The organism is Lentzea sp. NPDC059081 (genome assembly GCF_042738015.1).
Classification (GTDB): Bacteria; Actinomycetota; Actinomycetes; order Mycobacteriales; family Pseudonocardiaceae; genus Lentzea.
In genome coordinates, this window is sequence record NZ_JBHYGW010000001.1 from 498994 (window position 1) to 543012 (window position 44019).

The 44019-nt window shown below is 69.9% G+C and carries 42 protein-coding genes and 1 tRNA gene (1 of these 43 only partly in view); 22 read left to right on the forward strand and 21 right to left on the reverse strand.

Annotation, left to right across the window (positions count from 1 at the left end; all coding sequences use genetic code 11):
* Together ACFWV3_RS02480 and ACFWV3_RS02485 are read left to right on the forward strand one after the other, a co-directional pair.
* Window positions 1-108, forward strand: partial view of an ABC transporter permease gene (locus ACFWV3_RS02480; protein ID WP_382407363.1) — the end only. Its footprint begins 891 nt before the window's first position; 108 of the gene's 999 nt are visible here — the last part of the coding sequence; the start codon falls outside the window, past its left edge; the stop codon is at window positions 106-108.
* A complete protein-coding gene (locus ACFWV3_RS02485; RefSeq protein WP_382407365.1) occupies window positions 105-869 on the forward strand; it encodes an ATP-binding cassette domain-containing protein in 765 nt (254 codons plus the stop codon). Before ACFWV3_RS02480 ends, ACFWV3_RS02485 begins: the two co-directional genes overlap by 4 nt.
* A gap of 25 nt (window positions 870-894) precedes the next feature.
* Here ACFWV3_RS02485 and ACFWV3_RS02490 read toward each other — a convergent pair whose 3' ends face one another.
* Both ACFWV3_RS02490 and hrpA read right to left on the reverse strand, forming a co-directional pair.
* The gene (locus ACFWV3_RS02490; protein WP_382407367.1) at window positions 895-1428 is read right to left on the reverse strand and encodes a hypothetical protein; all 534 of its coding nucleotides are present in this window, start codon (window positions 1426-1428) and stop codon (window positions 895-897) included.
* A 29-nt stretch (window positions 1429-1457) separates the two neighbouring features.
* A complete protein-coding gene (hrpA, locus tag ACFWV3_RS02495; RefSeq protein ID WP_382407370.1) occupies window positions 1458-5324 on the reverse strand; it encodes an ATP-dependent RNA helicase HrpA in 3867 nt (1288 codons plus the stop codon).
* Window positions 5325-5625: 301 nt separating this feature from the next.
* Here hrpA and ACFWV3_RS02500 point away from each other — a divergent pair, with 301 nt between their 5' ends.
* Both ACFWV3_RS02500 and ACFWV3_RS02505 read left to right on the forward strand, forming a co-directional pair.
* On the forward strand, window positions 5626-6186 hold the full coding sequence (locus ACFWV3_RS02500; protein WP_382407373.1) for a DUF4240 domain-containing protein: 561 nt from the start codon (window positions 5626-5628) through the stop codon (window positions 6184-6186).
* A gap of 47 nt (window positions 6187-6233) precedes the next feature.
* On the forward strand, window positions 6234-6584 hold the full coding sequence (locus ACFWV3_RS02505; protein ID WP_382407375.1) for a hypothetical protein: 351 nt from the start codon (window positions 6234-6236) through the stop codon (window positions 6582-6584).
* On the opposite strand, the gene add is transcribed toward ACFWV3_RS02505, so the two are convergent.
* The 3 genes from add to ACFWV3_RS02520 all read right to left on the reverse strand — a co-directional run bounded on the left by add (window position 6551) and on the right by ACFWV3_RS02520 (window position 9161).
* Complete coding sequence (gene add, locus ACFWV3_RS02510; RefSeq protein WP_382407377.1) at window positions 6551-7525, reverse strand: adenosine deaminase; 975 nt, start codon at window positions 7523-7525, stop codon at window positions 6551-6553. The genes ACFWV3_RS02505 and add overlap by 34 nt on opposite strands.
* Before the next feature lie 210 nt (window positions 7526-7735).
* Window positions 7736-8458, reverse strand: coding sequence for an alpha/beta hydrolase (locus ACFWV3_RS02515; protein WP_382407379.1), 723 nt, complete (start codon window positions 8456-8458; stop codon window positions 7736-7738).
* A 145-nt stretch (window positions 8459-8603) separates the two neighbouring features.
* Window positions 8604-9161: a TetR/AcrR family transcriptional regulator gene (locus ACFWV3_RS02520; RefSeq protein ID WP_382407381.1), complete on the reverse strand. Its 558-nt coding sequence runs from the start codon at window positions 9159-9161 to the stop codon at window positions 8604-8606.
* 100 nt (window positions 9162-9261) lie between these two features.
* Between ACFWV3_RS02520 and ACFWV3_RS02525 the strand changes: the two genes are divergently transcribed.
* From ACFWV3_RS02525 to ACFWV3_RS02550, 6 genes are all read left to right on the forward strand, one after another.
* Complete coding sequence (locus ACFWV3_RS02525) at window positions 9262-10701, forward strand: DHA2 family efflux MFS transporter permease subunit (protein ID WP_382407383.1); 1440 nt, start codon at window positions 9262-9264, stop codon at window positions 10699-10701.
* Between the two features lie 29 nt (window positions 10702-10730).
* Window positions 10731-11921, forward strand: coding sequence for a cytochrome P450 (locus ACFWV3_RS02530; protein ID WP_382407385.1), 1191 nt, complete (start codon window positions 10731-10733; stop codon window positions 11919-11921).
* 43 nt (window positions 11922-11964) lie between these two features.
* Complete coding sequence (locus tag ACFWV3_RS02535; protein WP_382407387.1) at window positions 11965-12336, forward strand: DUF4180 domain-containing protein; 372 nt, start codon at window positions 11965-11967, stop codon at window positions 12334-12336.
* A gap of 52 nt (window positions 12337-12388) precedes the next feature.
* The gene (locus tag ACFWV3_RS02540) at window positions 12389-13435 is read left to right on the forward strand and encodes a threonine aldolase family protein (protein WP_382407391.1); all 1047 of its coding nucleotides are present in this window, start codon (window positions 12389-12391) and stop codon (window positions 13433-13435) included.
* Window positions 13432-14550, forward strand: coding sequence for a site-specific integrase (locus ACFWV3_RS02545; protein WP_382407393.1), 1119 nt, complete (start codon window positions 13432-13434; stop codon window positions 14548-14550). The genes ACFWV3_RS02540 and ACFWV3_RS02545 overlap by 4 nt, the downstream gene beginning before the upstream one ends.
* Window positions 14551-14914: 364 nt before the next feature.
* Window positions 14915-16414 carry a M4 family metallopeptidase gene (locus tag ACFWV3_RS02550; RefSeq protein WP_382407395.1) on the forward strand — a complete coding sequence of 500 codons (1500 nt, stop codon included), beginning with the start codon at window positions 14915-14917 and terminating at the stop codon, window positions 16412-16414.
* Between the two features lie 105 nt (window positions 16415-16519).
* Here the strand turns inward: ACFWV3_RS02550 and ACFWV3_RS02555 are convergent, their stop codons facing one another.
* The gene (locus ACFWV3_RS02555; RefSeq protein WP_382407397.1) at window positions 16520-16969 is read right to left on the reverse strand and encodes a YybH family protein; all 450 of its coding nucleotides are present in this window, start codon (window positions 16967-16969) and stop codon (window positions 16520-16522) included.
* A 110-nt stretch (window positions 16970-17079) separates the two neighbouring features.
* Between ACFWV3_RS02555 and ACFWV3_RS02560 the strand changes: the two genes are divergently transcribed.
* Window positions 17080-17454 carry a YciI family protein gene (locus ACFWV3_RS02560; protein ID WP_382407399.1) on the forward strand — a complete coding sequence of 125 codons (375 nt, stop codon included), beginning with the start codon at window positions 17080-17082 and terminating at the stop codon, window positions 17452-17454.
* Window positions 17451-18623: an RNA polymerase sigma factor gene (locus ACFWV3_RS02565; RefSeq protein WP_382407402.1), complete on the forward strand. Its 1173-nt coding sequence runs from the start codon at window positions 17451-17453 to the stop codon at window positions 18621-18623. The genes ACFWV3_RS02560 and ACFWV3_RS02565 overlap by 4 nt, the downstream gene beginning before the upstream one ends.
* On the opposite strand, the gene ACFWV3_RS02570 is transcribed toward ACFWV3_RS02565, so the two are convergent.
* Genes ACFWV3_RS02570 through ACFWV3_RS02580 form a run of 3 tightly spaced genes read right to left on the reverse strand, consistent with a single transcriptional unit; the run spans window position 18595 to window position 21171 of the window.
* A complete protein-coding gene (locus ACFWV3_RS02570; RefSeq protein ID WP_382407404.1) occupies window positions 18595-19287 on the reverse strand; it encodes a histidine phosphatase family protein in 693 nt (230 codons plus the stop codon). The two genes, ACFWV3_RS02565 and ACFWV3_RS02570, sit on opposite strands and share 29 nt — an antisense overlap.
* 10 nt (window positions 19288-19297) lie before the next feature.
* Window positions 19298-20125 carry an undecaprenyl-diphosphate phosphatase gene (locus ACFWV3_RS02575; RefSeq protein WP_382407406.1) on the reverse strand — a complete coding sequence of 276 codons (828 nt, stop codon included), beginning with the start codon at window positions 20123-20125 and terminating at the stop codon, window positions 19298-19300.
* Entirely contained in the window at window positions 20122-21171 is a 1050-nt protein-coding gene (locus ACFWV3_RS02580) for an LLM class F420-dependent oxidoreductase (RefSeq protein WP_382407408.1), read from the reverse strand. The genes ACFWV3_RS02575 and ACFWV3_RS02580 overlap by 4 nt, the downstream gene beginning before the upstream one ends.
* A gap of 72 nt (window positions 21172-21243) precedes the next feature.
* On the opposite strand from ACFWV3_RS02580, the gene ACFWV3_RS02585 reads away from it, so the two are divergent.
* From ACFWV3_RS02585 to ACFWV3_RS02605, 5 genes are all read left to right on the forward strand, one after another.
* A complete protein-coding gene (locus ACFWV3_RS02585; RefSeq protein WP_382407410.1) occupies window positions 21244-22209 on the forward strand; it encodes an aldo/keto reductase in 966 nt (321 codons plus the stop codon).
* A 194-nt stretch (window positions 22210-22403) separates the two neighbouring features.
* Window positions 22404-23060, forward strand: coding sequence for a YncE family protein (locus ACFWV3_RS02590; RefSeq protein ID WP_382407412.1), 657 nt, complete (start codon window positions 22404-22406; stop codon window positions 23058-23060).
* Window positions 23057-23269 (forward strand): DUF5703 family protein, encoded by a 213-nt coding sequence (locus tag ACFWV3_RS02595; RefSeq protein ID WP_382407414.1) that lies wholly within the window; start codon window positions 23057-23059, stop codon window positions 23267-23269. The genes ACFWV3_RS02590 and ACFWV3_RS02595 overlap by 4 nt, the downstream gene beginning before the upstream one ends.
* Window positions 23270-23572: 303 nt before the next feature.
* Entirely contained in the window at window positions 23573-27211 is a 3639-nt protein-coding gene (locus ACFWV3_RS02600; RefSeq protein WP_382407416.1) for a hypothetical protein, read from the forward strand.
* A gap of 190 nt (window positions 27212-27401) precedes the next feature.
* Entirely contained in the window at window positions 27402-27836 is a 435-nt protein-coding gene (locus ACFWV3_RS02605; protein WP_382407418.1) for a hypothetical protein, read from the forward strand.
* Window positions 27837-27887: 51 nt separating this feature from the next.
* Here ACFWV3_RS02605 and ACFWV3_RS02610 read toward each other — a convergent pair whose 3' ends face one another.
* The 8 genes from ACFWV3_RS02610 to ACFWV3_RS02645 all read right to left on the reverse strand — a co-directional run bounded on the left by ACFWV3_RS02610 (window position 27888) and on the right by ACFWV3_RS02645 (window position 34946).
* The gene (locus ACFWV3_RS02610) at window positions 27888-28721 is read right to left on the reverse strand and encodes an alpha/beta fold hydrolase (protein WP_382407420.1); all 834 of its coding nucleotides are present in this window, start codon (window positions 28719-28721) and stop codon (window positions 27888-27890) included.
* Window positions 28722-28785: 64 nt separating this feature from the next.
* The gene (locus tag ACFWV3_RS02615; RefSeq protein WP_382407422.1) at window positions 28786-29568 is read right to left on the reverse strand and encodes an SDR family oxidoreductase; all 783 of its coding nucleotides are present in this window, start codon (window positions 29566-29568) and stop codon (window positions 28786-28788) included.
* 10 nt (window positions 29569-29578) lie between these two features.
* Complete coding sequence (locus ACFWV3_RS02620) at window positions 29579-30904, reverse strand: M20/M25/M40 family metallo-hydrolase (protein WP_382407424.1); 1326 nt, start codon at window positions 30902-30904, stop codon at window positions 29579-29581.
* Between the two features lie 19 nt (window positions 30905-30923).
* Complete coding sequence (locus ACFWV3_RS02625) at window positions 30924-31814, reverse strand: glutaminase (protein ID WP_382407426.1); 891 nt, start codon at window positions 31812-31814, stop codon at window positions 30924-30926.
* A 26-nt stretch (window positions 31815-31840) separates the two neighbouring features.
* Entirely contained in the window at window positions 31841-32434 is a 594-nt protein-coding gene (locus ACFWV3_RS02630) for a DUF6801 domain-containing protein (protein WP_382407428.1), read from the reverse strand.
* Between the two features lie 143 nt (window positions 32435-32577).
* Window positions 32578-33735: a PucR family transcriptional regulator gene (locus ACFWV3_RS02635; RefSeq protein WP_382407430.1), complete on the reverse strand. Its 1158-nt coding sequence runs from the start codon at window positions 33733-33735 to the stop codon at window positions 32578-32580.
* 58 nt (window positions 33736-33793) lie between these two features.
* Window positions 33794-34456 (reverse strand): GAP family protein, encoded by a 663-nt coding sequence (locus ACFWV3_RS02640; protein ID WP_382407432.1) that lies wholly within the window; start codon window positions 34454-34456, stop codon window positions 33794-33796.
* Between the two features lie 13 nt (window positions 34457-34469).
* Window positions 34470-34946, reverse strand: a complete 477-nt coding sequence (locus ACFWV3_RS02645; protein ID WP_382407434.1) for a polyketide cyclase — start codon at window positions 34944-34946, stop codon at window positions 34470-34472.
* A 145-nt stretch (window positions 34947-35091) separates the two neighbouring features.
* Here ACFWV3_RS02645 and ACFWV3_RS02650 point away from each other — a divergent pair, with 145 nt between their 5' ends.
* From ACFWV3_RS02650 to ACFWV3_RS02665, 4 genes are read left to right on the forward strand one after another with little or no spacing between them, the layout of a single operon-like run.
* Window positions 35092-35976, forward strand: coding sequence for an ABC transporter ATP-binding protein (locus tag ACFWV3_RS02650; RefSeq protein ID WP_382407436.1), 885 nt, complete (start codon window positions 35092-35094; stop codon window positions 35974-35976).
* Window positions 35973-36680 (forward strand): ABC transporter permease, encoded by a 708-nt coding sequence (locus tag ACFWV3_RS02655; RefSeq protein WP_382407438.1) that lies wholly within the window; start codon window positions 35973-35975, stop codon window positions 36678-36680. Before ACFWV3_RS02650 ends, ACFWV3_RS02655 begins: the two co-directional genes overlap by 4 nt.
* Entirely contained in the window at window positions 36677-37816 is a 1140-nt protein-coding gene (locus ACFWV3_RS02660; protein ID WP_382407440.1) for a sensor histidine kinase, read from the forward strand. The genes ACFWV3_RS02655 and ACFWV3_RS02660 overlap by 4 nt, the downstream gene beginning before the upstream one ends.
* Entirely contained in the window at window positions 37813-38418 is a 606-nt protein-coding gene (locus tag ACFWV3_RS02665; RefSeq protein ID WP_382407443.1) for a response regulator, read from the forward strand. Before ACFWV3_RS02660 ends, ACFWV3_RS02665 begins: the two co-directional genes overlap by 4 nt.
* Here ACFWV3_RS02665 and ACFWV3_RS02670 read toward each other — a convergent pair.
* The gene (locus ACFWV3_RS02670; protein WP_382407445.1) at window positions 38415-39347 is read right to left on the reverse strand and encodes a squalene cyclase; all 933 of its coding nucleotides are present in this window, start codon (window positions 39345-39347) and stop codon (window positions 38415-38417) included. The two genes, ACFWV3_RS02665 and ACFWV3_RS02670, sit on opposite strands and share 4 nt — an antisense overlap.
* A gap of 131 nt (window positions 39348-39478) precedes the next feature.
* Here ACFWV3_RS02670 and ACFWV3_RS02675 point away from each other — a divergent pair.
* Window positions 39479-39564, forward strand: a tRNA-Leu gene (locus ACFWV3_RS02675).
* Here ACFWV3_RS02675 and ACFWV3_RS02680 read toward each other — a convergent pair.
* The 3 genes from ACFWV3_RS02680 to ACFWV3_RS02690 form a co-directional block, all read right to left on the reverse strand.
* Entirely contained in the window at window positions 39543-41291 is a 1749-nt protein-coding gene (locus tag ACFWV3_RS02680; RefSeq protein WP_382407447.1) for a recombinase family protein, read from the reverse strand. The genes ACFWV3_RS02675 and ACFWV3_RS02680 overlap by 22 nt on opposite strands.
* 150 nt (window positions 41292-41441) lie before the next feature.
* Entirely contained in the window at window positions 41442-43520 is a 2079-nt protein-coding gene (locus tag ACFWV3_RS02685) for a cell division protein FtsK (RefSeq protein ID WP_382407449.1), read from the reverse strand.
* Window positions 43517-43870, reverse strand: a complete 354-nt coding sequence (locus ACFWV3_RS02690) for a hypothetical protein (protein ID WP_382407451.1) — start codon at window positions 43868-43870, stop codon at window positions 43517-43519. Before ACFWV3_RS02690 ends, ACFWV3_RS02685 begins: the two co-directional genes overlap by 4 nt.
* Window positions 43871-44019: the final 149 nt, after the last annotated feature.

Consider the following 44019-nt stretch of genomic DNA (forward strand, 5'->3'; position numbering starts at 1 on the left):
GGCCTGGCCCTGGCGGGCGTGGACGTGCTGTGGCAGACGATGGCGGTCGGTGTGCTGATCATCGTGGCGGTGTCGCTGGACCAGTGGATCAGGAAGGTGAAGACGTGAGCACCCCGATCCTGCAGGCGAAGGGCCTGGTCAAGCGGTACGGCAGGGTGACGGCGCTGGCGGGCTCGGACCTGGAGCTGCTGCCCGGCGAGATCCTCGCGGTGATCGGCGACAACGGCGCCGGCAAGTCGTCGCTGATCAAGGCCCTGTCCGGGGCGGTGGTGCCGGACGAGGGCGAGATCTTCCTCGACGGCGAGCCGGTGTCGTTCTCGACGCCGCTGGACGCGCGGCGGGCGGGGATCGAGACGGTGCACCAGTCGCTGGCGGTGGCGCCGTCGCTGGACATCGCCGCGAACCTGTTCCTGGGCCGCGAACGCCGCCGGCCGGGCGTGCTGGGGTCGGTGTTCCGGATGCTCGACCGCCAGGGCATGCGGGAGGAGGCGCGCCGGCAGCTCGACGCGCTGGGGATCATGACGATCCAGAACCCCGGCCAGGCGGTGGAGACCCTGTCGGGCGGTCAGCGCCAGGCCGTGGCGGTCGCGCGGGCGGCGGCGTTCGGCAGCCGCGTGGTGATCATGGACGAGCCGACGGCGGCGCTGGGCGTGCGGGAGTCCCGCGCGGTGCTGGACCTGGTCCTGCAGGTGCGGGAACGGGGGCTGCCGGTGATCCTGATCAGCCACAACATGCCGCACGTGTTCGAGGTCGCCGACCGGATCCACATCCAGCGGCTGGGGCGGCGCAAGGCGGTGGTGGACCCGTCGTCGGTGTCGATGTCGGACGCGGTGGCGATCATGACGGGCGCGATGGAACCGCCGGAGTAGCCGGTGCGCGACCTCGTCCGGTGGCTCACCGGGCGAGGTCGCGGATCACGGACTCGAGCGGGGCGATGACGTTGCGGGAGAGCATCAGCTCCTCGGAGACGAGCACCCGGTCCTTGGTGAGCCGCTGCCAGAACTGGCCTTCGACCGGGACCTGGAACACCTCGAGCCGGAAGAGCGGCCGGTAGCCCTGTTCCCGTTCGAGGTCGGCGACGACCTCCTGAACCCAGGACGTGAAGCTGACGCGCAACTGGTCGCGCCGGGCAAGGCTCTCCGGCCCGGCGGCGTCGAGCCAGCGGCGGTAGGCCGCGCGCAGCTCGTCGGGCAGGCCGAGGGGTTCGCGACCGAAACCCATCATGACGCTGTCGCGCCACCACCGGTCCCAGTCCTCGACGATGCCCGGCTGGATCAGGGTCTCGGTGTAGGGCGGGACCGGTGGGACGAGGGGCGGAACGGCACCGGCGGCCGGTGTGTCGATGCCGAGCGCGTCCCGCACGAACAGGGGGAACGTGCCGCCGTCGCCGCTCGAGATCACCCACGTGGAATCCCCCGGGAAGCTCATGCTCCACGGTAGCGGCTCCCGGCGGCGTGCTAGAGCGGAACGGCGTCGAGCGCCTTGAAAATCCTCTTGTCGCTCACGGTGTAGCGGGTGCCGATGGTCTGGGCGAAGTAGGACAGGCGCAGTTCCTCGATCATCCAGCGGATCTCGTCGAGCTCGGGCGCGGGTTCGTCGGCGGGGGTCTGGGCGCGCAGCTCCCGGTACTCGGCGTGGACCTCGTGGACCTTGGCGGTCCACTCGAGGTCGCGGCGCGGGTTCTCGGGCAGCTTCTCGACCCTGCGGGAAATACCCTTGAGGTAGCGCACCAGGTCCGGGAGCCGGTCGTACCCGGTGTGCGTCACGAAACCCTTGTACACCAACGAGTTGAGCTGGGCACGGATGTCGTTCGCGGAGTCCGGGGCACCCTTGAGGCCGCTGAGCTTCAGCTCGGCTTCGTGGGCGGCTTCGAGGACTTTGCGGACCTCCTGCACGACGACCCAGGTGGTGTCGTTGAGCGCGGCCTGGACCTTCTTCAGCTGCGCGGCGTAGGACTTGGCGTCCCACGCCGGTTCGCCCATGAGCCGGTCGACGGCGGCCATGATGCAGTCCGCCAGCAGCGCGGCGACGCTGCCGTGGGGGTTGCGGGTGAGGGCGAGCTTGGCGGCGTTGTCGAGGTGGCGTTGCAGGTGCTTGACGGGTGAGTTGATGCCGAGCAGCAGGAGTCTGCGCACGCCGCGGCGGTGGGCGTAGGCCTGCCGGCCGGGGGTGTCGAGGACCTTGATCGCGACGGTGTCGCCGCGGTCGACGAGCGAGGGGTAGGCGGTGACGGTGATGCCGGACTGCCGTTGCTCGATCGTGCGGGGCAGGGCGTCGAGGTCCCACGTGGTGAGGCCGGTGCGTTCGAGGTGCCCGGCCGCCTGGGACAGCGACTCGCGGACCTCGTCGCGCAGCTTCTCCTTGAGCGCCGCGATGTCCTTGCCCTCGGCGAGGGTGCGGTTGTGCTCGTCGACGACCTGGAAGGTGAGCTTGAGGTGGTCGGGGACGGCGTCGAACTGCCAGTCCTCGCGGTGCACGGTGACGCCGGTGAGGGCTTTGAGCTCGCGTTCGACGCCGCCGAGCAGCGACGTCTCCCCCGGCTTGATCCTGGCCAGCACCGCGGTGGCGACGTCGGGCACGGGCACGAAGTTGCGGCGGATCTGCTTGGGCAGCGACCGGATCAGCGCGACGACGAGGTCGTGGCGCAGGCCGGGGATCTGCCAGGAGAACGCGTCGTCGTCGAGCGTCGTGAGCGCGGGCAACGGGAGCTGCACGGTGACGCCGTCGTTCTTGGTGCCCGGCTCGAAGTGGTAGCTCAGCGGCAGCGTCAGCTCGCCCTGGCGCCACTGGTCGGGGTAGGCCTCGGGGGTGACGTCGGCGCGGTCGTTGACCAGCATCTGCTTGGTGAAGGTGAGCTGGTTCTTGTCCTTCTGCTTCTTCCACCAGGAGTCGAAGTGCCGGGCGGACACGACCTCCGGGGCGACGCGCTGGTCGTAGAACTCGAACAGCGTCTCCTCGTCGACGACGATGTCGCGGCGCCGGGCGCGGTTCTCCAGCTCGCCGACTTCCTCGAGCATCGCCCGGTTGGTGTGGAAGAACCGGTGGTGGGTGGTCCACTCCCCCTGCACCAGGGCGTGGCGGATGAACAGCTCGCGCGACAGCTCGGGGTCGATGCGGCCGTAGTTGACCTTGCGGCCGGCGACGATCGGCACCCCGTACAGCGTCACCTTCTCCAGCGCCACGACAGAACCGCGCTTGGTCTCCCAGTGGGGTTCGGAGTACTGGCGTTTGACGACGTGCTCGCCGAGGCGTTCGGCCCACTCGGGTTCGATCTTGGCGACGATGCGTCCCCACAGGCGGCTGGTCTCGACGAGCTCCGCGGCCATCACCCACTGCGGTGGTTTCTTCGCGAGCGCGGAGCCGGGGAAGATCGCGAACTTGGCGTTGCGGGCGCCGAGGAACTCCGTCATGGGGCGGCGTTTCTCGTTCGGTGCCTGCTTCTTGAGGACGTCCTTGACGCCGATGTGGCTCAGCAGCCCGGACAGCAGGGCGATGTGGATGTTGCGGGGGTCGCCGGGCTGGTCGTTGAGGTGCATGCCGATCTGCTTGGCGACCTGCCGCAGCTGCAGGTAGATGTCCTGCCACTCGCGCACGCGCAGGTAGTTGAGGAACTCGGCCTTGCAGCGCTTGCGGAACTGGTTGCCCGACAGCTCCTTCTGCTGCTCGCGCAGGTACTCCCAGAGGTTGAGGAACGTGACGAAGTCGGATTCCTTGTCCACGAACCGCGCGTGCTGCTGGGTGGCGGCCTCCTGGTGTTCCTGCGGCCGTTCGCGGGGGTCCTGGATGGACAGTGCCGCCGCGATGATCATGACCTCTTTGAGGCAGCCGGTGGTGTCGGCCTCGAGCACCATGCGGCCCAGGCGCGGGTCGACGGGCAGGGCGGCGAGCTTGCGGCCGGTGGGGGTGAGCGTCTTCTCGGCGGCGTTGATGGCGCCGAGCTCCTGCAGCAGGCCGATGCCGTCGTTGATGTTGCGGGCGTCGGGCGGGTCGATGAAGGGGAACTTCGCGACGTCGCCGAGGCCGATGTTGGTCATCTGCAGGATGACGCTGGCGAGGTTGGTGCGCAGGATCTCCGCGTCGGTGAACTCCGGGCGTGCCTCGAAGTCCTCCTCGGAGTACAGGCGGATGCAGATGCCCTCGCTGACGCGGCCGCAGCGGCCCTTGCGCTGGTTGGCCGACGCCTGGCTGATGGGCTCGATGGGCAGCCGCTGGACCTTGAGGCGGTGGCTGTAGCGGGAGATGCGCGCGTTGCCGGGGTCGATGACGTACTTGATGCCCGGCACGGTGAGGCTGGTCTCGGCGACGTTGGTGGCGAGCACGACGCGCCGGCCGGTGTGGCGCTGGAAGACGCGGTGCTGCTCGCCCACGGACAGCCGGGCGTAGAGCGGGAGGATCTCGGTGTTCTTGAGGTCTTCTGCTTTGAGGGCGTCGGCGGTGTCGCGGATCTCGCGTTCGCCGGAGAGGAACACGAGGATGTCGCCGGGCCCTTCGGCCTGCAGCTCGTGGACGGCGCCGACGATGCCCTGGGTCTGGTCGTCGTCCTCGTCGAGGGGCCGGTAGCGGGTCTCGACGGGGTAGGTGCGGCCGGAGACCTCGATGACGGGGGCGTCGCCGAAGTGCTGGCTGAACCGCTGCGGGTCGATCGTGGCACTCGTGATGACGATCTTGAGGTCGGGGCGGCGCGGCAGCAGCTGCTTGAGGTAGCCGAGCAGGAAGTCGACGTTGAGGCTGCGTTCGTGGGCCTCGTCGATGATGATCGTGTCGTAGCGGGACAGGGTCCTGTCGGTCTGGATCTCGGCGAGCAGGATGCCGTCGGTCATGAGCTTGACCAGCGTCTCGTCGCCGGACTGGTCGGTGAAGCGGACCTTGTAGCCGACGGTGTCGCCGAGCTTGGTGCCCAGCTCCTCCGCGACGCGTTCGGCGACGGTGCGGGCGGCGATGCGGCGGGGCTGGGTGTGGCCGATCTGGCCGGTGATCCCGCGGCCGAGCTCGAGGCAGATCTTGGGCAGCTGGGTGGTCTTGCCGGACCCGGTCTCGCCGGCGACGATCACGACCTGGTGGTGCGCGATGAGCTCTTTGATCTCGTCCTTGTGCTGGCTGACGGGGAGCTCTTCCGGATAGCTGATCTTCGGGACGGACTCCCTGCGCAGCGCGACCTTGAGGGCGGCCTCGTCGATCAGGGAGGAGATCTCCTCGGCGATCTTGCGGCGCGCCATCGGGTCTTTGACCTTGCGTACGCCGTCGAGGCGCCTGGCGAGCCGGCGTTGATCACGCGGCATGAGCTCGGGCAGGCGTTTGTGCAGTTCAGCGAGCGGGGTGTCCATTTGGGTTCAAGGATAGTCAGGCCGTGCGAATCGTTCGCGCCAATAACTACCCCACCTGCCTGACCAGGTCAAACAGGTGGGGTGGCCTGGCGGCTGGCCGGCCGGGCGATGGTGGTTCTCGGCCGCGGGAGTTCTCGTCGCGTTCCGCCGCCTGCCTTGGCCGGCCTCCCTTCCACAGCTCGCGCTCTCCGGTCCCCGGTGACGCCCGCCTTTCCCGCGATCGCCGCTCCCGCGCCTGCTCTGAGCTGCGGCGATGCCGGTGCGTCCAAAATTGTCAGACCCCCTCGCTAGCGTTCTCGGCATGGACCTGAACGCGTTCTGGGGCCTGGTGGAGTCCTCCGCTGCGGAGACCTCCGGCCAGGACGAACGGCTGGAGTGGCTGACGGCCGCTCTGGCCGCGCTGCCGCCCGGTGAGGTGGTGGAGTTCGCGGTGCGGCTCGACGAGGTGCGACGCCGGGTCGACACGTGGGAGCACTGGCAGGCGGCGGACCTGATCTGCGGCGGGCTGTGCTCGGACGACGGGTTCTTCTACTTCCAGGCGTGGCTGGTCGGGCAGGGGCGGGCGGTGTTCGAGGCGGTGGCGGCGTCGCCGGACGCGCTGGCCGGGCTGCCGCACGTCCGGGTGCTGGCTTCGCGCGGTGGTGTGCACGCGTGGGCCGATGACGACTGGCCGGACTGGGAGGGCCTCGACTACGTGGCGGACGAGGCGTTCGACGGTGATCTGGAGGCGGTGCTGGCCGAGCGGGGGCTGGAGCTGCTGGCGTCTCCGGATCCGGAGGGTGAGCAGTTCGACTTCGCGGACCCGGCGGAGATCTCCGCGCGGGTGCCGAAGCTGGGCGCGTTGTTCGGAAAGGTGGCGTGATGGACGTCCCGGTGGAGGTTCCGGTGGATGCCGCGGCAGGTGCTCCGGTGAGTGCCGCAGTGAGTGCCGAGGTCGACGTTCCGGTGGACGTGGTGGTGTGGCGGGCTCCTGGTCCGGCGTCGCTGCCGGAGGCGGCGGCCCGGTACGCGGAGCTGCGGTCCTCGCCGTTGGGGGCGTTCGAGCCGTCGGTGGCGGCGTTCGTGCGGGAGTTACGCCGGACGTCACCGGATCCGTCGTCGCCGGTGTCGTGGGACGAGGCGCTGACGGTGGGCACGGACGCGGTGATCGTGCACGTGGTGTGGCCGGGGCAGCGCCGGGTGCTGGATCTGGTGGCGTTGCTGGCGCAGCGGCACGGGCTGGTGTGCTACGAGCCGGCGCGCCAGGTGGCGATGTCCTGACGCAGCGCCGTTTTCGTGGCGGCGGGGGCGAAGGAGGCGTCGACGGCGTTGGTCGCGAGGGCGGCCAGGGTGTCGTCGTCGAAGCCGAGCTCGTCGCGCAGCAGCCGGTACTCGTCGGTGAGCGTGGTGCCGGTGGTGGCGGGGATGTCGGTGCTGAGCGTGACGGTCAGCCCGGCGGCGAGCAGGTGTGGCACCGGGTGGGAGGAGACGGATTCGACCAGTCCCAACGCGACGTTGGACGACGGACAGGCTTCGAGGGGCGTGGCGCGGTCACGCAGCAGTGCGACGACTTCCGGGTCGTCGAGGGCGCGGAACCCGTGCCCGATCCGGTCGGCGAGCCCGACGGTGACGGCTTGGGCGACGCTGTCCGGCCCGCAGCACTCCCCCGCGTGGTGCACGAGCCCGACGCCGGCTTCGCGCGCGGCCCGGAACACGGCGGCGAACGGGGTCAGCGGGTGGTTCTCCGCTCCGGCCATCCCGATCGCGACCACCTGTGGGTGCGCGAGGGCCAGCCGGAGCGAGGCCTCGAAGCGTTCGACCGACCTCTTGCGAGGGTGGTCCACGATCACACGGCATTCGATGCCGTGGGCGGCCTGTCCTGCGGCGAGCCCGGACAACACCGCCTCGAGCGGCATGTCCGGATCCGAGAGCCGTTCCCCGTGCGCTGCCGCGGTGAACGTCACCTCGGCGTAGCGGGTCCCCTGCGCTGCTTCCTCGGCGCAGAACTCGTACGCGACGCGGTGGAAGTCCTCCGCTCGCCGCAGGCAGTCCCGCACGAGTCCGTTGTGCTCGGCGAACTTCGCGAAGTCGTCGAACGGCCCGGTCCGCGCCCGCACGTCGACCCCGTGGTGGTCGGCGAGCTCGGCGAGGGTGTCCGCGCGCACCGTGCTCTCCAGGTGCACGTGCAGGTGGGCTTTGGGCAACGCCGCAAGATCACGCATGGGACGCGACGCTACCCAGGCCCACCCGCCGGACGCCCGGCATTTAGCCGCCGGTGAGGCCGCGCGGCCGAGCGGTCCGCGCGGTGAGGGCCGGCAGGGAAGGTCAGCGCAGGGAAGGCCGGGCAGGAACGGGTTGCCCTCCCCGCCGTTGACTGCCCGCCCTCGCCTGCCTTGCCCGTCAACCGGTTCCGGCCGCGCTACCCGGCCGTGTCACCCGGCGAGGAACCGGACCGCGTCGTCGAGCTCGTGCGCGGGCACTTCGCCGTGTCCGCCGGGGTTGGCGTGCAAGGACTTCCGCGGTCCGGCGAACGCGTCGAACAGCGCGAGTCCGGCGTCGCGCGGGACGAGCTGGTCGTCCCACTGCAGCAGGAACCGCACCGAGGCGGTGATCGTCGTAGCGGCCAGCGTCAGCGCGTCGGTGGCGCCGACCAGCCCGAACACGGCGGTGCGGATGCGGGGTTCGGCGGCGGCGAGCGGGATGCCGAGCGCGCTGCCCATGGACACGCCCCAGAAGCCGACGTCACTGCCGGTGGCACCCCCGAGCGGCTCTACGAGCGTGTCGAGGACGGAGCGCCATTCGGGGATGGCGCGGGCGGCTTGCAGGGCGTTGTACTCGGCGACGACCGCGGTGGCGTCGCGTCCGGTGGTGAGGCGGGCGCGGATCTCGGTGGCGTAGTGCTCGTCCTCGGGGGTGCGGGGGCGGTCACCGTGGCCGGGTGCGTCGAGGGTGACGACGGCGAGTCCGGCGGCGGCGCAGTGGTGGGCGCGGGCGGTGCTGCCGAGGGCTCGTTTGTGCTGGCCGCCGCCGTGGGCGCTGAGCACGAGGCCGGTGGGGTCGCCGGCGGGGGTCCAGAGGACGCCGGGGACGCCGTCGTGGTCGAAGTCGCGTTCGGTGATGCCGTCGGACGTCGTGGTGGTGCTGGTGTAGCGCATGGTCGTTCGCCTTTCGGGTGGCTGCTGGAGCGCTCCCGTGGCGACGCGCGCTGAAGGCGTCAGGCCGTGCGGGTGGAGGAGCGCCCATCGGTGTTCACCGCGTTGATGGGTCTCACCTCCTCCGGTCGATCGCGTGCGGGTGATCTTAGCAAGGCTCCCGGCGCAGTCCGGCGAGGGCGGCGTCGAGGATCGGCTGCCGGTACTGCGGGGTTCCGGTGATCTTGGCGATGGCCATGACGAGGTCGAGGATCTGGTCGAGGTCGAGGTCGTCGGCGATCTGGTGCGCGTCCTGGGCGGCGGCGAGCAGGGGCCGGCCGGCGGCGACCATGCGGCCGCGGCTCTGGAAGACGGGGTCGGTCCGGTCGGTGTGCTCGAGCAGGCCGAGGACGACGGGCCGTTTGGTGGTGACGTACCGGAAGAACCGGCGCAGCCAGGTCGTGAGCCGGTCGGCGGGGGTGTCGCCCTCGACGGTCGAGGCGGCGGCGCAGACCTCGTCGACCTCGTCGACGAGCAGGGCTTCGAGGAGCTCGTGGCGGGTCGCGAAGTTGCGGTAGAGGGTGGCCGAGCCGACGCCGGACCTGCGGGCGACCTCGGCCATGGACGTCTCGGGGCCGAGGTCGGCGAAGGCGGCGCGCGCGGCGTCGAGGATGCGCTGCCGGTTGCGGGCCGCGTCGGCTCTCCTGGCGGGTGGCTGGTCGGTCATGCGGGTGCCCCTTGCGTAAGTGGGGAGGGTGTCCATATATTTCCGGGCACCCTCTCCGTTTTCGTCGGGGACTCTATCGAACCTGGTCGGGGATCTGCGAATGAGCACTCCGAACGCTGTTTCCGCGCGTCCTGTTCGCCGTCGGCTGGTGCTGGCGATCTGTTGTCTGAGCGTGGGGGTGACCGGTGTCGACCTGTCGATCGTGAACGTGGCGCTGCCGTCGATCGCCGGGGAGCTGCACGCCTCGGTGAGCGGTCTGCAGTGGACGGTCGACGCCTACTCGCTGGTGATGGCGTGCCTGCTGGTGCTGTCGGGGTCGATGGCGGACCGCTTCGGCCGGCGCCGGGTGTTCCAGCTCGGGCTGGTGCTGTTCTCGGTGGGGTCGCTGCTGTGCGGGCTGGCGCCGGGGGTGGGGTGGCTGGTCGCGTTCCGCGGGCTGCAGGCGGTGGGCGGGTCGATGCTCAACCCGGTCGCGATGTCGATCATCGTGGGCGTGTTCACCGACCGCGCGCAACGGGCGCGGGCGCTCGGGGTGTGGAGCTCGGTCATCGGGGTCACGATCGCGGCGGGGCCCGTGCTGGGCGGTCTGCTGGTCGGCGGGGTGGGCTGGCGGTCGGTGTTCTGGGTCAACGTGCCGATCGGGATCGCCGCGGTGCTGCTGACCCGCCGGTTCGTGCCGGAGTCGAGGGCGGTGCGGGCGCGGGCGTTCGACCCGGCCGGTCAGGCGCTGGTCGTGGTGCTGTTCGCGTCGGTGGTCGCGGCGACGATCGAGGGTCCGCACCGCGGCTGGACGGACCCGTGGGTCGCCGGGCTGGTCGTGCTCGCCGTGCTGGCATTGGCCGGGTTGCTCGTGGTGGCGCCGCGGCGCGCCGAGCCGGTGATCGACCTGTGGTTCTTCCGCAGCCCGCCGTTCGCCGCCGCGAACGCGATCGCGGTGCTGATGGCGGCGGCGCTGGGCGGGTTCCTGTTCCTGACCACGCTCTACCTGCAGCAGGTGCGGCACCTCAGCCCGCTGCGGGCAGGGCTGATGATCGTCCCGCTGGCGCTGGCCCAGGCGGGGGCGGCCACGCTGTCGGGCCGGCTGCTCGCCGCCAGGGGCGCGCGCGTGCCGCTCGTGGCGGGTGGCGCGCTGCTCGCCGCGGGCGGGCTCCTGCTCGTTCCGCTGTCCGCGCAGACCGGGGTGGCGTACCTGCTGGCCGCGTACGCGGTGTTCGGACTGGGCGCGGGGATGGTCTCGCCGCCGATCTCCCAGACCGCGGTCTCCGGGCTGCCGCCCGACCAGGTCGGTGTCGCGGGGGCGCTGGCGGCCAGCGGCCGTCAGTTCGGCGCCTCGATCGGTGTCGCCGTCACCGGTGCGCTGGTGGCGGGCGCCGGGTTCGTCGGCTCGGGCGGTGCCCCGTGGGTGCTGCTCGGGAGCTGCGGGCTGGTCGCGCTCGCGCTCGGGGTCGTGTCCACCAGCCGCTGGGCCGAGGCGGCCGCGGTGCGCGCCGGCGCGCACCTGGCGGCGCCTGTCGCTGATCGGCGGCCGCAGTCCGCGTGATCCACTCTCGAATGATGGAGGCCTCGTCGATGACCGCACCCGAGTTGCAGACCACCCGTCGTTGCCCGTACGTGCCGCCGCAGGAGCAGACCCGCATCCGCGACACCGGCTCCGGGATCGCCCAGGTCACGTTGCCCAGTGGCCAGGTCGCGTGGGCGTTGAGCCGGCTGGAGCACGTCCGGTCGATGCTCACGGACGCGCGGTTCAGCTCCGACCGCCGCCACCCGGACTTCCCGCGGTTCACCCGCGAGCGGCCGACGTTCGACCTGTTCCGCCGGTCGATGATCCAGCTGGACCCGCCCGAGCACGGTCCCGCCCGCCGGGCCGTGCTGGGCGAGTTCACGGTGCGGCGCATCGCCGCGTTGCGCCCGCGCGTGCAGGAGATCGTCGACGAGCGGATCGACGCGATGCTCGCGGGCCCGCGGCCGGTCGACCTCGTGCAGGCGCTGTCGCTGCCGGTGCCGTCGCTGGTGATCTGCGAGCAGCTCGGTGTCCCCTACGCCGACCACGACTTCTTCCAGTCGCGCAGCGGGTCCCTGCTCAGCCGCTCCCTCACCGCCGAGACGAAGAGGACGGCGCTCAAGGAGCTGCGCGACTACCTCGCGGACCTGATCGCCGCGAAGGCCGCCGCACCGGCAGAGGACCTGCTGAGCCGTCAGCTCGCGCAGGGCAACGACCCCGAGGACGTGCTGTCGCTGGCGTTCCTGCTGCTGGTCGCCGGGCACGAGACGACCGCGAACATGATCTCGCTGGGCGTGGTGACGCTGCTGGGGCACCCGCGGGAGCTGGCGGCGCTGCGGGAGGACCCGTCGCGCACCCCGCTCGCGGTCGAGGAGCTGCTGCGGGTCTACACGATCGCCGAGTTCGCGAACGCCCGCGTGGCTGTCGAGGACGTGGAGATCGGCGGCGTGACGATCCGGGCGGGTGAGCCGGTGCTGGCGTTGAGCAACGCCGCCAACCACGACCCGGCCGCGTTCGAGGACGCGGACGAGATCCGGCTCGACCGGGGTGCCCGAAACCACGTCGCCTTCGGGTTCGGCATCCACCAGTGCCTCGGGCAGAACCTCGCGCGGATGGAGCTGCAGGTCGTCTTCGACACGCTGGCGCGGCGGATCCCGTCACTGCGGCTGGCCGCGCCGGCCGAGGAGCTGTCCTACAAGGACGACGTGCTGATCTACGGCATCCACGAGGTGCCCGTGACGTGGGAGGGGACGGCATAAACGCGATCGCGGCGCGGCGGGGCCGTCAGTAGGTTGCGGTGCCATGGTCGATGTTGTGCAGACGCGCCACGGCGCGACGGTGCTGATGTGCGCCCCGGACGGTCCCCCGATCGTGGACGAGCAGTCCGCGGTGGACCTGATCGGGACGTTGTGGGGTCAGGACGTGGGGTGGCTGGTGCTGCCGCTGGCCAGGTTGTCGCAGGACTTCCTGGTGCTGCGCACGAAGGTCGCGGGCGCGGTCGTGCAGAAGTTCCAGCAGTACGGGTTCCGGCTCGTGGTGGTCGGCGACATCGCCGAGCAGGTGGCGGCGAGCACGGCACTGCGGGACTTCGTCCGCGAGTCGAACCGGGGCCGGCAACTGTGGTTCGTGGCGGACGAGGCCGAGCTCGACGCCCGGCTCGCGGCGGCCGCCTGACCACGCAAGACCGGCCCTGTTGCATATCACTGGCAATAGCTAGGGTCGGGGCATGCAGATCCGTCGTTCCCTGTCGCACCACAGCGGCCCGCGCCGGTCGCCGCACGAGGTGCTGCGCCGGCTGAGCGCCTACGTCACGCCGGACACGGCACCGCAGGACCCGGTGCGGGAGCTGGAGGACCGCGTCGCCGGCCTGCTGGGCAAGCCGCGGGCGTTGTTCTTCCCGTCGGGGACGATGGCCCAGCAGGTGGCGCTGCGGGTGCACGCCGAACGCACCGGGCGCCGCACGTTCGCGGCACATCCGCAGACGCACCTGCAGGTGTGGGAGAACCAGGGCTACAGCGCGGTGCACGGACTGCGGCTGCACCCGGTGGGCGACCGCAACGCGCTGATGACCCTCGACGACCTGCGGGCCGCCGGTGAGCCGCTCGCGGCAGTGGTGATCGAGCTGCCGCAACGCGACATCGGCGGCCTGCTGCCCTCGTTCGAGGACCTGGCGGCACAGGCGAAGTGGGCGCGCGAGTCGGGGGCGGCCGTGCACTGCGACGGGGCGCGGTTGTGGGAGGCGCAGACCGGTTACGACGCGACGCTGGCGGAGATCTCGGCGTTGTTCGACACGGTGTACGTGTCGCTCTACAAGGCACTCGAAGGGGTGCGGGGCGCGGTGCTCGCGGGCGACGACGAGACGATCGCGCAGGCCGCGGTGTGGCGGCGCCGGCTGGGCGGGGCGGTCGTGGACGCGTGGCCCCTGGCGGCGGCCGCGTTGATGGGCATGGACGTGAACCTGCCGCGGATGCCGGAGTTCCGGGACCACGCCCGGCGCATCGCCGCGGCGGTCAACGCCGACGGGTTCGCGCACACGACCCCGGACGTGCCGGCCACTCCCCTGTTCCACGTCCACCTGCCACTGTCGCGGGAGGACGCGCAACGCGCCGCACGGAACCTGGAGGAGGAGACCGGCATCCGGCTGTTCCTGTACGCCCGGTCGAACCCGGACCCGCGCCGGTGCAGCTTCGAGGTGAGCGTGGGGATCAGCGGCCTGGAGTTCACGCCGGACGAGGTCGTGGAGTTGATCAAAGGACTACCATCGCGGGTGTGAGCCTGCCCGAACCCGTTCAGCACGCGCTGGTCAGGGTGTCGCACTCGGTGCTGATCGACGTCGACGCGCTCGCCAGGGTGCGCGAGCGGTTCGACGACGAGCAGGCGGCGTCGCTGTCGTCCTACCTGCGCAGCGCCCAGTCGCCGAACACGGTGCGCGCGTACCGGTCGGACTGGATCGCGTGGGCGGGCTGGTGTCAGGCAGAGGGCCGGCAGGCGCTGCCGGCCGATCCGCTGGACGTGGCGGTGTACCTGGCCGCGGCGGCGGACACGGTGAAGCCGGACGGGTCGCCGGCGTTCGGGGCGTCGACGCTGGAACGCAAGTCGGCGGCGATCGCGGCGGCGCACGCGGCGAACGGGCTGCCGAGCCCGACGCGCAGCGACGTGGTGCGCCTGACGTTGCGCGGTATCCGCCGCACCCGCAAGTCGCAGCCCCGCCGCAAACGCCCCGTGCTGCTCGACACCCTCGAGGCACTGCTGGCCGAACGTCCCGCGGACGGACCGGCCAGGGCACGCGACGCGTTGCTGCTGCTGGTGGGGTTCGCGGGGGCGTTGCGGCGCAGCGAGCTCGCGGCGATCGAGTTCGAGGACGTGTCGGTGGACGTGGACCCGCGCACGCACGAGCCGTTGCTGCTGGTGCGGCTCGGCACGACCAAGACCGACCAGACGGGCCGCCACCAGCAGTCGGTGGTGCTGCCGCGCGGCAGCCGCCGTCCGACGTGCCCGGTGTGCGCGTTCGCGGACTGGTCCGACGTGCTCGACGGCCGCGAGATCACCGAGAGCGGCCTGCACCGCTGCCACGGCTTCGACCGCTCCACCCGCACCGGCGCGGTGTTCCCGGTGATCAACCGGCACGGCGGCGTGGGCGGCAGGGCGATGTCGGGGCGCGCGGTGGCGGAGCTGGTGAAGCGGTACGCGCTCAAGGCGGGCCTGGACCCTGCGTTGTTCGGCGGGCACTCGCTGCGGGCGGGGTTCGCGACGCAGGCGGCGCTGGGCGGGGCGAGCGACCGGGAGATCATGCGCCAGGGCCGGTGGACCAACCCGCGCACGGTGCACCGCTACATCCGCACCGCCAACCCGCTCGAGGACAACGCGGTCACCCGTCTGGGCCTGTGAACTGTGACCGGGCTCTCAGTTCGGGAGTTGACCGTAAACAAGATCCCCTCCGGTCGAGCCGCGCCGGACGGAGCAGCGCGCTAGGCCGTCGGGCGGATTCGTCACCGGACGTTTCCGTCTCGTTTCCATGCTTGTTGAGCTGCATGTTTGTCCCGCCATTCGGACAAAACCCGACACCCTGACCAGCGGTGCAGCCACATTCGTGAACCGATCTCGCATCCTGGGACCGGCTGGTCGCATGCACTCAGAGCAATACGATCGCCACGCCCGGTCATCGAAACACCGGCCGGGCTGTTCCACGGTGACCGCCCGGCACCCCTGTAACGCCGGAGCGATCACTCCCTGCACCGGAACAGGAGCGTTCATGAAGCGCACGACCCTGGGCGTCACCACCGCCCTGATGTCCGCGGCGGCCCTCACCGCCACGGCGACCATGGGAGCCAACGCCGCACCCGACGCGCTGCACGCGGCAGCCGAGCAGGCGGGGACGATCTCCACCGCCCTCGGCCTGTCCGGCGGCGAACAGCTCGTCCCCCGCGACGTCGTCCGCGACGCCGACGGCACCGCGCACCTGCGGTTCGACCGCACCCTCAACGGCCTCAAGGTCATCGGCGGCGACCTCGTCGTCACCCAGAAGGCCGGCCAGGTCACCGGCGTCACCAAGGCGTCCGAGGCCACCCTCGCGGGCCTCGACACCACCGCACCCGCCGCCACGTCCGCCGAGAACGGCACGCTCGTCGTGTTCGCCCTCGACCACGCGCCCGTGCTGGCCCGCGAAACCGTCACGCACAGCGTCAAGGACGACCAGACCCCGTCCGAGCTGCACACCTTCACCGACGTCCGCACCGGCGAGACGCTGCTGACCTACGACGACATCCACCACGTCGAAGGCACCGGCCAATCCACCTACACCGGCACCGTCGCCCTCAACACCACCCAGTCCGGGTCCACCTACCAGCTCAAGGACCCCGCCCGCGGCAACCAGGCCGTCAACAACCTCAACAACGGCTCCGGCACCGGCACCCTGTTCACCGACGCCGACAACAAGTGGGGCAACGGCACCTACACCGACAAGGCCACCGCCGGCGTCGACGCCGCCTTCGGCGCCGCCAAGACCTGGGACTACTACAAGAACGTCCACGGCCGCAACGGCATCAAGAACAACGGCCAGGGCGCCCTGAGCAAGGTCCACTACGGCACCAACTACAGCAACGCCTTCTGGTCCGACTCCTGCTTCTGCATGACCTACGGCGACGGCGCCCAGAACCAGAACCCGCTGACCTCGATCGACGTCGCCGCCCACGAGATGAGCCACGGCGTCACCTCCGCCACCGCGAACCTCGTCTACTCCGGCGAGTCCGGCGGCCTCAACGAGGCCACCAGCGACATCTTCGGCTCCACCACCGAGTTCTACGCCGCCAACACCACCGACGTCGGCGACTACCTCATCGGCGAGAAGATCAACATCCGCGGCGACGGCAAGCCCCTGCGCTACATGGACAAGCCCTCCAAGGACGGCAAGAGCCTCGACTACTGGTCCAGCAGCGCCGGCAGCGTCGACGTCCACTACTCCAGCGGCATCGCCAACCACTTCTTCTACCTGCTCTCCGAAGGCAGTGGCGCCAAGACCATCAACGGCGTCGCCTACGACTCCCCCACCGCCGACGGCCAGTCCGTCACCGGCATCGGCCGCGCCAAGGCCGAGAAGATCTGGTACCGAGCCCTGACCACCAAGTTCACCTCCAGCACCAAGTACGCCGCCGCCCGCACCGGCACCCTCGCCGCCGCGAGCGACCTCTACGGCGCCTCCTCGGCCGAGTACGCGGCGGTCAACCGCGCCTGGGCCGCGGTGAACGTCAAGTAGCACCCGCCACGAAGGCGATCGGGGCCCGGACCGCACCCCCTGCACGGTCCGGGCCCCGGCGTGTTCAACGACCGCACAGGCGCAGGCGTCGAGGCCCGATGTCCCTCAGGGCTCCAGGTCGGTCGCCGCCAGGAACGACCCGTCCATGTGAAACGGCACCGACTGGTGCTCGTGCACCACCACCCACCGCCCATCCCGCCGCCGCAACCCGACCGTCGTGCGCAGCCACATCGAGAACCCCTGCGGGTACCCGACCGGCACCGCCGCCAGCCGCGCCAGCCCGTGCACGAACGCCACGTCACCCGACACCGCCACCTCCAGGTCCCGGTGCTCCAGCGTGATCGGCCCCTCGAACCCCGCCATCCACCCCGCCAACGCCTCCGCGTCCCGAGCGGCGGGCCCGGCGTTGCGCAGCGGCGGCGCCAGCGTGCACGTCACCGCGTCCTCCGCCAGCAGCGCCACCACCCGCTCCGGCGACCGCAGCCGCATGCCCTCCTCGTACTCGGCGAACAACGCGCGGATCGCGGTCTCGTCCTGCACCAGCGTGTGAGTCATCGAAAACCTCCTCGGAACTGACTGACACACCGGTGTCGAGACGGAACCGGCGGCCTCGACATGGCGGTGAGAAGATTTTCCGCCGAGCCAGCGCCAGCAGGAGGCCGGAAGTGAAGTACCTGATCCTCATCTACAGCAACCCCAAGTCCCGGGCCGCCTGGGACAAGCTCACCGAAGAGCAGCAGCGCAAGTTCGGCCAGGACCACTACGACCTGTCCGACAAACTCCGCGCCTCCGGCGAGCTCGTCGTCAGCGAAGGACTGCCCGGCCCAGAGACCGGCAAGGGCATCAGCATCAGAAACGGCGAGGTCGTCGTCACCGACGGACCCTTCGCCGAGGCCAAGGAGTACCTCGCCGGCTTCTACCTCGTCGAAGCCGACACCATCGACCAGGTCATCGCCCACGCCGCCACCCTGCCCGACGCCCACAACGACGGCATCGAGGTCCGGCCTGTCTGGGACTCCGCCATGCTGGACGACCTGTGACCACACCGCTCGACGGCCTGCTGCGCGACCTCGCGCCGCAGGTCCTCGGCGTCCTCGTGCGCCGCCACGGCCAGTTCGACGTCTGCGAGGACGCCGTGCAGGAAGCCCTGCTCGCCGCCTCCCGCCAATGGCCGGCCGAAGGCGTGCCGGACAACCCGAAGGGCTGGCTCATCACCGCCGCCAGCCGCCGGTGGATCGAGCAGTACCGCTCCGACCTCGCCCGCCGTCAACGCGAGGAGAAGGTCGTCGCACTCACCCCACCCGTCGACCCCGCGCCCGCGCAGGACGACACGCTCACGATCCTCTCGATGTGCTGCCACGACAGCCTCACCACCGCCTCCCAGATCGCACTCACCCTCCGCGCCGTCGGCGGCCTCACCACCGCCGAGATCGCCCGTGCGTTCCTCGTCCCCGAAGCGACGGTCGCGCAACGCATCAGCCGCGCCAAGCAGAAGATCAAGCAGTCCGGCGCGAAGTTCCGCTCGCCGAAAGACCTCACCGCGGTCCTGCACGTCCTCTACCTGATCTTCACCGAAGGCTCCACCGCCAGCTCCGGCGACAACCTCGTCCGCGTCGACCTCACCGCCGAAGCCATCAGACTCACCCGCCAGCTGCACAAACGCCGCGACGACGGCGAACTCACCGGACTGCTCGCGCTCATGCTGCTCACCGACGCACGCCGCCCCGCCCGCACCGACCCCCACGGCGCCCTCATCCCCCTCGCCGAGCAGGACCGCGCGAAATGGGACCACCACGCCATCGACGAAGGCACCGAACTCGTCCGGCAAGCCCTCACCACCGCGCAGATCGGCCCCTACCAGCTGCAGGCCGCCATCGCCGCCGTCCACGCCGAAGCCAAAACCGCGCAGGACACCGACTGGCACGAGATCCTCGGCCTCTACGACCTGCTCACCGTCACCGCACCCGGCCCAATGGTCTCACTCAACCGCGTCGTCGCCGTCGCCATGGTCCACGGCCCAGACCAAGCCCTCGACGAACTGTCCACACTGGACCTCGACCACCACCGCGTCCACGCCGTCCGCGCCCATCTCCTGGACCTGCGGGGAGAACACGACAAAGCCCGCGAAGAATACGACAAAGCCGCCAAACGAACGCTCAGCGTCCCCGAACAGCGCTACCTCACGACCCGGTCGCGCCACCCACGGTAGCGTCCGACGACGGCTCCTCCTGCGGCGGCGCCTTCGGCACCACACCCGCCAGATCCCCACCGTTGTCGTTCACCCGCAACACGAACGGCCGCGTCTGCGTGTACTGCACCACCGAGATCGAACACGGATCCACCACGATCCGCTGGAACCCGTCCAGATGCACACCCAGCGCATCCGCCAAGATCGACTTGATCACGTCACCGTGCGAGCACAACACCCACACCGCACCAGGACCGTGCTCCTCGCTGATCCGCGCATCATGCGCACGCACCGCCGCGACGGCACGCGCCTGCACCTGCGCCAGACCCTCACCCTCCGGGAACACCGCCGCCGACGGGTGCTGCTGCACCACCGTCCACAACGGCTCACCCAGCAGGTCCTTCAACGCCTTGCCGGTCCACGCCCCGTAATCCACTTCGGACAGGTCCGGCTCCGTCACCGCCTCCAGCGACCGCTCCCCCAGCAGAGGCGCCAGCGTCTCCTCGCAACGCTGCAGAGGAGACGACACGACAGCAGCGACCGGAACGTCCGTCAACCGGCCCACCAGAGCCGCGGCCTGCTTCCGCCCCCGCTCGTCCAACCCCACACCCGACGATCTCCCGGCCAGCACACCGGAACCGTTGGCAGTCGAACGAGCATGTCGGAGCAGGATCACAGTGGCCACGACGTCCACCTTAGATCGGCTGCAGCAACCCCATCGACAGCAGCCCCATCAGCACCAGACCCAGCATCAACCGGTACCACACGAACGCCGAGTACGAATGCTTCGACACGTACTTCAACAACCACGCGATCGTCGCATAGCCGACGACGAACGAGATCAGCGTCGCCACGATCATCTGCGGAACCGACGCCTGCACACCCTCACCCGAACGCTCCAGCACGTCCGGAATCGAGAACAACCCCGCCCCGAACACCGCCGGAATCGCCAGCAGGAACGAGTACCGCGCCGCCGCCTCCCGAGTCAGCCCCAGGAACAGACCCGCCGTCAACGTCCCGCCAGACCGCGACACACCCGGGATCAACGCCAGCGCCTGCGCCAGCCCCATCCCGATCGCGTCCTTCATCCGCAGCTCGTCCCGCTGCTGCTTCGCCAGGTGGTCCGCCAAACCCAGCAGCAGACCGAACACCACCAGCATCGTCGCCGTGATCCACAGGTTCCGCGCCGACGTCCGGATCTCGTCCTTCAACAGGTACCCGAGAACCGAGATCGGCACAGAACCGATGATCACGTACCAGGCGAGCCGGTAGTCCTTCTCCTTGCGCGCCTCGGCGTTGACCAAGCCGCGGAACCAGGCGCTGATGAAGCGCCCGATGTCCTTGGCGAAGTAGATCAGCACCGCCACCTCGGTACCCAGCTGGATCACCGCGGTGAACGAAGCGCCCGCGTCGTTGCCGAAGAACAGCGTCGACGTGATGCGCAGGTGCGCACTGCTGGAAATCGGCAGGAATTCCGTCAGTCCTTGGACCAGTCCGAGGACCAGAGCCTGCAACCAGCTCAACTACCCACTCCTGCCAGATCCAGAGCCTCGGCCGCGGTGCGAAGGCCCGCGATCCCCTGCTCCAGATCTTGCAGCATCGGCGAAACGGACAGCGTGGTGACCCCCGCCGCGGCAAGCGCCTTCATCTTGTCTGCTATGCGCTCCTTCGGCCCCAGCAACGCCGTCGCGTCCAGGAACTCCAGCGGAATCGCCGCCATCGCCCCGCCGTAGTCCCGCGCCAGGTACTTCTCCTGAATCTCCTCCGCCTCAGCCGGGAAACCCATCCGCACCATCAGGTTGTTGTAGAAGTTCTGCTTCCGCGACCCCATGCCGCCCACGTACAACGCCGTGTACGCCCGCACCGGATCCGCACACGCCTTCCAGTCGTCCCCCACGATCAACGGCACCGTCGGAACGACGTCGAACCCGTCCATCGACTTGCCGGCCTTCTCCCGGCCCGCCCTCACGCTGGCCAGCGACTCCGCCGAGAACTCCGGCGAGAAGAAGATCGCCAGCCACCCGTCCGCGATCTCCCCCGTCAGCTCCAGGTTCTTCGGACCCACCGCCGCCAGGTAGATCGGGATCTGCTCCCGCACCGGATGCACCGTCAGCTGCAACGCCTTGCCAGGACCATCCGGCAACGGCAGCGTGTAGTGCTCACCCTCGAACCGCAGCTTCTCCCGCGTGAGAGCCTTCTTCACGATCTCCACGTACTCACGCGTCCGCGCCAACGGCTTGTCGAACCGCACACCGTGCCAGCCCTCCGACACCTGCGGCCCCGACACACCCAGCCCCATCCGGAACCGGCCACCCGACAACGTGTCCAAAGTGGCCGCCGTCATCGCCGCCATCGCCGGCGTCCGCGCCGGGATCTGGAAGATCGCGCTACCGACGTCGATGCGTTCGGTCTGCGCGGCCACCCACGCGAGCACCGTCGGCGCATCGGAACCGTAGGCCTCCGCGGCCCACACCACCGAAAAGCCGAGCCGGTCGGCCTCCTTGGCCAGTTCGAGGTTCGCGGCGTCGTTGCCGGCGCCCCAGTATCCGAGGTTCAGTCCGAGCTTCACGCAGCGAGACCCTACCGGTCAGTAACACCGATTGCCAGGCTCACACGATGATCACCCCTTAGCATCGCGCACGTGCAACAGCGATACCTCGGCCGCAGCGGCCTCCGCGTCTCCAGGACAGCACTGGGCACGATGACGTGGGGCCAGGACACCGACTCGGACGAGGCCGCCACCCAGCTCATGGCCTTCGCCGACGCCGGCGGCACCCTCGTCGACACCGCCGACGTCTACACCGACGGAGAAGCCGAACGCATCCTCGGCACCCTCCTCGGCGAGATCGTCCCCCGCGACGAGCTCGTCATCGCCACCAAAGCCGTCGCCCGCCGCACCGAAGGCCCCTTCGGCGGCGGCGCCTCCCGCGGCGCCCTCCTCACCGCCCTCGACGGCTCACTGCGCCGCCTCGGCGTCGACCACGTCGACCTCTGGCAACTCCACGCCTGGGACACCAACGTCCCCCTCGACGAAACCCTCTCCGCCCTCGACCACGCCATCAACACCGGCAAAGTCCGCTACGCCGGCATCTCCAACTACAGCGGCTGGCAACTCGCCACCGCCGCCATGACCCCCACCACCCACCCCCTCATCTCCACCCAGGTCGAGTACTCCCTGCTCGAACGCGGCATCGAACGCGAAGTCCTCCCCGCCGCCCTCCACCACGGACTCGGCCTCCTCCCGTGGGCCCCCCTCGGCCGCGGCGTGCTCACCGGCAAATACCGCAACGGCACCCCCGCCGACTCCCGCGGCGCCTCCGCCCACTTCGCCGGCTACGTCGAACAACACCGCAACGACCGCGCCGCCCGCATCGTCCAGGCCGTCGCCACCGCCGCGGACGGCCTCGGCACCTCACCGCTGTGCGTCGCCCTCGCCTGGGTCCGCGACCGCTCCGGAGTCGTCGCCCCCGTCGTCGGCGCCCGCGACACCAACCAGCTCATCGCCTCGCTCGAAGCCGAGCAGCTCACCCTGCCCCCGGCCATCCGGGCCGCGCTCGACGACGTCAGCGCCATCGAGCTCGCCTACCCCGAACGCCCGATGCCCTGATCCGTCTGAGCTTTGCTTTTGGCCTCTGCGTGACTGTGGACGTGACATCTGCGAGTAGTATTTTCAGTCAACACTGAAGCAATAGAGATTACTGGCCTGGGACGGCGAGGAGTTTCACCCCACCCCTTGCGTGACCTCCGGCCGAACGTGGTGGATGCTGGAAGTTCAGTTCCGTTCCACAGGAGGACCCGATCTTGCGCCGGCTCGCCGCTCTGCTCTTGACCACCGCCGCCCTGGCAGCGTGCGGACAGAGCGAGAGCTCCCAGGACCCGTTGCAGGTCGCGGAGACCCTCGAGGCCGCCAAGCCCGCCCTCTCCCCCGCCCAGAACGGCACCCCCGCCGGCGCCGTCACGCCCGGCGGCGGCTTCACCGAGGGCGACACCACGCGGAAGTTCCAGGTCAACGGCCGCGACGTCGAGCTCGACCGGCTCCGCAGCGCCGTCTTCGAGATGACCAAGGACGACAAGGGCACCGAGGTCAGGGGCACCGGCCTGCGCGCGGGCGACGGCGCCACCAACGCCGTCCCCGACCGCTACGGGCGCCTGCTCGTCGTCGACACCCGCGGCGGCGAGTTCCTCGCCTTCTCGATCAACCCGCTGATCATGCGGCAGCGCTACCCCGTCCCCGGCAGCCCGTACGGCATCGCCTACGACGCCAAGCGCGACATCGCGTGGATCACGCTCACCGAGCGCAACGAGGTCGTCGGGCTCGACGTCGCCGGCGGCGAACCGACCGAGAAGCACCGGTTCCCGACCGTGCGCCAGCCCAACACCGTCAGCGTCGACCAGGAGACCGGACGTGTCACGGTCACGTCCGGCGACAACGGAGGGGTACAGGTGATCTCGCCATGACCGAAGGGGTGATCGACGGGGACTGGGAGTACCGGCCGCTGCGCCTGCCACCGGGCATCTCCCGCCGCACCGCGACCACGCAGCTGGCCATCCACGCCGAGTTCGCGGGCTGGGAGCTGTCCCGCACGCTGCTCTACGGCGACGGCTCCCGCAAGGTCTGGCTGCGCCGCAAGCGCCAGCCCGACCTCGTGCCGGGCCTCATCACCTGACCACCGGCCCCGCGCCGAAGTCCGCCGGAAAGCCCCGCTCGACCGGGGCCGCCGCCTATTGGCGCGTGACCGCTTCCGGCGGCGCCGAGCTCTCCATCACAGCCCGGCGCGCGTTCACAGACCGCTAGCACCTGGCCGCGTCGCTTTCGCCGGCCGTCGCCACTGACCGCCGTGGCCTGCGTTCCTGTGTTTTCGAGACGTTGTGAGTGTTCGATGAACGTGAGCGCAGAGTAATCTCTTACTTCAGTCAACACTGAAGCAATAGAGATTTATAAGCGAACGTGACCTGAAAGAATCTTGGCCATGCCTCGCCCGGAGAAGCCGCTCGACCCGTTCGCCGGGCCCGTCCAGCAGTTCGCCTTCGACCTCCGCAAGCTCCGCGAGAAGGCCGGCTCCCCCGGCTACCGCGAGCTCGGCAGGCTCAGCCACTACTCCGCCAGCACCCTCGCCGACGCCGCCCGCGGCGACCGCCTCCCCAGCCTCGCCGTGACGCTCGCGTTCGTCCGGGCCTGCGGCGGCGACGAGGAGCTGTGGGAACGGCGCTGGCGCAGCGTGGGCGAGAACCAGACGACCGAGCCCCTGCCGGACTCCCCCTACATCGGCCTCCGAGCGTTCACCGAGCACGACGCCGGCCGCTTCTTCGGCCGGGAACTCCTCCTCGGCAAGCTGCGGGCCAAGCTCGCCGAGCACGACACGGTGCTCGTCATCGGCGCGTCCGGGTCGGGCAAGTCGTCACTGCTGCGCGCGGGTTTGCTGGCCCACGAGCAGGGCACGTTGATCACCCCGGGCACCGCCGGCCTCCCCGCCGCGGACGGCCTGCTCGTCGTCGACCAGTTCGAGGAGGTCTTCGCCCTCCCCCACCGCGACGAGTTCATCGCCGCGCTCACCCGCCGCGAGCACAAGACGGTCATCGGGCTGCGCGCCGACTTCTACGGCCACTGCGCCCGTCACCCCGGCCTGGTCAGCGCCGTCGAGGACGCCCAGGTGCTGGTCGGCCCGATGACCACCGACGAGCTGCGCAGAGCCATCACCCAGCCCGCCGTCGAGGTCGGGTGCGCCCTGGAGACCGGCCTGGTCGCCCGGCTCGTCGCCGACGCCACCGGCGAGCCCGGCGTGCTCCCCCACGTCAGCCACGCGCTGCTCGAGACCTGGCGCCGCAAGCGCGGCAACACCCTCACGCTCACCAGCTACCACGAGAGCGGCGGCATCGCCCGCGCCATCGCCAACACCGCCGAGAACGCCTACACGAGCCTCGACGAGCACCAACGGGCCCGTGCCCGCCAGGTCCTCCTCCGCTTGGTCACCCCCGGTGACGGCATCGAGGACACCAAACGCCTGGTCAAGCGGTCTGAGCTCGCGGCGGACGACGTCGTCGAGCACCTCGCCGCAGCGCGCATCCTGACGGTGCACGACGGCCGCGTCGAGATCAGCCACGAGGCCGTCGTCCGCAGCTGGCCGCGACTGCGGGACTGGCTCGCCGAGGCCCGCGACGACCTGCGCGTGCACCGCAGGCTCACCGCCGCGGCCGCCGACTGGGAGGCGCACGGCTGCGACCCCGGCTCGCTCCACCGCGGCGTGCCCCTCTCCCAGGCGACCGACTGGGCCCAGCGCGAACCCGAGGCTCTCAACGCCGAGGAGAAGGCGTTCCTCGACGCCAGCCAGACCGCCGCCGAGCACGATCTCGCCTCCGAGAAGCGCCGCACCACCACCCTGCGCCGCGTGGTCGCCCTGCTTGCGGCGTTGCTGCTCATCGCTACCGCGTCCACCGTGTTCGCCGTGCGCGCCCAACGACAGAGCACCGAGCAACGCACCATCGCGCTCGCCCAGAAAGCCGTCGCCCAGGCCGGCGAACTCCAGGAACGCGACCCCGGCCTGGCGAGCCGGCTGCGTCTGGCCGCCTACCGCCTCACCGGCATCCCCGCCGCCCGCGACAGCCTGCTCAGCACCTTCTCCGCACCGCAGGTCACCATCGTCGGCGGCCACGACGAACCGGCGTCGTACGCCGTGTTCAGCCCGGACACCAAGCTCCTCGTCACCGCCGGAGACGACCGGATGCTGATCGTCCGCGACTTCACCGATCCCCACCACCCCGTCGAGCTCGGCCGCGTGCGCGTGGGCGACGACGCCACCCACGGCCTCGCGTTCAGCCCGGACGGCAAGACCGTCGCGGCGGCTGGCTGGGACGGGTTCGTCCGCCTCTTCGACCTGTCCGACCCGCGCAGGCCCGTCGAGAAGGCCCGTGTCAGCGGCCACCAGGGCCAGGTCCAGGCCGTGCGGTTCACGCCGGACGGCAGGTCGCTCGTGAGCAGCGGCGAGGACAGGACGATCCGGGTCTGGGACGTCTCCGGCCCCGCCACCCTCGTGCGCACGATAAAGGCCCACGACGACAACGTGCACGGCATCGCGCTCGACGCGGACGGGTCCCGGATCGTCTCCGCCTCGTGGGATGGCACGGTCAAGCTCTGGGAGCTCGCGACCGGAGCCCTGCTCTCCACCATCCGTCCCGCTCCCGAGGGCACGGCCGTGGACGGCGTCGACCTCTCGCCCGACGGCCGCACGGTCGCCACCGGCGCCGACAACGGCGAGGTCAAGCTGTGGGACGTCGGGGACCCCCGCTCCCCCGCGCTGCTCGGCCTGGCGTCCGGGCACACGTTCTCGGTCCACGCGGTGACCTTCTCCCCCGACGGCCGGTTCCTCGTCAGCGGCGGCGGTGACCGGACCAACCGCCTGTGGGACGTGCGCGACCCCCGCCACGTCCGGCTCGCCTCGGAGCTGAGCGGGCACACCGACGCCGCGACGTCACTGGTCTTCAGCGCCGACTCGCGCTGGATGGTCACGGCCACCAGCGACCCCGAGGTGCGGGTGTTCGACATCGGCAACCTCGCCCACCCGCAGCACGAGCAGACGGTGTGGAAGCTCGACTACGACAAGCGCGGGCGGTACTTCGCGACCGTCTCCTCTGACGGCGCCGTGAAGCTGTGGCGCCCGGACGACCGGCACGCGCGGGAGATCTCCACCCTGCCCGCGCTCGCACCGGGTGACGAGGGCCAGACCGTCGACATCAGCCCGGCCGGCGACGTCCTGTTCAGCTCGTCCTCCTCCGCCGCCGCGCTGTGGGACGTCAGCGACCCCGCGACGCCACGGGAGCTGACCAGGGCGATCACGTTCGCCGCCCCGATCGTCGCCGCCACCTTCAGCCACGACGGCAGGACGCTCGCCGCAGCCGACGAGAACGGCGTGGTCGAGCTCTGGAACGTCACCGACCCGGCCGCTCCCGTGAAGACCGGCGGGTTCGCGGTCCCCCGCACCGCCACGGTGTGGCAGGTCGAACTGTCCGACGACGACCGCACGCTCGTCATCGCCAACGGCAGCCGTGAGCTCCACCTGTGGGACGTCAGCGACCCGGCCAGGCCCAGGGCCCTGCCGGCGTTGAAGACCGACGACAACCCCGACCCCATCCGCCGCGGTGGCCAGGCCGGCCGCGAGGAGGTCTTCACCGTCGTCCTCCACGGCGACCTGATGGCGTTCGCGAACCAGGGAGCGAGCGGCGCGCTGTACGACATCAGCGACCCCGCACAGCCGCGCAAGCTCGGCTCCCTGCCCAACGACGGCGGCCCCCTGCAACGGCTCGCCATCTCCCCCGACGGCACCCTCGTCGCCGCCGGCACGACCGACGACGCCGTCCGCGTGTGGGACGTGCGCGATCCCCGCAACCCCCAGCTGCGGGCAGTGCTGCACGGTCACGCGGAACGGGTGTGGGGCGTCGCGTTCGCCCCGGACAACCGCACCCTCGCGACGGCCGGTGCCGACCGGACCGTCCGCGTGTGGGACCTCGACGTCGAGGCGACCGCGGCGCGGGTGTGCGCCACTACGACGGCGCACCTGCCCACTCGTCATTGGGACCACTACTTCCCCGGTGTCGATCCGAGGCCCCTCTGCTGACCACTTCACTCCCCTCTCCGGCCTGCACCGCATTCCTAGTGCGGGAACGTTGTGCGGTGTCGGCCTCGGGGCGTCGCACTACAACGTGCGGTCAACGGGCATGACCAGCCGACGGAAGGTGACTCTTCAGTCAACACTGAAGCAATAAAATACACCGAAGTGGTTGGACCATGTGATCAGATTCCGTGTCATGGAGCTCGTGCCGCACGAAGTCGGGGTCGCTCACAGCGCACTGCCGCACGACGAGGAGTCAACCCGCGCCCTGCTGACGGAAGCCGCGTCGCAGGGCCTGCACACCGTGGTGGTCACCGCCGACGAGGACGACGAACGCGCTGTCGCCGTGTTGCGCGACCTGCGCGCGGAGTACCAGACCGAGAACGGCCGGATCACCGCCCAGCTCGACACGGACGCCCAAGGGCAGCTCGCCCACCTGTGGGGCCTCACGGAGGAGCAGCGGGCCGCCTGGCTCGCCGCGTTCCCCCGCCACGACGACCCGAACTGGTGGATGCACCGCCTCCTGGTGCTCAACCACCACCCGGAGTGGGCGCCGCTCAAGGACTGGCTGGTGGACGAGCACGTCCGCCTGTTCGGCCGGCCACCCGGCCGACGCCGCTCGAACGTCTGACCTCCAGGAACCACGACATCGGGCCGCTCCCCGCGAGCGGCCCGACCGCTGTCACGCCTTGGCCGCCACCTCGCGGATCAGGTTCGCGAGCTCGGCAGGCCGTTCCAGCGGCAACATGTGCCCGGCGTCGGTCAGGACCACCGACGTCCCGCCGAACCTCACCGCGTCCGCCTCCGGCACCAGCCGGTCCTCGTCCCCCACCACCGCGACGACGGCCTTCTCCTTCGCCACCATCAGCCCGGCCTCGCGGTCGTAGCGGTCCACCGCCGGCCGGAACAACGCGATCGTCTCCGGCCAGTGCCCCCACACCATGTCCGCGGTCAGCTCGACGTCCTCGGCGGCGGGCTCGTCGCCGAACAGCCACCACCGCAGTCCCGCGGTCTTGGTGGGCTCGATCCTCTCCCGCACCGCCCGCACCAGCGGCCCGAACGCCCGTTCCAGCTCCCGCACGAGCTTGCCGAGCGCCTTCGGCCACGCGAGCGACGTCTCCGACATCCCGCTGGCGGCCGTCGACACGAACACGATGCCCAGCACTCGTTGCTTGAACAGCCGCGGCCGCCGCTCCGCCATCGCGAGCGCCGCCATCCCGCCCAGCGAGTGCCCGGCGATCACGACCTGGCCCGAGGGCACCGCCCGTTCGATCAGCTCCCCCAGGTCGTCGCCGAGCTGCTCGATGGTCGCGGTCTCCTTGGTGGCCGCCGACGACGCGCCGTGGCCGCGGTGGTCGTAGGAGATGACCTGGAAGTCCGTGCTCAGGTCGGTCACGACCTTGTGCCAGCTGCGGTGGTCGAGCGCGTAGCCGTGCGCCAGCACGACCGTCACCGGGGCGTCGGGGTCGCCCGCGCGCACCACGTTGAGCTCGGTCCCGTCCTCCAGCAGCACCATGCGCCGTTCCTTTCGCCGTGTCCTCTGTTCGTCCTAACGAGACGACACGGCGAAAGGACACGGTTCAGACGCGTCCGAGCACGACGTCCGGTGGCAGCTGGCCCGCGCCGGGCACGCCCCGGAACCGGTAGGCCGAGGCCTTTCCGCCGGGCTGGATCACCCAGGCCTCCCCGGGTTCGCCCTCCGACAGCACCGACTCGAGCGCGTCGGCGATGTCCGACGGCGTCAGCAACGGGAACGCGACGGCGTCGAACTCCTCCTTCGCCGCCCCGAGCAGCAACGTGTCGACGAAACCGGGACACAGCGCGGACACCACGATGCCCTCGCCCGCCAACGCCTGGCCCGCGGCCCGCGCGTACCCGACCACCGCGTGCTTGGTCAGCGTGTACAGCGGGTCGGCGGGCATCGCCGCCAGCCCGGCCAGCGACGCCGTGATCACGATCTTCCCGCCGCACTGCCGCCGCAACGCCGGCACCGCCGCGCACACCCCGTACACGACGTGGTCGACGTTGACGCCGACGAGCTTGCGGTACCGGCCGACGTCCAGCGCGTCGTCGATGCCCGCCTGTCCCCCGCCGATGCCGGCGTTGAGCAGCACGACGTCGAGCCGCCCGAGCTCCTCCTCCACCCGCGCGACGACCGCCGGCATGGTGGCCGGATCCGTGACGTCGCCCTGCACGGCGAGGCCGCCCACCGCGGACGCGACCCGTTCGGCCCCGGCGGCGTCGAGGTCGAGCACCACGACGCGGGCGCCGAGCTTCGCGAGCCTGCGCGCGGCGGCGGACCCGATGCCGCCCGCACCGCCCGTGACCAGCGCGACCCGGCCGGTCAAGTCCGCAGTGGGCACGGCAGCCTCCTCAGCTGTTGCGCAGGAAACGGTCCAGTACACGCACGCCGAACTTAAGGGCGTCGACCGGCACCCGCTCGTCCACTCCGTGGAACAGACCGGAGAAGTCGAGGTCCGACGGCAGCTTCAACGGCGCGAAGCCGAAGTTGCGGATGCCGAGCTGCTGGAACGACTTCGCGTCCGTGCCCCCGGAGAGCATGTACGGCAGCACGCGCGCGCCGGGGTCCTCGGCGATGATCGACGCCGTCATCGCGTCGACCAGGGCGCCGTCGAACGTCGTCTCCACCGGCGGCAGGCCGATCCACTCGCGTTCCACGTCCGGCCCGAGGATCTCGGCCAGCTCGCGGTCGAACGCCTCCTCGCGGCCGGGCAGGATCCGGCAGTCCACAGTGGCCTCGGCGGTCGACGGGATGACGTTCGCCTTGTACCCGGCGGACAGCATGGTCGGGTTCGCGGTGTCGCGCAGCGTCGCGCCGATCATCCGCGACAGCGCGCCGAGCTTGCCGATCGAGCCCTCGACGTCGTCGTCGGGGAACTCGAGGCCGGTGATCTCGGTGACGCCGTCGAGGAACTCGCGCACCGACGGCCGGATGATCAGCGGCCACTGGTGCTGGTCGAGCCTCGTCACGGCGGCGGCGAGCTTCGCGACCGCGTTGTCGCGGTGGATCATGCTGCCGTGCCCGGCGGTGCCCTTGACCCGCAGCTTGAGCCAGCGGATGCCCTTCTCGGCGGTCTCGACCAGGTACGCGCGGACGTCGTCCTTCAGCGTGATCGAGAAGCCGCCGACCTCGCTGATCGCCTCGGTGACGCCCTCGAACAGCTCCGGCCGGTTCTCCACCAGCCACTTCGCGCCGTAGAGACCGCCGGCTTCCTCGTCGGCGAGAAACGCGAAGACGATGTCGCGCGGCGGCACGACGTTCTCGCGCTTGAAGTGCCGGGCCAGGGCCAGCGTCATGCCGACCATGTCCTTCATGTCGACGGCGCCGCGGCCCCACACGTAGCCGTCCTGCACCGCGCCGGAGAACGGGTGCACCGACCACTCGGACGCGTCGGCGGGCACGACGTCGAGGTGGCCGTGCACCAGCAGCGCGCCCCGGCTCGGGTCGGCCCCGGCCAGCCGCGCGACGACGTTGCCGCGGCCCTGGGCGCCCGACTCGACGTAGGTGGTCTCGTAGCCGACCTCGGAGAGCTTCTCGGCCACCCACTCGGCGGCCTTGCGCTCCCCCACGACCGTCGCGGGGTCACCCGTGTTCGTCGTGTCGATCCTGATCAGCTCGCTGACGAGCGTGACGACCTCGTCCTCGGCCAGTGCCAGTGCGTTCCCCGTTGTGCTCACCCCGTCTTCCTACCACCCGTCAGAACACAGACCAGCCTGTGGACGTGGTGAAACGGTCCAGCGCGTCCACACCGGCGACGGAGTTGCCGCGTGCGTCGAGGGCGGGGCTCCAGACGCAGATCGCGCACCGGCCGGGAACGACGGCGATGATCCCGCCGCCGACCCCGCTCTTGCCGGGCAGGCCGACGCGGTAGGCGAACTGGCCGGCGGCGTCGTAGGTGCCGCACGTGAGCATGACGGCGTTGACCCGCTTGGCACCGCTGACGTCGAGCAGCCGGGTGCCGTCGTTGCGGACGCCGTGGCGGGCGAGGAAGAGAGTGGCGCGGGCGAGGTCTCGGCAGCTCATCGCGATGGAGCACTGCCGGACGTACTCGTGCACCACGACGTCGACCGGGTTGCGCATGTTGCCGTAGGAGCCCATGAAGTGCGCCAGTGCGCGGTTGCGGTCGGAGTGCTCGAGCTCCGACTTGGCGACCTCGGGGTCGACGCCGATCGCGTCGTTGCCGCTCTCCTGCCGCAGGAAAGCGAGGAGGCGGTCGGCGGCGCCGTGGCCGAGGTGGTCGGTGACGACGAGCGCGCCGGCGTTGATGAACGGGTTGCGCGGGACGCCCTGCTCGGTCTCCAGCTGGACCAGGGAGTTGAACGGCGAGCCGGACGGTTCCCTGCCGACCCGCGTCCACACGTCGTCGTTCTCGGCGAGGGCCAGAGCGAGCGTGAACACCTTGGAGATGCTCTGGATCGAGAACGGCGTCGTGTGGTGCCCCGCGCCGAAGACCTCGCCGTCCAGTGTCGCGACGGCGAGGCCGAAGGCGTGCGGGTCGATCCTGGCGAGCGCGGGGATGTAGTCGGCGACGGCACCCCCTGGCGTGACCTCGGTCGCGATGCGGTCCACCAGTTGCTGGAGCTCCATGCCGCCATCCCATCACGGGACGGGCGTCACGCCACCGGGAACTCGTGGAACTTGGTGACCTGGCCGGGCTTGACGGTGCAGGGGACGTTCACGACCCCGATCCACGTCGGCTCGCCGTTGGCGTAGCGCGGCGTCAGTGCGAGCGAGGCGTTGCCGAGGCTGATCGACGCCGTGCCCGCGTTGGGCAGGGTCAGCGCCGGGAACGTGCCGTTCGCGACCACCTGGAACGAGCCCGAGTTCGGCACCGCGGTGTTCGGGATGGCCAGCGTCGCCGTGAGGTTCTGCACGGAGGCGCCGATGGTCACGGTGACAGGCGTGGTCAGCGTTCCGTCGACGGACCGCCCGCCGATCCACCACAGCGTGTTGCGGACGTCGTCGGACACCGTCGTGGTGACCGTCGTCGTGGACGGCGCGGTCGGCACGCCGACGGCGGCGGAGTCCGGCACGTCGGGAGAGCTGACCACGGACGGCATGTCGTGCGTGCCGGCGATCGAGAACTGGCACGAGTAGGTGATGCTCAGCGTGGCGACCGCGGCGGAGCTCGTGCCGGCCGTCGTGACGCCCAGCGCTCCGGCAACCAGAACGACGGCGGCGACGCGCGCGAAAAGTCCGGTCTTCATGTGCAGGGACCTCCTGAGTACGACATTGAACTGCAAGAAGGCGGTGTTGCTTTACTCGCCAGTAAAGTAACCGCGCCGCATTCCGGGAGGCAAGCGAAAACCGGCTTTTGTCATCCGCGTGCGAATTGCGTTCCGACGATTTGTCAGTCGCGCCGCAACAAATAGTGCGCCCGCAGCGCGAGTTCGAGGGTGAACCTCTCCCCCGCGTCGTGCAAACGGTCGCCGAACAGTTCCTCCAACTGGTTCACGCGGTAGCGGACGGTCTGCGGATGCACCTGCAGCCGCGCGGCCACCTCGGGCGCGCCGCCGCGGGCCGAGAGCCAGACCAGCAGCGTCTCGGCGAGCTTCGTCCGCTGCCGGTCGGTCAGCGGCGCGAGCGGCGCCAGTGCCCGTTCGGCGAGCTGCCGGGCCAGGAACTCGTCGGCGAGCACGGTCAGTTCGACCAGGTGGTCGGCGCTGTCCAGGACGGGCTGGTCCGGCAGCACCTTCTCCCTGCTCAGCGCCAGGACGCGGCGGGCGCAGGCCAGTGACGTGCGGGCCTGCGCGGGCGCCACCGGCAGCCCGACCGCAGCCCGCCAGCCCGGCAGCGCGGTGCGCAGCCAGCGCGTGACCGCGACGGGGTTCGGCACGAGCAGGTACGGGGAGGCGTCCTCGAAGTCGACCAGCACGTCGGCCGGCAGGTCGTCGGCGGGGGCGGCGGACGGCTCCAGCGCCACGGCGGCCAGCCGCTCCGGCATGGGCCAGGCCGCCGCCCGTGCCGCGTCCAGCACCGCCTGCCAGTTGCTCGTCGGGTCGGCGACGAGCAACTCCATCAGCTTGCGCCGCTTGCGTTCCAGCGTGCCGGCCGCACTGGCCTGCGCGGCCGCGTACCCCTCGACGGACAGGCTGACGAGCTCGTCGACGTGGGCGATCATCGCCTCGCCCAGCACCGACATGAGCCGCAGCGACAGCTCGCGCCGCTCGGCGAACCCGCACACGTGCCGCCACGCCACCCGCGCGCCGATGCGGTAGGCGGCCTGCAGGCTGTCGAGGCTGCGGCCGGACTGGAACTCCCACGCGCCGAGCTTGCGGTGGATGTCGTCGTGCGGGTCCGGTTCGGCCTCCGGTTCCGCGATCATGTCGACGAACTTCACCAGGGCCTGCCGAATGCCGTGGACGACGTTCTCGCGGAACTCGCTGTATTCCGGAATGGCTTTCTCGATGGCGTCGACAATGCTCACCGAAACAGGCGCGACCTCGCTGCGGAGCAGCGGCGCCAGCTCGTGCGGGACAGATCTGCGCGGATCGTCCAGCGGAGTCATCCTGGCGAGTGTAGAAGGAAAACGAAACCGGGTCGTTCAGCCAACCGGACCAAGTGGTTCACAGGAAGAACAGCCGTGCGACGGCATCGCGCGCCACCAGGAAACCGGCGATGCCGAGAACCCAGCCCGTCGCACTCGCGCCCTTCTCGGCGAACCACGTGCTGATCCGCGTGAGAACCGGGTCGAGCCTGGTCCCGAGCGCGAGCCGCGCGCCGAGCAGGACGAGTGCCGGCACGATCATGACCAGGCAGTACCCGGCCAGCAGCAGCCCGATCTCGGCCGGCCGCAGGTCCGCGGCGCTCATCATGCCGATCGCGCCGAGGTACGGCAGCATCGTCGCGAGCTCCACGACACCGGCCAGCAGCGCGACCCCCGCGAGCGCCGGCGTCGAGCCGCCGAGCCGGTTCTGCCACTTGCCCGTGTCCGTCTTCTTCTTGCTGTCGAACCGGAAGCTGACCGCGAACAGCGCCACCCCGATCACCAGCTGGACCCAGTACGCGACCGGGTTGTCGAGGTGCCCGACCAGTTTGGTCGCGCCGAGCACGATCAGCATGCCGACCGCGAAGTAGAAGACCGTGATCGTGCCGAGGTAGACCGCGAACCTGCCCGGTTTCAGCCGCCCCGGCGTCAGCATCAGCCAGATCGGGATGAACAACGTCCCGATGCTCGTCGAGTCGAGCAGCGCCAGTCCCGCCAGCGCAGCCACCAGCCCCAGTGTCATGCATCCCCCCGTTTTAGTACGTTCGTGAGATTACCAGCTCTCGCAGGTGGCGCAGGGAGTTTCCGAGGTGATCGGGACCGAACGGCGGGAACCCGATGATGGCGCGGCGCTCCTCGTTCACCTCAGACCAGTCGTAGGTGAGCGTCACCTCGGACGTCTCCGGCCCGGTCCGCACGAGGTCGTAGCGCCAGACCCAGCCGCCGAGCACCAGTTCGCCCTCGTCCGTCTCGTAGCCGGTCAGCCAGCCGATCACGCTCGGCTCCTCGAGGACCTCGACCCTGTTGGCGGTCCGGTAGTCGCCGTCGGGGTGGCCGTCGTGGTGCATGGCCATCCGGAACACCTGGCCGGCCCTCGTCAACGGTTCCCGGTCGACGACGCCCTGGGCCCAGCCGGTGCCGTCGATCGCGGCGTGGCTCGCCGGGTCCGCCAGCACCGCGAACACCCGCTCGGCGGCTGCGGGGAAGCTGAGCGTCGCACTGACCTGGTCCATGATCTCTCCTCCGGTTGTCCTGCTGTGGCTGCCTCGACCACACGTCGAACGGGGAGCGCGCTTTTCGACCCGCATGACATCTGTCATGGGGAACTGGTGTGGTGGCGCACTGCCGCGGGGCCGTTGGCGCCGACATCGTTGAAGCATGACAGCGATCGAGGTGCGCGAGCTGACTCGCCGCTACAGCGGTGGGTTCGAGGCCGTGCGAGGGGTGTCGTTCGAGGTCGAGCGGGGCGAGATGTTCGCGTTGCTCGGCACGAACGGAGCGGGGAAGACGTCGACGGTGGAGGTCGTGGAGGGGCTTTCCCGCCCGGCGGAGGGGACCGTGCGGGTGCTGGGCCACGACCCGTTCAGCGAGCGCGCCATCGTGCGGCCGCGGGTGGGCGTGATGCTGCAGGAGGGCGGGTTTCCACCGGACCTGACCGTCGCCGAGGCCACCCGGATGTGGGCGGGAACGCTGACGACGGCGCGTCCGGTCGACGAGGCGCTGGCGTTGGTCGACCTGACGCACCGGGCGTCGGTGCGGGTGAAGCAGCTGTCCGGCGGCGAACGGCGCCGGCTGGACCTGGCGCTGGCGTTGCTGGGCAAGCCGGAGGTGTTGTTCCTCGACGAGCCGACCACGGGCCTCGACCCGGAGAGCCGGCGCAACACGTGGGAGCTGATCCGGTCGCTGCTGCTCGAGGGCGTGACGGTGCTGCTGACGACGCACTACCTGGAGGAGGCGCAGGCGTTGGCCGACCGGCTGGCGATCATGCACCGCGGCCGGATCGTCGCGCAGGGAACGGTGTCCGAGGTCGTGGACGCGTACCCGTCACGCATCTCGTTCGTGCCGCCGCCCGGCGTGTCGCTGCCGTTCGTCGCCGACTCGGACTCGTCGGGACGCATGACCGTGCGGACCAACGACCTGCAGCGGACGTTGCACGAGCTCTTGGCGTGGGCTCATCAGAGCGGGGTCGAGCTGTCCGGTTTGGACGCTCGTTCGGCGTCCCTCGAGGAGGCGTTCCTCGCGATCGCGGAGGAGGCGGCATGAGGGCCGTGGCTGTCGGGCAGGCGGAGCTGAAGCTGTTCTGGCGCAACAAGACCGCGCTGTTCAACTCTCTCGTGCTGCCGTTGTTGCTCATCCCGGTGCTGGTCTCGGTGGACGCCGAGGGGGTGCCGCTGGTGGTGGGCTTGATCGGATTCGCGCTGATCATGGCGGTGTACTACAACCTCGTCACCACGTTCGTCGCCCGTCGCGAGGAGCTGGTGCTCAAGCGGCTGCGCGTCGGTGAGCTGACCGACCCGGAGATCCTGCTGGGCGCGTCCCTGCCGTCCGTCGTGGTGGCACTGGGGCAGATGGCGTTGTTCGCGGCGATCGTCGGCGTGATCACCGGCGTCGACCTGCCGTCCCGCCCGTGGTTCATCCTGCTCGCCGTGGCGGGCGGCGTGGTGGTGTTCGCCCTGCTGGCGGCGGCGTCGTCGGCGTTCACCCGCACGGTGGAGATGGCCCAGGTGACGTCACTGCCGGTGCTGATGGCGTGCATCCTCGGCTCGGGCCTGATGTTCCCGCTGTCGATCCTGCCGGACAACCTCCAGCAGGTGCTCCGCTTCCTGCCCCTGACCCCGGTGCTGGACCTGCTCCGCGCCGCCTGGCAGGACGGCCCCGTGCTGCGCCCCACGATCGTCCTCGCCGCGTGGATCGTCCTCGGCACCTACGCTGTACGACGCTGGTTCCGCTGGGACCCCCGGAGGTGATCTTGCTCGACTGGTGGCGGTCCCGCGGCAACGCGGCGCGGTTCGACCTGTTCGTCCGCGCCACGTTCTACCTGGCCTACCTGTGCCTGCCACCGTTCCTGATCCTCGCGATGGCGAACGAGATCAGCACCGCCGGCGTCGTCACGGCGTCGGCGGCGGTGCTCGTCCACGTCGTCCTCAGCGTCCGCCTGGCCCACCTCGGCATCGAGAACTACCTGGGCAGGACCACGTTCCCCGGCAAGTTGCTGGCGATCTTCCTGGCGTACACGACCGCGGTCCTGGTCACCGCCGAACTGGCCTACCCGCTCCCGTCGGGCGACTCCCCCGACAGCCCGGCCGACGGCATCGCGGTGATGTTCCTGGCCCTGACCATCACCACCCTCTCCGCGCTGCGGCCCATCCGACCGCTGCTCGTGGTGACGCCGCTGACGTGCCTGTTCCTGTTTCTGACCGCCCCGATGGGCCATGCCCTGGCGTCGAGCATCATGCTGACGTTCCTGGCCTTCGCCTTCCGCAGCACGCTGTGGATGCTCGGCCTGGTCTGGGAGCTCGACCACAGCCGCGAGATCCGGGCCAACCTGGCCGTCGCCGAAGAACGCCTCCGCTTCGCCCGCGACCTGCACGACGTGGTGGGCCGCAACCTCTCCGCCGTGGCCCTGAAAGCCGACCTGGCAGCCCAACTGGCGCGCCGCGGCCGTGAGTCGGCCATCGACGAGATGCTCGAAGTCCGCCGCATAGCCCAAGATTCGCTGGACGAGCTCCGCGCCGTCGTGAGCGGCTACCGAACAGCCGACCTCTCCGCCGAACTGGCCGGCGCCCGCTCACTGCTGGCGTCCGCCGGCATCGACTGCCGTGTGATCGGCGACGTGACGTTCGAAGGCGAACCGGCAGGCGCTCTGGGCTGGGCCGTGCGCGAGGGCGTGACCAACGTCCTGCGCCACAGCAAGGCCAGCACGTGCACGATCACGTTGCGCGGCAAGACCTTGACCATGTCCAACGACGGCGCCACCTCGTCCGACCTCCGCTACGGCAGCGGCCTGACGGGCCTGCGGGAACGCTTCACGGCCCTCGGCGGCTCCGTGACCGCCACCCCAGAAGCTCCCAACCGCTTCGTCCTCACCGTGGAGCTCCCGTGATCCGCATCCTCCTGGCCGACGACGAACACCTCATCCGCGGCGCCATGGCAGCCCTGCTGTCGCTGGAAGACGACCTCGAGGTGGTCGCCCAAGCCGCCACCGGCGCCGAAGCCCTGGCCACCGCCCGAGCCGTCCGCCCCGACGTGGCCGTGATCGACCTGCAGATGCCAGACCTCGACGGCGTATCGGTGGCCCAGTCCCTGTCCACCGACCTCCCCACGTGCGGCACCATGATCGTCACCAGCCACGGCCGCCCAGGCCACCTGAAACGAGCCCTGGCAGCAGGCGTACGAGGCTTCCTCCCCAAAACCGTCTCGTCCGACGTCCTGGCCACAGTCGTCCGCACAGTCCACTCAGGCGGCCGCTACGTAGACCCGGCCTTGGCCGCCGAGGCAATCAGCGCCGGCGACAGCCCCCTGACACCCCGCGAAGCCGACGTCCTGGAACTGGCCCTGGAAGGCGCCCCGGTGGACGAAATCGCCCGCCGAGCCTCCCTCTCCCCAGGAACCGTCCGCAACTACCTCTCCTCAGCCGTGGGCAAAACCGGCGCCTCGAACCGCCACGAAGCAGCCCGCTACGCCCGCGCCAAGGGCTGGATCTAGCTCCGCCACCACCACAACACCCTTGTGGCGTAGAACGTCAACCACTTGGACGACTCGCCTTCCGGCACGTCGATCTCAAACCACACCCGCCCAGGATGCCGCCCAGCCTGCAACCAGGTCCCGTCCTCCTGCCGGGCAGCCTCGATCATCTTGATGGCGCCGGCCATCCGCGGATCTCTGGTGTCAGCCGCCCGGAAGTAGTCCATGGCGTTGAGCACGCTGTACCCCCACCGAAACGGCGACCGGAACTTCCCGACCCACTCCCCCACAACCTCCTGAGTGGACAGCCGCTTGTAGAGCTTCCTCTCCAGCAGGTACTCGTCCCCACGCTTCCTGGCAGCCTTGGTCGCCTCAGTCCCGCCGGTGGCCGTTTCGTACGCCAGCAACCCCTTCAACGAGTTGAGCGTCGAGTGAAACGACGACCGCGTCGACCCCTCGACCCACTCGCAGTTCCACCCGCCATCAGCCAACTGATGGTCAACAAACCACTGCGCATTGCTCGCCACATCGACCCCGAGCCACACCCCGTTGGCCAACGTCCACGAGTTGATGCAGCAGTCCACCTCCCCACCCCAGTAGGGCAGGTCGTCGTACTCCCACCGACACCCGGCCTCGAGCAACTCGACAGTCCGCCGCTGTGTGAGCACCTCCGCATCAACCCCCCACTCCCGCAGGGAGTTCAACGACCAGGTGGTAGCCGTCCACGGCTGCCCCTCCTCCTTGCCGTCGAACCCGGCAGGAAAGAAGGCCCCACCTGCCCACATCCCATCGCTGCCCTGCTCGGCCAACAGCCGAGCCCCAAACCCCTCACAGGCAACCCGCGCCCGCGTCGCCTGCCAAACCTCAGCCGGCTCCCCCACAAGATCCCGCTCCACCTGCCACCGCAAGGCAGGATCGGAGTCGAGCAACCACCCAGTCAACTCATCCACAGCCGGACCCTAACCCGCCACCCAACCCCTCACCAGCACAAACACCAGTAGACGCCCCCGATTTTGGCGCGCGCCGACGATCATGTAACCTATGCACACACCACGGCGAGAGCCGAGGCAGAACTGAATACGTCCGGGTGGCGGAATGGCAGACGCGCTAGCTTGAGGTGCTAGTCCCCGAAAGGGGGTGGGGGTTCAAGTCCCCCCTCGGACACCAGCGTTATTCACCCCCACGGGGTTGATGGAGACATCAGCTTCGTGGGGGTTTTGCTTATACCGGACTTGCAGGTCTATCGCCTCGTACAGCTCTTCCAACCTCGTTGGCGCGCTGCCTCTCAGTGCCGCGCTGACATCCCCTATCGAGTCGATCGCCGCGTAGATCTCGGCGACGTCCACCTCCACCGGTGCTGGGACATTGTCCAGGGCCGCCCGTGACGCGAGCCGCTCGGCTTGCGCCTCGTTGATCGCTTCGACCAGCGCCGCGGGGTCCACGCCGGCCATGATGGCGTTCTGGAACCTGGTCAGTTTGGCGTCAGCTTCAGCGAGTCGCTTCTTCGCAGCGTCACGACCGATCTGGATGACCGGCTCTTGCGAATCCATCAAGGCGGCAACGGTCCGATCGCGGTTCTTCCGATCGAAGACATGTCCTAGCCAGCCATTCACCGCGTCCTGAAGAGCGTCCTCTCTCAAATAGACCGCGCCAGGATGCGACGCGAGCACGGGAGAACCCGGAGCCAACGTGCGCGCAGGACACCGGTAATACATCGCCTTCTTACGCGGGCTGCCCTCCATCTTCCGTCCGCAGATGCAACACCGGATGCGACCGCGGAACAGGTAGCGGTGTTTCAGCGCACGCCCCGACCGCTCCGTCTTCCGCGCGCTCCGCAAGCTCCCTTTCGACTTCCGCAGAAGCTGGGCAGCCGTGAAGTCCTCAATCTCCACGATCTTCGGGTGCGCAGGATTACGCGACCGGACCACTCGATCCGGACTGGCCTTCCGAAACCGCACCACGTGACCAGCCGACACGTCGTCAGGGTCGAGCAGCGTCTCGAACTTCGTAGAGCGACCGAAGAACGCACAGCCGGTATAGCGAGGGTTCTCCACGATCGCCCGCACCGTGCTGCCCTGCCAACCATCGCCGGGCCGATGCTTGTTCTGATCCGGCCGGCGCGCGGACGGGCACAGAATCCGGTCACGGTTGAGCCCGTTGGCAATGGCCCGATCACCCATGCCGCTCAAGTACTCGGCAAAGATGCGCTGAACGACCCATGCGGACTCGTCATCGATCGCGAGCACGCGCAACCGGTAGCCCTCCGCTGACTTGCGCGGGTTCGGGTGCGGACCGCCGTCGACCGTGACATACCCGTACGGCGCTCGGCCGCCCTGGTGGCGTCCCTCGTTGAGAACCTGCGTGTCCATCGCAGCCCGAACGCGAGCCTGGACGTGCTGGCGCTCGGACTCACTCATGCCACCGAGCACGCTCATCAGCATCTTGTGCGACGGGTTACGCGGGTTGTACTTCCCGCCCAGCTCCGGCACCCACAGGTCAACGCCGTATGCCTCGAACCGAGGAGCGATCAACGAGAACTGGTTGCCGAACCAACACCTCGTCCCCTCCCCCACCACGACGGCATTCCAACCACGGTGCGGGTTCTTCAGCGCTGCCAGCAACCGTGAGGCTTCGTCTCGCCGTTCCCACGGCACGGACCGCGACTTTCCGACGTCGAAGAACTCCTCAACGATCCGACCACCCAACGGCCCGACGAACTTGTCCGCGTTGCCGAACTGCCAGCCGCGCGACGTCTCGGGGTCCTGGTTGTCCTCAGTCGAGCACCGGCCGTAGCCCGCTACCGGACCGATGCCGTCCTCCACGACTTCGCTGACCTCGATGCCCCACAAGTCATCGAGCGTCGCCCACGGGTCTCGGCTGATTTCAACAGTCATCGCACCTCCCTCCCGGAGGCCCGTTCAGGGCCTCCGCCTCGCTCAGCTCGAACAGGATGCCTAGCAGTATGCGGCTTACTCGCCTGGTGAGAATAGGCAGCTCCGCCGGAAGATTGACCTTCAGCTCTCCGCGTTCCGGATCATCGCCGGTCATAGCTGGTCCACGGCAGGCAGACTCGATGAGCCGATTTCAACAATCGCAGCCCGAATGTCCACCGTCAGGTAGCCGCGGACCCGCCGCGTGCCCTCTTCCTCCTGGACGTACTGCCTTGTGGGTCGGCAACCAAGGTCGCCCATGTCTTTCGCGAACGTCGTCGGCTCGACGTTCAGCACGTCCACCAGCTCGGCCGTGGGCACGAACTCCCGCTCGTCCAGCCCATCTCCGAGGTACTCGACAACCGCAGCCAACGGCTCCGGCAGCTCGATCTCGTCAAGGCTCGCTCCGCTGATCTCCCGCGCGACCTCAGCACGATGGACCAACGGCGTCTCCTGACCTGCGGCCTGCCCGGTCAACGTGCCTTCGGTCTCGCGGAGCGCGCGACCTCGTTCGCAGATAGCTCGCCAGTCCTCGTTGGGCATGTAGAACGTCCGCACAGTCAGCGCGAGCACATCGGCCCCAGCCTGCGTCTCTCCGTCCGGCCGCAGGATGCCGACGCCCTTGTGCGACGGAAGCAACCGACTGCTGTCGTACCCGCGGGTGTTCATCTGCTCCCCGAGGACGATGTTGCTGTCCCGCCAATCCATGACCCGCAACGCGAACCGCGACCCGAGCACCGCCCGCAACTTCGACGGAATCGTGTTGCTGTCCGGCCGCTGCGTAGCGAGCACCAGCACCAGCCCCGCAGCCGGCGCCTTCTTCGCGAGCCACGTCAGAAGCTCGCCGATCTGCTCCCCTGCCGTGAGCTTCTTCCCCTGCACCACAACAGGAGTGCGATCCTCCAGTGCAATGTGGACCTCGTCGACAACCAGCGCCGTAATCGGCATGTCCAGCGACGGATCACGCGACATGAACGGCGTCACCTTCGACTCTGGACACGTCACGTCGTCCAGGTCCTGCATCCGCCGATACCGCCGCTGAACGTCCGCGACCAGCTCAACGAGCCAGTCCAGGAACGCCAACACGTGCTCACTGTCGTCACCGGCCATGAACCGGTGTGCGACCTGCTCCGCTGCCTGCCAGTCCTTCCCGTTCTTGAAGTCGGCGACGTACAGCCGTGCGTACGGATCGAGGATGAGCCCCGCCGCAGCCAACCGTTCGGCCATCGTCTTGCCCTGTCGAGGAATCGCGCCGATCAGTACCGACGTCCACACCAACGGCAGGTCAATTCGCCGTCCACGCGCATCGGTTCCGAACGGCACTGGTCGCCACGCGTCCCATCGTTCGACCGCGAGCAGCGGCGTTCCGATCGGCGGTGAGGCGTACGGGTCCTCATCGGCCACCCACATCGCCACGCGTCCGGCATGGCCGCCATTGCCACGCACACGTTCGACGCTGAGCTGGATCTCGTCGACCGCCAGCGCCGACGCCAGGTCCTCCCGATGCTTCACGACGTCGGCAGCCTTGCGCGTGGCTGGCAGGTCCACCGTGATCGCCCAACCAGCACCCTGCCGAGACGCCCGCTCGACCAGCCGAAGCGACTCGTCCTTCCCGATCAGCTTGGCATCCCGGAACGCGTCGACCAGTACCTGGGAGTCCATCGTCCACGTCAGTGTGCGTGGCCCGGCGAGCACGGACTTCCGACCTGGTGAGCCGTCCTTCGCCCGTCCAACGATCGCCAGCACGGCCGCGCCGATACCTCCAACGCTCCACAACACCAAGTCGCCGTAGAGCACCCAGGCCACCGTGATCACCGCACCGCCAGCAAGCAGCACGGTTCCGGTGACCTTCCACCGGAACAACGTCAACGCGCGGATCTCAACGAACTTGTCCGCCAGCTTTTCCGATTGCTCGGCAGCGTCGCGGTAGTCCCGCACCCGAACCCAGTTCCGCCAGCCACGCGCCGCAACCACCAAGCCACGACCAACCGCACTCGTGCACCGAAACGGAGCCCGAAGGACCCACGCGAGCGCATCCTTTGCGGTGAGCTTCAACGCCTCCCGAGACTTCAGCGCCGGAGGCACAGCACGCGAGTAACGCCAGGTCGTCTCGATCCGCCGGACGAGCGCCTCACGCTCGTCGACCAGTTCCCCTTCGATGACCTGCTCCGCAGGCACCAGCTCACCGGTCATCGCTGGTCCCCGTTCAGCTCGGCTGCCAGCTTCGAGGACAGCCCGCGTGAACACCCCGTGACTTCACGAACCCAGGCCGGCGAGACCTTGGCGCTCGACTTCCGAGCCTTGCGCGCCACCGCCATGTACTCAGCGAACGACGTCCGCGGAGCGGGTGCCACGGCCTCCACCGTGGCACCCGCAGCGGTTCCAAGGCTGTCCCGCAGGTCCGTCACAGCCTCAGCAGCGACGAACACAACGAGCGGCGGCACCGAGTGCAACACCACGAGCGCCGCAGACCCGGCCACGAACGCACTCCAGGTGTTCATGACGTACGTAGCCCCGAGCGTGAACCACTTCGCAGCCCGCACCCATCCACCAAGCCGCACCCCGGGGGGGGAAGGCGCCCGCTTTGGGCGGGGGGGAGGCAAAAGCACCAACGAAACCCCCCGGTTTCAAAAACCCGCCACCAAACAGGGCAAAGAACACACCCCCCCACCCCCCACCCCGGACCGTTGGA

What these genes read in the sequence shown, in the direction of transcription:
- ACFWV3_RS02535 (WP_382407387.1), top strand. Translation starts at nt 11,965, where the DNA reads ATGGTCGATGTTGTGCAGACGCGCCACGGCGCGACGGTGCTGATGTGC.
- ACFWV3_RS02600 (WP_382407416.1), top strand. Translation starts at nt 23,573, where the DNA reads ATGCCTCGCCCGGAGAAGCCGCTCGACCCGTTCGCCGGGCCCGTCCAG.
- ACFWV3_RS02555 (WP_382407397.1), bottom strand. Translation starts at nt 16,969, where the DNA reads ATGACTCACACGCTGGTGCAGGACGAGACCGCGATCCGCGCGTTGTTC.
- add (WP_382407377.1), bottom strand. Translation starts at nt 7,525, where the DNA reads ATGCGTGATCTTGCGGCGTTGCCCAAAGCCCACCTGCACGTGCACCTG.
- ACFWV3_RS02610 (WP_382407420.1), bottom strand. Translation starts at nt 28,721, where the DNA reads ATGGTGCTGCTGGAGGACGGGACCGAGCTCAACGTGGTGCGCGCGGGC.
- ACFWV3_RS02640 (WP_382407432.1), bottom strand. Translation starts at nt 34,456, where the DNA reads ATGACACTGGGGCTGGTGGCTGCGCTGGCGGGACTGGCGCTGCTCGAC.
- ACFWV3_RS02530 (WP_382407385.1), top strand. Translation starts at nt 10,731, where the DNA reads ATGACCGCACCCGAGTTGCAGACCACCCGTCGTTGCCCGTACGTGCCG.
- ACFWV3_RS02645 (WP_382407434.1), bottom strand. Translation starts at nt 34,946, where the DNA reads ATGGACCAGGTCAGTGCGACGCTCAGCTTCCCCGCAGCCGCCGAGCGG.
- ACFWV3_RS02635 (WP_382407430.1), bottom strand. Translation starts at nt 33,735, where the DNA reads ATGACTCCGCTGGACGATCCGCGCAGATCTGTCCCGCACGAGCTGGCG.
- ACFWV3_RS02625 (WP_382407426.1), bottom strand. Translation starts at nt 31,814, where the DNA reads ATGGAGCTCCAGCAACTGGTGGACCGCATCGCGACCGAGGTCACGCCA.
- ACFWV3_RS02520 (WP_382407381.1), bottom strand. Translation starts at nt 9,161, where the DNA reads ATGACCGACCAGCCACCCGCCAGGAGAGCCGACGCGGCCCGCAACCGG.
- ACFWV3_RS02655 (WP_382407438.1), top strand. Translation starts at nt 35,973, where the DNA reads ATGAGGGCCGTGGCTGTCGGGCAGGCGGAGCTGAAGCTGTTCTGGCGC.
- ACFWV3_RS02540 (WP_382407391.1), top strand. Translation starts at nt 12,389, where the DNA reads ATGCAGATCCGTCGTTCCCTGTCGCACCACAGCGGCCCGCGCCGGTCG.
- ACFWV3_RS02595 (WP_382407414.1), top strand. Translation starts at nt 23,057, where the DNA reads ATGACCGAAGGGGTGATCGACGGGGACTGGGAGTACCGGCCGCTGCGC.
- ACFWV3_RS02605 (WP_382407418.1), top strand. Translation starts at nt 27,402, where the DNA reads ATGGAGCTCGTGCCGCACGAAGTCGGGGTCGCTCACAGCGCACTGCCG.
- ACFWV3_RS02685 (WP_382407449.1), bottom strand. Translation starts at nt 43,520, where the DNA reads ATGACCGGTGAGCTGGTGCCTGCGGAGCAGGTCATCGAAGGGGAACTG.
- ACFWV3_RS02650 (WP_382407436.1), top strand. Translation starts at nt 35,092, where the DNA reads ATGACAGCGATCGAGGTGCGCGAGCTGACTCGCCGCTACAGCGGTGGG.
- ACFWV3_RS02550 (WP_382407395.1), top strand. Translation starts at nt 14,915, where the DNA reads ATGAAGCGCACGACCCTGGGCGTCACCACCGCCCTGATGTCCGCGGCG.
- ACFWV3_RS02515 (WP_382407379.1), bottom strand. Translation starts at nt 8,458, where the DNA reads ATGCGCTACACCAGCACCACCACGACGTCCGACGGCATCACCGAACGC.
- ACFWV3_RS02490 (WP_382407367.1), bottom strand. Translation starts at nt 1,428, where the DNA reads ATGAGCTTCCCGGGGGATTCCACGTGGGTGATCTCGAGCGGCGACGGC.
- ACFWV3_RS02630 (WP_382407428.1), bottom strand. Translation starts at nt 32,434, where the DNA reads ATGAAGACCGGACTTTTCGCGCGCGTCGCCGCCGTCGTTCTGGTTGCC.
- ACFWV3_RS02680 (WP_382407447.1), bottom strand. Translation starts at nt 41,291, where the DNA reads ATGACTGTTGAAATCAGCCGAGACCCGTGGGCGACGCTCGATGACTTG.
- hrpA (WP_382407370.1), bottom strand. Translation starts at nt 5,324, where the DNA reads ATGGACACCCCGCTCGCTGAACTGCACAAACGCCTGCCCGAGCTCATG.
- ACFWV3_RS02525 (WP_382407383.1), top strand. Translation starts at nt 9,262, where the DNA reads ATGAGCACTCCGAACGCTGTTTCCGCGCGTCCTGTTCGCCGTCGGCTG.
- ACFWV3_RS02500 (WP_382407373.1), top strand. Translation starts at nt 5,626, where the DNA reads ATGGACCTGAACGCGTTCTGGGGCCTGGTGGAGTCCTCCGCTGCGGAG.